This window comes from Ruegeria lacuscaerulensis (genome assembly GCF_013034745.1).
Lineage (GTDB): Bacteria > Pseudomonadota > Alphaproteobacteria > Rhodobacterales > Rhodobacteraceae > Ruegeria > Ruegeria lacuscaerulensis_B.
Map to the genome: position 1 here is coordinate 113,257 of NZ_WQGP01000008.1, position 56,376 is coordinate 169,632.

The 56,376-nt window shown below is 57.4% G+C and carries 58 protein-coding genes and 1 pseudogene (1 of these 59 only partly in view); 31 read left to right on the plus strand and 28 right to left on the minus strand.

The window, feature by feature from the left end; genetic code table 11:
* The first annotated feature begins 166 nt into the window (after positions 1-166).
* Positions 167-2,083, plus strand: coding sequence for an adenylate/guanylate cyclase domain-containing protein (locus GOV79_RS16640; RefSeq protein ID WP_170790609.1), 1,917 nt, complete (start codon positions 167-169; stop codon positions 2,081-2,083).
* Positions 2,084-2,133: 50 nt separating this feature from the next.
* Here GOV79_RS16640 and GOV79_RS16645 read toward each other — a convergent pair whose 3' ends face one another.
* The 6 genes from GOV79_RS16645 to GOV79_RS16670 form a co-directional block, all read right to left on the minus strand.
* Positions 2,134-2,322 carry a hypothetical protein gene (locus GOV79_RS16645; RefSeq protein ID WP_170790611.1) on the minus strand — a complete coding sequence of 63 codons (189 nt, stop codon included), beginning with the start codon at positions 2,320-2,322 and terminating at the stop codon, positions 2,134-2,136.
* Positions 2,323-3,223: 901 nt separating this feature from the next.
* Positions 3,224-4,099, minus strand: a complete 876-nt coding sequence (locus tag GOV79_RS16650; protein WP_170790613.1) for an adenylate/guanylate cyclase domain-containing protein — start codon at positions 4,097-4,099, stop codon at positions 3,224-3,226.
* 41 nt (positions 4,100-4,140) lie between these two features.
* A complete protein-coding gene (locus GOV79_RS16655) occupies positions 4,141-4,380 on the minus strand; it encodes a hypothetical protein (RefSeq protein ID WP_170790615.1) in 240 nt (79 codons plus the stop codon).
* A 112-nt stretch (positions 4,381-4,492) separates the two neighbouring features.
* On the minus strand, positions 4,493-5,095 hold the full coding sequence (locus GOV79_RS16660) for an NAD(P)H-dependent oxidoreductase (RefSeq protein ID WP_170790617.1): 603 nt from the start codon (positions 5,093-5,095) through the stop codon (positions 4,493-4,495).
* Complete coding sequence (locus GOV79_RS16665) at positions 5,092-5,484, minus strand: Cif family virulence factor (RefSeq protein ID WP_170790619.1); 393 nt, start codon at positions 5,482-5,484, stop codon at positions 5,092-5,094. The genes GOV79_RS16660 and GOV79_RS16665 overlap by 4 nt, the downstream gene beginning before the upstream one ends.
* Positions 5,485-5,504: 20 nt before the next feature.
* Positions 5,505-5,999, minus strand: coding sequence for a nuclear transport factor 2 family protein (locus GOV79_RS16670; RefSeq protein ID WP_214648138.1), 495 nt, complete (start codon positions 5,997-5,999; stop codon positions 5,505-5,507).
* A gap of 120 nt (positions 6,000-6,119) precedes the next feature.
* Between GOV79_RS16670 and GOV79_RS16675 the strand changes: the two genes are divergently transcribed.
* The 5 genes from GOV79_RS16675 to GOV79_RS16695 all read left to right on the plus strand — a co-directional run bounded on the left by GOV79_RS16675 (position 6,120) and on the right by GOV79_RS16695 (position 10,297).
* The gene (locus GOV79_RS16675; protein WP_170790621.1) at positions 6,120-7,016 is read left to right on the plus strand and encodes a LysR family transcriptional regulator; all 897 of its coding nucleotides are present in this window, start codon (positions 6,120-6,122) and stop codon (positions 7,014-7,016) included.
* A gap of 51 nt (positions 7,017-7,067) precedes the next feature.
* Positions 7,068-7,955, plus strand: coding sequence for an AraC family transcriptional regulator (locus GOV79_RS16680; RefSeq protein WP_170790622.1), 888 nt, complete (start codon positions 7,068-7,070; stop codon positions 7,953-7,955).
* A gap of 113 nt (positions 7,956-8,068) precedes the next feature.
* Positions 8,069-9,022 (plus strand): alpha/beta hydrolase, encoded by a 954-nt coding sequence (locus GOV79_RS16685; protein WP_170790624.1) that lies wholly within the window; start codon positions 8,069-8,071, stop codon positions 9,020-9,022.
* 60 nt (positions 9,023-9,082) lie between these two features.
* On the plus strand, positions 9,083-9,592 hold the full coding sequence (locus tag GOV79_RS16690; protein ID WP_170790626.1) for a nuclear transport factor 2 family protein: 510 nt from the start codon (positions 9,083-9,085) through the stop codon (positions 9,590-9,592).
* A 9-nt stretch (positions 9,593-9,601) separates the two neighbouring features.
* Positions 9,602-10,297: an SDR family oxidoreductase gene (locus tag GOV79_RS16695; RefSeq protein ID WP_170773755.1), complete on the plus strand. Its 696-nt coding sequence runs from the start codon at positions 9,602-9,604 to the stop codon at positions 10,295-10,297.
* 2 nt (positions 10,298-10,299) lie between these two features.
* On the opposite strand, the gene GOV79_RS16700 is transcribed toward GOV79_RS16695, so the two are convergent.
* Positions 10,300-10,974: a substrate binding domain-containing protein gene (locus GOV79_RS16700; protein WP_331252717.1), complete on the minus strand. Its 675-nt coding sequence runs from the start codon at positions 10,972-10,974 to the stop codon at positions 10,300-10,302.
* Positions 10,963-11,103, minus strand: a pseudogene (locus GOV79_RS22525) (helix-turn-helix domain-containing protein); the annotation flags it as partial. The pseudogene GOV79_RS22525 and the gene GOV79_RS16700, both read right to left, overlap by 12 nt.
* A gap of 123 nt (positions 11,104-11,226) precedes the next feature.
* Between GOV79_RS22525 and GOV79_RS16705 the strand changes: the two are divergent.
* Together GOV79_RS16705 and GOV79_RS16710 are read left to right on the plus strand one after the other, a co-directional pair.
* The gene (locus tag GOV79_RS16705; protein WP_170790631.1) at positions 11,227-12,222 is read left to right on the plus strand and encodes a quinone oxidoreductase family protein; all 996 of its coding nucleotides are present in this window, start codon (positions 11,227-11,229) and stop codon (positions 12,220-12,222) included.
* A 28-nt stretch (positions 12,223-12,250) separates the two neighbouring features.
* Positions 12,251-12,991 (plus strand): SDR family oxidoreductase, encoded by a 741-nt coding sequence (locus GOV79_RS16710; protein WP_170790633.1) that lies wholly within the window; start codon positions 12,251-12,253, stop codon positions 12,989-12,991.
* Positions 12,992-13,326: 335 nt separating this feature from the next.
* Here the strand turns inward: GOV79_RS16710 and GOV79_RS16715 are convergent, their stop codons facing one another.
* Entirely contained in the window at positions 13,327-14,337 is a 1,011-nt protein-coding gene (locus GOV79_RS16715; RefSeq protein ID WP_170790635.1) for a LacI family DNA-binding transcriptional regulator, read from the minus strand.
* Positions 14,338-14,450: 113 nt separating this feature from the next.
* On the opposite strand from GOV79_RS16715, the gene GOV79_RS16720 reads away from it, so the two are divergent.
* The 4 genes from GOV79_RS16720 (at position 14,451) to GOV79_RS16735 (ending at position 20,401) form a co-directional block, all read left to right on the plus strand.
* Positions 14,451-16,778 (plus strand): DUF1989 domain-containing protein, encoded by a 2,328-nt coding sequence (locus GOV79_RS16720; RefSeq protein WP_170790637.1) that lies wholly within the window; start codon positions 14,451-14,453, stop codon positions 16,776-16,778.
* 102 nt (positions 16,779-16,880) lie between these two features.
* On the plus strand, positions 16,881-17,768 hold the full coding sequence (locus GOV79_RS16725; RefSeq protein WP_237218047.1) for an ABC transporter substrate-binding protein: 888 nt from the start codon (positions 16,881-16,883) through the stop codon (positions 17,766-17,768).
* Positions 17,769-17,839: 71 nt separating this feature from the next.
* Positions 17,840-18,889, plus strand: coding sequence for a quaternary amine ABC transporter ATP-binding protein (locus tag GOV79_RS16730; protein WP_170790642.1), 1,050 nt, complete (start codon positions 17,840-17,842; stop codon positions 18,887-18,889).
* Between the two features lie 9 nt (positions 18,890-18,898).
* Positions 18,899-20,401, plus strand: a complete 1,503-nt coding sequence (locus GOV79_RS16735; protein WP_170790644.1) for an ABC transporter permease — start codon at positions 18,899-18,901, stop codon at positions 20,399-20,401.
* A gap of 127 nt (positions 20,402-20,528) precedes the next feature.
* Here GOV79_RS16735 and ureG read toward each other — a convergent pair whose 3' ends face one another.
* The 9 genes from ureG to GOV79_RS16780 form a co-directional block, all read right to left on the minus strand.
* Positions 20,529-21,176, minus strand: coding sequence for an urease accessory protein UreG (gene ureG, locus GOV79_RS16740; RefSeq protein ID WP_170786970.1), 648 nt, complete (start codon positions 21,174-21,176; stop codon positions 20,529-20,531).
* The gene (locus tag GOV79_RS16745; RefSeq protein ID WP_237218048.1) at positions 21,173-21,841 is read right to left on the minus strand and encodes an urease accessory protein UreF; all 669 of its coding nucleotides are present in this window, start codon (positions 21,839-21,841) and stop codon (positions 21,173-21,175) included. The genes ureG and GOV79_RS16745 overlap by 4 nt, the downstream gene beginning before the upstream one ends.
* Complete coding sequence (locus GOV79_RS16750; protein ID WP_170790646.1) at positions 21,807-22,259, minus strand: urease accessory protein UreE; 453 nt, start codon at positions 22,257-22,259, stop codon at positions 21,807-21,809. Before GOV79_RS16750 ends, GOV79_RS16745 begins: the two co-directional genes overlap by 35 nt.
* A gap of 28 nt (positions 22,260-22,287) precedes the next feature.
* The gene (locus GOV79_RS16755; protein ID WP_170790649.1) at positions 22,288-22,512 is read right to left on the minus strand and encodes a DUF1127 domain-containing protein; all 225 of its coding nucleotides are present in this window, start codon (positions 22,510-22,512) and stop codon (positions 22,288-22,290) included.
* Positions 22,513-22,633: 121 nt separating this feature from the next.
* Complete coding sequence (gene ureC, locus GOV79_RS16760; protein WP_170790651.1) at positions 22,634-24,394, minus strand: urease subunit alpha; 1,761 nt, start codon at positions 24,392-24,394, stop codon at positions 22,634-22,636.
* Positions 24,394-24,699: an urease subunit beta gene (locus tag GOV79_RS16765; RefSeq protein WP_170790659.1), complete on the minus strand. Its 306-nt coding sequence runs from the start codon at positions 24,697-24,699 to the stop codon at positions 24,394-24,396. The genes ureC and GOV79_RS16765 overlap by 1 nt, the downstream gene beginning before the upstream one ends.
* Positions 24,696-24,857 carry a hypothetical protein gene (locus GOV79_RS16770; protein ID WP_170773783.1) on the minus strand — a complete coding sequence of 54 codons (162 nt, stop codon included), beginning with the start codon at positions 24,855-24,857 and terminating at the stop codon, positions 24,696-24,698. Before GOV79_RS16770 ends, GOV79_RS16765 begins: the two co-directional genes overlap by 4 nt.
* 15 nt (positions 24,858-24,872) lie before the next feature.
* On the minus strand, positions 24,873-25,175 hold the full coding sequence (locus GOV79_RS16775) for an urease subunit gamma (RefSeq protein WP_170790661.1): 303 nt from the start codon (positions 25,173-25,175) through the stop codon (positions 24,873-24,875).
* A gap of 1 nt (position 25,176) precedes the next feature.
* The gene (locus GOV79_RS16780; RefSeq protein ID WP_331252698.1) at positions 25,177-26,031 is read right to left on the minus strand and encodes an urease accessory protein UreD; all 855 of its coding nucleotides are present in this window, start codon (positions 26,029-26,031) and stop codon (positions 25,177-25,179) included.
* 361 nt (positions 26,032-26,392) lie between these two features.
* Between GOV79_RS16780 and urtA the strand changes: the two genes are divergently transcribed.
* The 14 genes from urtA (at position 26,393) to GOV79_RS16850 (ending at position 41,360) form a co-directional block, all read left to right on the plus strand.
* Entirely contained in the window at positions 26,393-27,673 is a 1,281-nt protein-coding gene (gene urtA / locus GOV79_RS16785; RefSeq protein WP_170790663.1) for an urea ABC transporter substrate-binding protein, read from the plus strand.
* 61 nt (positions 27,674-27,734) lie between these two features.
* Positions 27,735-29,687, plus strand: coding sequence for an urea ABC transporter permease subunit UrtB (gene urtB / locus GOV79_RS16790; RefSeq protein WP_170790665.1), 1,953 nt, complete (start codon positions 27,735-27,737; stop codon positions 29,685-29,687).
* Positions 29,688-29,690: 3 nt separating this feature from the next.
* The gene (urtC, locus tag GOV79_RS16795; RefSeq protein ID WP_170790667.1) at positions 29,691-30,920 is read left to right on the plus strand and encodes an urea ABC transporter permease subunit UrtC; all 1,230 of its coding nucleotides are present in this window, start codon (positions 29,691-29,693) and stop codon (positions 30,918-30,920) included.
* Complete coding sequence (urtD, locus tag GOV79_RS16800; protein ID WP_170790669.1) at positions 30,917-31,657, plus strand: urea ABC transporter ATP-binding protein UrtD; 741 nt, start codon at positions 30,917-30,919, stop codon at positions 31,655-31,657. The genes urtC and urtD overlap by 4 nt, the downstream gene beginning before the upstream one ends.
* 3 nt (positions 31,658-31,660) lie before the next feature.
* Positions 31,661-32,356: an urea ABC transporter ATP-binding subunit UrtE gene (gene urtE, locus GOV79_RS16805; RefSeq protein ID WP_170790671.1), complete on the plus strand. Its 696-nt coding sequence runs from the start codon at positions 31,661-31,663 to the stop codon at positions 32,354-32,356.
* Positions 32,357-32,655: 299 nt separating this feature from the next.
* Positions 32,656-32,850, plus strand: a complete 195-nt coding sequence (locus GOV79_RS16810) for a Flp family type IVb pilin (RefSeq protein ID WP_170790673.1) — start codon at positions 32,656-32,658, stop codon at positions 32,848-32,850.
* Positions 32,851-33,105: 255 nt separating this feature from the next.
* A complete protein-coding gene (gene cpaB, locus GOV79_RS16815) occupies positions 33,106-33,993 on the plus strand; it encodes a Flp pilus assembly protein CpaB (protein ID WP_170790675.1) in 888 nt (295 codons plus the stop codon).
* Between the two features lie 28 nt (positions 33,994-34,021).
* Positions 34,022-35,539: a pilus assembly protein TadG-related protein gene (locus tag GOV79_RS16820; protein ID WP_170790677.1), complete on the plus strand. Its 1,518-nt coding sequence runs from the start codon at positions 34,022-34,024 to the stop codon at positions 35,537-35,539.
* Positions 35,536-36,027 (plus strand): TadE/TadG family type IV pilus assembly protein, encoded by a 492-nt coding sequence (locus GOV79_RS16825; RefSeq protein WP_170773802.1) that lies wholly within the window; start codon positions 35,536-35,538, stop codon positions 36,025-36,027. The genes GOV79_RS16820 and GOV79_RS16825 overlap by 4 nt, the downstream gene beginning before the upstream one ends.
* A complete protein-coding gene (locus GOV79_RS16830; protein ID WP_170790679.1) occupies positions 36,024-36,662 on the plus strand; it encodes a TadE/TadG family type IV pilus assembly protein in 639 nt (212 codons plus the stop codon). Before GOV79_RS16825 ends, GOV79_RS16830 begins: the two co-directional genes overlap by 4 nt.
* Positions 36,663-36,673: 11 nt before the next feature.
* Positions 36,674-37,879, plus strand: coding sequence for a CpaE/TadZ family protein (locus tag GOV79_RS16835; protein ID WP_170773806.1), 1,206 nt, complete (start codon positions 36,674-36,676; stop codon positions 37,877-37,879).
* Between the two features lie 46 nt (positions 37,880-37,925).
* A complete protein-coding gene (locus GOV79_RS16840) occupies positions 37,926-39,323 on the plus strand; it encodes a TadA family conjugal transfer-associated ATPase (RefSeq protein ID WP_170790699.1) in 1,398 nt (465 codons plus the stop codon).
* A 15-nt stretch (positions 39,324-39,338) separates the two neighbouring features.
* Positions 39,339-40,364 carry a type II secretion system F family protein gene (locus GOV79_RS16845; RefSeq protein ID WP_170790701.1) on the plus strand — a complete coding sequence of 342 codons (1,026 nt, stop codon included), beginning with the start codon at positions 39,339-39,341 and terminating at the stop codon, positions 40,362-40,364.
* A 12-nt stretch (positions 40,365-40,376) separates the two neighbouring features.
* Positions 40,377-41,360, plus strand: a complete 984-nt coding sequence (locus GOV79_RS16850; RefSeq protein WP_170773813.1) for a type II secretion system F family protein — start codon at positions 40,377-40,379, stop codon at positions 41,358-41,360.
* Here the strand turns inward: GOV79_RS16850 and GOV79_RS16855 are convergent.
* Both GOV79_RS16855 and GOV79_RS16860 read right to left on the minus strand, forming a co-directional pair.
* Positions 41,357-41,842 (minus strand): A24 family peptidase, encoded by a 486-nt coding sequence (locus GOV79_RS16855; protein ID WP_170773815.1) that lies wholly within the window; start codon positions 41,840-41,842, stop codon positions 41,357-41,359. The two genes, GOV79_RS16850 and GOV79_RS16855, sit on opposite strands and share 4 nt — an antisense overlap.
* Positions 41,842-42,690, minus strand: a complete 849-nt coding sequence (locus tag GOV79_RS16860) for a response regulator transcription factor (RefSeq protein WP_170773817.1) — start codon at positions 42,688-42,690, stop codon at positions 41,842-41,844. Before GOV79_RS16860 ends, GOV79_RS16855 begins: the two co-directional genes overlap by 1 nt.
* Before the next feature lie 532 nt (positions 42,691-43,222).
* Between GOV79_RS16860 and GOV79_RS16865 the strand changes: the two genes are divergently transcribed.
* Entirely contained in the window at positions 43,223-44,569 is a 1,347-nt protein-coding gene (locus tag GOV79_RS16865) for an ABC transporter substrate-binding protein (RefSeq protein WP_170790703.1), read from the plus strand.
* A gap of 178 nt (positions 44,570-44,747) precedes the next feature.
* Here GOV79_RS16865 and gph read toward each other — a convergent pair whose 3' ends face one another.
* A complete protein-coding gene (gene gph / locus GOV79_RS16870) occupies positions 44,748-45,422 on the minus strand; it encodes a phosphoglycolate phosphatase (protein ID WP_170790705.1) in 675 nt (224 codons plus the stop codon).
* A gap of 223 nt (positions 45,423-45,645) precedes the next feature.
* Here gph and hemP point away from each other — a divergent pair, with 223 nt between their 5' ends.
* Complete coding sequence (hemP, locus tag GOV79_RS16875; RefSeq protein ID WP_170773822.1) at positions 45,646-45,813, plus strand: hemin uptake protein HemP; 168 nt, start codon at positions 45,646-45,648, stop codon at positions 45,811-45,813.
* Positions 45,810-46,283 carry a hypothetical protein gene (locus tag GOV79_RS16880; protein ID WP_170790707.1) on the plus strand — a complete coding sequence of 158 codons (474 nt, stop codon included), beginning with the start codon at positions 45,810-45,812 and terminating at the stop codon, positions 46,281-46,283. The genes hemP and GOV79_RS16880 overlap by 4 nt, the downstream gene beginning before the upstream one ends.
* A gap of 51 nt (positions 46,284-46,334) precedes the next feature.
* Here the strand turns inward: GOV79_RS16880 and GOV79_RS16885 are convergent, their stop codons facing one another.
* The 7 genes from GOV79_RS16885 to GOV79_RS16915 all read right to left on the minus strand — a co-directional run bounded on the left by GOV79_RS16885 (position 46,335) and on the right by GOV79_RS16915 (position 54,735).
* On the minus strand, positions 46,335-49,400 hold the full coding sequence (locus GOV79_RS16885; RefSeq protein WP_170790709.1) for an aminotransferase class III-fold pyridoxal phosphate-dependent enzyme: 3,066 nt from the start codon (positions 49,398-49,400) through the stop codon (positions 46,335-46,337).
* A 107-nt stretch (positions 49,401-49,507) separates the two neighbouring features.
* Positions 49,508-50,536 carry an NAD(P)-dependent oxidoreductase gene (locus GOV79_RS16890; protein WP_408015522.1) on the minus strand — a complete coding sequence of 343 codons (1,029 nt, stop codon included), beginning with the start codon at positions 50,534-50,536 and terminating at the stop codon, positions 49,508-49,510.
* Complete coding sequence (gene cueR, locus GOV79_RS16895; protein WP_170786919.1) at positions 50,478-50,867, minus strand: Cu(I)-responsive transcriptional regulator; 390 nt, start codon at positions 50,865-50,867, stop codon at positions 50,478-50,480. The genes GOV79_RS16890 and cueR overlap by 59 nt, the downstream gene beginning before the upstream one ends.
* Complete coding sequence (locus GOV79_RS16900) at positions 50,864-53,335, minus strand: heavy metal translocating P-type ATPase (protein WP_170790713.1); 2,472 nt, start codon at positions 53,333-53,335, stop codon at positions 50,864-50,866. Before GOV79_RS16900 ends, cueR begins: the two co-directional genes overlap by 4 nt.
* A gap of 94 nt (positions 53,336-53,429) precedes the next feature.
* A complete protein-coding gene (locus GOV79_RS16905; RefSeq protein ID WP_170773835.1) occupies positions 53,430-53,606 on the minus strand; it encodes a hypothetical protein in 177 nt (58 codons plus the stop codon).
* Between the two features lie 31 nt (positions 53,607-53,637).
* Positions 53,638-54,258 (minus strand): pyridoxamine 5'-phosphate oxidase family protein, encoded by a 621-nt coding sequence (locus tag GOV79_RS16910; RefSeq protein ID WP_170786915.1) that lies wholly within the window; start codon positions 54,256-54,258, stop codon positions 53,638-53,640.
* A 12-nt stretch (positions 54,259-54,270) separates the two neighbouring features.
* The gene (locus tag GOV79_RS16915) at positions 54,271-54,735 is read right to left on the minus strand and encodes a nuclear transport factor 2 family protein (protein ID WP_170790715.1); all 465 of its coding nucleotides are present in this window, start codon (positions 54,733-54,735) and stop codon (positions 54,271-54,273) included.
* 300 nt (positions 54,736-55,035) lie between these two features.
* Here GOV79_RS16915 and GOV79_RS16920 point away from each other — a divergent pair, with 300 nt between their 5' ends.
* Positions 55,036-55,614 carry a TetR/AcrR family transcriptional regulator gene (locus GOV79_RS16920; RefSeq protein ID WP_170786911.1) on the plus strand — a complete coding sequence of 193 codons (579 nt, stop codon included), beginning with the start codon at positions 55,036-55,038 and terminating at the stop codon, positions 55,612-55,614.
* Between the two features lie 89 nt (positions 55,615-55,703).
* On the plus strand, positions 55,704-56,376 hold the 5' portion of the coding sequence (locus GOV79_RS16925) for an acyl-CoA dehydrogenase family protein (RefSeq protein WP_170790717.1). Its footprint extends 485 nt past the window's final position; only the first 673 of its 1,158 coding nucleotides appear in the window; the start codon lies at positions 55,704-55,706; its stop codon lies off the right edge, out of view.

The window sequence follows — 56,376 nt, forward strand, 5'->3', positions numbered from 1 at the left end:
GATTTGGACGGAAAGCTGACATTTGCTACGTCTGCTAAGAGTAGGGGCCGTTGAGGTGAAGCGAACACTTAGTCTGAACCATGACAGCCAAATTGGTTAGACTATCAGTAGGGCATCCACTGTCGAGATTTCGCGACATCCGTTAAACTGCGAGCAGGAGGGTCCTATGCAGCGCCGACTCGCCGCGATCATGGCTGCCGATGTCGTTGGGTATTCGTCGTTGATGGGCAGCGACGAAACAGGGGTATTGTCCGCTCTCAAGACGTTGCGCATAGAGATTTTTGATCCCGCAATTGCGAGACATCACGGGCGCCTCGTCAAGTTGATGGGGGATGGTGCTCTTGTCGAATTTGCTTCGGTTGTCGATGCCGTTAACTGTGGTGTCGAGATCCAGCGGGCAATGGCTGAGGCTGCTCCTGGCCTCGCCAACGGGTCGCGATTGCAACTTCGGATCGGGATAAACCTCGGTGATGTCATGATCGCTGATGGAGACCTGTATGGTGACGGGGTGAATGTTGCCTCTCGCATTGAAGGCCTGGCGGATCCAGGGGGCGTCGCAGTTTCTGAGAGTGTCGCGCAGCAAGCAATGGCAAAGGTGGATGCCGAGTTTGAGGATCTCGGCCCCAAAACCCTAAAGAACATCGCGGAACCGGTTCGGGTTTTTCGCGTCATGCCTGACGGAGCACCCGCCTCTGAACAGCGATCCAACAAACTTCCGTTGATGACCGGTGCATCGGTGTTGGTTTGTCTGGGCGTTGCAAGCTTGATTGCGTGGTGGATCAGCTTTGATCACGAGCCGTCCGATGCCATGACCTTTGATGAAGCCGCTCTGTTGTCAGAGCCAACAGGTCCGACCGTTGCGGTTCTGCCGTTTCAAAACCTTAGCAATACGGACGCCCGCGATTTGTTGGCTATTGGCATTGGCGAAGACATCATCGTTGAGCTGGGGAGCTACCAGGACCTCAATGTATTGTCCCGCCAATCCACCCATTCTGTTGGGCCGGGCGAAAGTGACCCGAGCAGCATCCGGCAGAAATTCGGCGCGGACTATGTGCTGGAGGGTTCCGTCCGGCAGGTTGCAGATCGTCTGCGCGTGACGGCAAGACTGATAGACACAACCTCGGGGCATCAGGTCTGGTCTGGGGCGTATGATGAAAGTCTTACGACTTCAAACATTTTAGACGTTCAACTGAGCATCACCGAAAAAGTTGCCTCTGCTCTGGGTGACGCAGGCGGGGCAATCAAGCGCATTCACGCAGGTCATGCGCGTGCGAAACCTCCGGAACTTCTCTCGTCTTATGAATGTTCCTTGCTGCGCGTTGGTTTTCTGAACCGACGAGATATGCAAGAGCGAGTCCGGGGCTGCATTGTGCGGGTTGTCGAAGACGAACCCGAGTATTGGCGCGGGTGGGCGCAATTGGCCGAGGCACTGCTGACCGATGTGAAGCTTTTTACCGGGCTTTATCCAGGGACACAGGACCAGAAAATCCAACGCGCGGAAGAGGCCGCGCGGAACGCGGTGTCGCTGAACCCCTATTCTGCGCGCGCTCATTTCCTTCTGGCGCTTGTGCTTCAGATTCAACGCGATCTTGACGGGTTCTTCTCGTCCGCCGAAACAGCACTGGCATTGGGAACCGATCGCTATCTGCAAGGGCAAATCGGCTATGAATTCATATGGTCCGGTCGTCTGGATTTTGGGGCTGCGCTTGTCGAAAATGCAATCGCGCTAGACCCAAATGCAGCAGACCCAAACTGGTATCAGGCGCTGGCCGAGTATCATTTCCTGAACGGAGATTACGAAACAGCGCTGAAGACCTATCGCAAGGGTGCACAGCCAGACGTCTGGTGGTCGGTTTCTATTGAGGTTGCAATTCTGGCTGAACTGGGTCCTCGAGACGCAGCCATTTCCGCGCGAGACAGGCTCTACAAAATTCGTCCGGGGATAAAAATTGCCGACATTGTCTGGATGTATCGGCGCTTTGCGCGCCCGGATCAACATATCCTGCCTTTTGTCGAAGCTTACAGAGCTGTGGACATGCCTGAAGGACGGTTTGCCCCGCTGCGGGAGGATAGTGCAGGCTGACCGCTACGATGCGGTCCTGCATGGAGTAGCATCAAGCCTGGCGCACCTTCTCATTCGGGCACCCCAGCCCTTTGTAAGCTTGCGAGCCAGATCCGTTGGTTTTCGAGGTGACTTTTTTCCCGCGAATTACCTGTTGCCAACGCGCCCAACTGCCGGGCTGCACCAAGTGCTTCTTCACAACGTTCCACATTAAACTCAGATGAATTCGCACCGAAGTACCTCTTGATCTGCAAAATCATCTCGCCGTTCTGGAGCGAGAAACTGGTAGTCCGTTTCGTACGACGCTTCCGGCAGATCAGTACGGAATGATCATGGATGTTGTCCAGAGCGTGAACATGCCGACGTGCGCGCTGCGCCAAATGCTAAAGACATACGTGACCGAGGTCGGTTAAGCATACTGGAAACGGACGATCGTGGTCCCACATGGCGGTCGGCCGCAGCTTGCCGGGGCGTTTCGGCACTGCCGGACATGATCGATGACTGGTTGGATCAGCAACGACAAAAACCCATCGAAAGCGGGAATTCTTGCTGAAAAATCCGAATTTCTGGGCGCAAAATGCGCCTGATGTCTTTGCAGCGCTCAAAAAGAACCGGGCCAACTCAGCAGTGCCAGTTGTCGAAAGCGCCAAATTCAGTTTGGCAGCACTCATAGCAATCGCCGTTCTGACAATATTTGAGACTCATGTCGATTTCGCTAAAGGCACCCAAATATTCTGTTTTCCAGATGGGAGCGAAAGGTTAACTTCACCTATCAACTGGTCCTGAAGTCGCCGCTATTGGGTTAGAATTAAGTGACACGATTTCCCACTTGTTAAGGAAGCTGCAGTAGCCCAGCACCACAGACCAAGCCGCCGGTCTCCTTCTTACGTCCGCCTTCGAGACATGTCCGACAGCTAAGGTACACCATAGGCGGGCGACGGTTATTCTCTGCTGAGTCGACGCAATAGTTTAACTCCAACTGAAACTGGTATTCGTACTTTAAACAGATTCAGAGGCACGAGGCCGTCGTAAGCTCTTCTCTATCTCGTGTTGACCCGGGTGAAAGTTCAGAAGTATCCACTTGTTCGGCGCAAACGAAAATTTCTTTTGATCGAGGCGAAAACAGTGGTCGCGGTCACCGAAAACCTGGCTTTGAAAAAGCTATTCTCGGACCTTATACGCCTCGATTTCATTGGATAAACCGCGGATTGAGTGACAGCCGGCTGATTGCATATGGTGTGGCATATGTTCTGCGACGCTCTGCGTCACCAGTAACTTTTCATCCAAATTCTTACATAGCTCGTGAACTCGACTGGCCACATTCACAGCTTGTCCGACAACTGTGAAATCCAAGCGATCCGGACTGCCGATGTTGCCAAAGGTGACGCGACCGAAATCAATGCCGACTACGAATTCTATTGGCTCTTTTCCCGTGTCGGCGGCTGTTTCGTTGTAGCCTCTCAGGGTGGTTAGGGCTTGTTCTGCAGCTAGCACCGCAGATCTACACGAGGTTTCCGCGTCGTCATCAATGTTGAAAACTGCAAGTATGCCATCCCCCATGAACTTGAGAACGTCACCGCCCTGATCTTGGATGGGCGACACGACCATTTCGAAATACTCACCCATCATGGCAAGCAAAGCGTCTTCGGACCAGGATGAGGCTTTGCTGGTGAAGCCACGAAGATCCGCAAATAGGATCGCGGCTGAAACTGTTCTGTGTTCTCCGCGCTTTATGTGGCCCTGATCAATCTCTTCGGCGGGACCGTGCCCCAGATAGGTTTGCAGAAGGCTTTTTTGCGAATGACGCATTGCGATGGGTTCCAAAGCAGCGGCAAGTGCGTATCGCGTGTCTTCGATGTATCGGATATGCGCGTCCGAAAACCCAGCAGCTGCGCCCGAGGTGAAGCTGGTGCCCTGAACCGAACCGTTGCCATGCTCCAGCGGGATGGCCAGAAAATCTGTGGCACCTGCTTCGGCCAACTCGGCATAGACCGGATGTTCTTCCAGAACGTCTAGATCGGTCAGGCGTTTGCGCAATGGCGCCGCTGCGTGACGACATATTCAAACGGGCTGCCGTGCTATGCACTTGTTGCCAGAACCGTGGTCGGTACGGTGTAGCGGCGGGTTTCTTCCGGCGTCCAGATGATGCCCCACGCGCTAAGCAAAGGGTTCGAGTAATTCTGGGCGATCCTTGCGCGGGCTAGGGGTACGCCAAGCGCCACCAATCCTTCGCAATACCCTTTGACAATGAGACCCTCGTCGCCCAGCAGGCGACCATCGGAAATCAACCAGTGTTTCAGGTGATCAGTCTCGGTCATCGTGGTCTCACACTCTTGTTCCGCGCTGATACTTTAGCTGTCATTGGTCGCGAAAGAACCCACGCCGCCTGAAAAACTCATGCCTTTCTGCCAGACGCGGGATCCGTCGGCTTCAGCTCACCGCCGCCGCCAGCGAGGGGTCGTCTTCTAGTTGCTTAAGCAATCGGGCTTGTCTCACTCTTGGATCCAGTTCGGGATCACTCGTATAAGCCAGCATAAGGGGCACATTCTCGTCAATCTGATCCTGAGTTGCCACCGCCATGCCGTGAGCCACGAACGGGCGTAGATATGTCATGCCTGCTAGGTTCGCCGTCTGTTGGAACGGTTTCAGAAACTCAGCCATGGAGAAGTTGTTGTATCCACCTGCGTGATAGCTGTGCTCCGGGCCACCGGTTGAGACGAGGATCAACTGCTCGCGCCCCTTCAAGCGGTCCCCGCCCGGCCCGTAAGCGAACCCATAGTTCAGCACCTGATCCATCCAAGCCTTCATCACCGGCGGTGCGGAATACCAGTAGAATGGAAATTGAAACACGATCCGGTCATGCGCCAGCAAGAGGGCCTGTTCGGCTTCTATGTCAAAACGCATCTCGGCACCACCAATGGCGGTCAGATCTCGGGTCGTCACGTTCGAAACATCAGAAAGTGCGTCGAACCATGCGCGGTTGATGCGCGATTTGCTCAGGTCCGGATGGGCGGTCAGTACGAGGGTTTTCATGTATCAGCCTCTTGCAAGAATTTTGCGGAATAATGGGTGATTAGCGGGCGGCCGTCGGCTCGGGTTTCAAAGCGCCAGTCTTCCTGAACGCTGGCTTCAATGAGGTCGCCCGCAACGGTCGCGGCGCGAAACAGAACTTCAAACTGTGCGGCACCGGGCTTGATTACGATCTTGCTGACGTGATGCTCGGTCGGGCGCAGCAAGGTTTCCAACACGCCCCGATACCAGGCCCGCACGCGGTCATGTCCGCCAAGTGCGGTGTCGATGTCAGGCGTATCCCACTCTACGTCTGGATGGAGGTCAGGCAGGAACGCGTCGATCGGATCCAGCCTGTCGAACCGGGCAAACCAGTCGGCGATGAAACCGCGGATTTCGGGGTAATCGGTCACTTGAACCACCTGTTGGTAGTTCACTTAGCCAGCCGCTCAGGGACCGGAGCCAGCGAGTACTGGGACCAGAAAAACGCGTTTGCCGCATCCTGATCGGCGGACAGGTTGGTTGCCTCGACGATCTTGCCATTCTCGATCCGGTAGACGAGCGCCCAGGTCGTATCGACATTCGGTTTGCCGTCGGCGTTCGACCAGCCGTGGTGGATATCAACCACATGGGTCTCATCCGCTCCGAAATAGATGGGTTCGGCCTGAAATCCGGCGGTGCCCAGCTGTTCGAAAAACGCCAGTACTTCATCCCGACCGGTCTTGGTTCCGGACAAGGGATGGCGGCCCGGGATGTGCCATTTTACGTTCTCGTCCATCACGGCTGCGATGCCGTTCAGATCGTTGGCGCCATAGGCGGCGAAGAAGTCCTGTACGACCTTGATATTGTCTTCGGGGGATGCGGCCATGGCGATCTCTCCTGTGATCAGAGCAGCGGTGAGGGCAGCAACTTTGGTCAGAGTGTTCATCTTGTGTCCTCCTGAATACGTGGTGACACAAAGTTAATAATTTTCATTGCGCGTGATAATTGACCAAGGTGGCATTACTTTCATGTATCATATCGAATAATGAGGTAGTTCGGAGATATGATGCGCCTGCCACTTGCCACGCTTGAAATCTTTACGGCCATCGCGCGCCACGGATCGCTACGTGCTGCGGCCGAGGCGCTGGGTATCAAGCCGTCAACCGTTAGCCATCAATTGAAATTGTTGGAAGATCGGTTGGGCACCGCGCTTTTCATTCGGACAACACGCTCGATCAGCCTGACCGAGGCCGGACGCGCCCTGATCCGTGGCGCTGGGCCTGCCTTTGATCAACTCTCTGAGGCCGTCGAAAGCGCGCGCAGCACCGGTCACGCCGCGCGGGGCACGTTGAAACTGGCGATGCCCGAGTTTGCCTATCACCTCTTTGTTGGTCCGATCCTCAACAGTTTCTGCGCCGCGTATCCCGAGATCGAGTTGGAACTGTCGCTAACGGATGCGCTGTCAGACATACTGGGCGAGGAGCTGCACGCCGGTTTCCGTCTGGGGGATCGTGTGGCGCAGGATATGGTGGCAGTGCGGTTGACGCCGCCGCTCCCGGTGACCATTGTCGGCAGTCCGGACTACTTGGCGGCACGAGGCATCCCGGACACACCACGTGATCTTCTGGGGCATACTTGTATCCGCTACCGGTTTCAATCCTCGGGCCAGATTGCGCCGTGGAGTTTTCAATCGAGCGAGGGAGGGTATGACGTCGATGTGCAGGGCAACCTGATCGCCAACGCCCTTCCAGCCTCCGTCGATCTGGCTAAGCGAGGGCTGGGCCTCGCCTATACATTCAAGGCCTATGTCGGCACCCAGATCGCTGCGGGAGAGTTACAACCGGTTCTGGACGACCACTTGGGACCCACCCCTGGCTTTTTCATGTATTTCCCACGCGAGTATAAATCCATGATGCCCCTAAGGCTGTTCATCGACCACATAAAGCGCCAGCAAAGCGTTTGACCCTGCGCGCGCAGACCCCACATATCGAATAGTGCCAGCCGGAGCCGCTCTTTGCCCCTAAGATACGCTGATATCTACCCGTCAGAACCGTTGCTGAACAGCGATGCGATGCAGCGCCCTTCGGCGGCAGGTTTGATGTCAGTGCGGTATTTTCGCGCCGAACCCGATCAGATGCCGGAAGAGGTGTTTTCGGAACACCACGTCCTTCTGAACCTGCAGGTAAAGGGGCATCGCGTGCAAAACTGGCGGGACGGCACGCTGCGGGATTTCACCTTTTGCAAAGATGAGGTCATCGTGACCCCGGCAGGCATGCGGTCGGGTTGGCGGTGGTACGGGCAGTCCGACGTGATCGTGATTACTTTGCATCCGGACAAGGTTCAGCGATTTGCGCAGTCTGAACTTGGTATGCTGCTGGCCCCGGAGCAGTTTCACGACCAGCCGCAGTTTTCTGATCCTGACCTATGTGCTGCGGGCGTCATCCTGCGCGACGCGCTTGCGACCGACGATATGTCCTCGGCGGTGATGTTCGAAGCCATGAGCCGGGTTTTTCTGGTCAAACTGCTGCAGAAATACGGCAAACGCCGCGCCGAAGAGGTTGAGCTGTCCTCGCGCTTTACCTCTCAGCACTACCAACGGGTGCTGGCCTATGTGCAGGACCGTTTGGACCAGACGATCACCGTCGATCAATTGGCGTCTGAGGCGGGCATGAGCCCCTCGCATTTCGCGCGGGTGTTCAAGGAAACGCTGGGCTCGACCCCCATGCAATATGTCATGGCCTACCGGGTCGAGCAGGCGATGAAGATGATCGAAGACCCCGCGCGCCCTCTGGGCGACATCGCTTTGGCCTGCGGGTTCTCGGATCAAGCGCATTTCACGCGCAGTTTCAAACAGGTGGTGGGCCAGACCCCGCGCGCGTTCCGTGCAGCGCGGGCTCTCTGAAGCAGAATCTTTCAAAAACGCGGCAGTCCGGTGCAAGTATCCCTGCCGCCGGCGTCGTATCTCAGGTGTCATCGGGCGTATGCCCATCCAGACAGATTTTGGGAGATACCGCTATGAACACCCTTGCTATGAACACTGCTGCCGCGTTGATGGCGTCGACAGCCGCCGTTGCGCAGGTGGAAACCCGCACCGTCACCTTTGAGAACGAAGGCGCCACCCTGTCCGGCACATTGTATTTGCCGGAAGAGCGCGGAGCCGAGCCGCTGCCGACCGTCGTCGTGACCGGGGCCTGGACCTCGGTTCAGGAACAGATGCCCGCCAACTATGCCCGCGAGATGGCCGAACGCGGTTTTGCGGCCTTCACCTTCGATTTCCGCGGTTGGGGCAAATCGGGTGATCTGCCGAACAACGTGCGCTTTGTTGAAAGCCCCGAGGCCAAGACATCGGACATCCAAGCCGCGATTGCATTCGTCGCGACCTTTCCCGAAGTAGATGCCGACCACATCAACGGTCTGGGGATTTGTGCCTCGGCCGGGTACATGGTCGATGCTGTATCGGGCAACCCGTTGGTTCAGCGAGTGGGTCTGGTTGCACCTTGGTTGCAGAACGCCGAGATCGTCGAGGCGGTTTATGGCGGTGCAGAAGGTGTCGCCGGGCTGATCGAGGTGTCCCGCGCTGCCGAGGCGGCTGGCGGTCAGATCATTCCTGCCGCAGGCCCCGAGGGTGCCGAGGGCGTACTGATGCCGATCGGCGGATATTACTATGAGGCTGACCGTGGCGCGATCCCCGAATACGATGACAAATGGAACAATGCGGGCTGGGAAGGTTGGCTGACCTATCACCCCGCCGACAATCCGCAGCGTTTGGATAAGCCACTGGCCATTGTTCATTCGGAAAGCGCGGCGATCCCACAGGGCGTGCAGACCTTCCTTGCCGGCTTTGCAGGCGAGGCGACCGCGCAATGGCTGGAGGATGTCACGCAGTTCGACTTCTACGACGACCCCGAGAATGTCACTAACGCGGCGGATACCGTCGCTGACCACTTCCGCGCCGGTTCGAGCAACTAATCCCTGTTTGGACGCCGAGCAATCTTTCGGCGTCCACCCTCATCTATTCGGAGCATCCTCATGCGTAGAAAACTCACATCGACCCTTGCGGCCGTTTCCATGATCGGAACCGCGGCATTTGCTGAACAACAGGCCGATATCTCGACCGCAATCACCGACATCGCGGCAGGTGCTGACCGCCACGACTGGACCCGCGTGCGCGGCGCGTTCTCCGATACCGTCACAACGGACTACACCAGCCTCTGGGGCGGAGACCCGGTCACACAACCCGCCGACGAGCTCGTGGCTGGATGGTCCGCCTTTCTGCCCGGTTTCGACGCGACGCACCATATGGTGACCAATCACACCGTCACCTCTCTGTCCGATACATCTGCGACGGCACAGGCGGATTTCACAGCAACCCATCGTCTTGATGACGGCTTGTGGGTGCTGGGTGGCCGCTATGACTATGAGCTTGAGAAATCAGATGATCGCTGGGTTGTCACATCGATGACCATGACGGCAATCTGGGAATCCGGTGACCGTGGGCTTGTGGCTCTTGCCGGTCAGCGCGCGGCCGAGGCAAATTGAGGAAGGACCATGACCAGTCAGCGCGTCGCACTCGTGACCGGAGCCAATCGTGGTATTGGCAAAGAGGTCTCCCGGCAATTGGCCCGAGACCATGGGATGAAAGTTTTGATCGGTGTGCGCGACTTGGCAAAAGGGCAGGCCGCTGCGGATGAAATCGGATATGGGGCGGAAGCTTTGCAACTGGATGTCTCTAATCCGGACTCTGTTGCTGCCGCTTTCTTTTTGACGATTGAATCGGTCTATGGTCGCCTTGATGTTCTGGTGAACAACGCGGGCGTGGATTATGACACCGACCAACAGGTTCACCACGCCGATCTGGACAGGGTCCGCCAAGCATTCGATACGAACCTTTTCGGTCCATGGGAGACGACGATCGCGGCGGTGCCACTGTTGCAACGAGGTACGGATGCCCGGATCGTCAATGTGTCCTCTGGCGCGGGGTCGCTGACCAGCATGAGTGCCGGCACACCCGGCTATGGCGTGTCCAAAGCGGCGTTGAACGCGTTGACCCTCAAGACCGCCGCTGAGTTGAAACCTCAAGGCATTCTCGTCAACGCCGTGTGCCCCGGTTGGGTTGCCACGGATATGGGCGGCGGGGGTCGTCCGATTTCCGAAGGGGCCAAAGGAGTCGTCTGGGCAGCGACTTTGCCGAAAGGCGGCCCGACCGGAGGGTTCTTTCGCGATGGTGTTGCAATTGATTGGTAGGTTCAGCCGGGTGTCATGAAATCAATTAGCTTCCTGATCCGTGCGGGCAACAGACGGCGGCTGGGATAGACTGCGAACATGTCCCGCGTCAGAGGGACGGTGTCTATAACCTCAAGCCGTTTTAGATCGCTGTTTACCATATCCGAAGGCAGCATCGCGACACCCAGGTTTCGACGGGCGGCCTGCGCAATGACATCAAGGTCGGTTAAGTTGTGTGCGGTTTGCTTCGGGTGCAGTGTTTCCCCGCTCTCTAGCACCCAGGGTTGACCAGCTGTCAGCGCGGGCAAAGCAAGAAAGTCCGGTCTGGAAATCAACCCTCTCAGCCCACGCTCTCCAATAAACCCTTGTCCGGCACAAAAGCAGTAGGGAACCGACCAGAGCCGTTTCGCGACAAGGCTGGAGTCGGTGAGTGGGCCTACCCTAAAAGCCACATCAATATTGTCGCGAAAGAAGTCCAGCATGATGTTGGTGGTGGTCATCTCAAGCGCCACATCTGGATTCTGTTCCGCAAAATCCAACAGCCGAGGGCCAATCGTCGTGCGTGCTGCCAGCGGAGGTACCGTGATGCGGATGCTCTGGCGTCTCGTGTCGTCGGTAAAACCTACGATACCTTGCAGAGCCTCGATCGGGTCCTGACATCGATCCAGAAGGCGGCGGCCTTCTTCCGTTAGGCGCACCTGCCGCGTCGTTCGCTCAAACAGTTTGGTGCCAAGATGGTCCTCCAACTCGGCAATCCTTCGGCTGACACGGCTGAGCGGGATCCCCAGACGCTCCGCAGCTTTGGAAAAGCTGAGATGGTTTGCGACGACAGTAAAAAGGCAAGGTCGTTGTAGATCATTATTCTATTTTTGAGATTATAACTCCTGATATCAATCATTATCATTGCTTGATGTGACCTCTACCTTCTGCGCAACAGAAGGAGATAGCTGATGCCTTTCGCCATGGAAATCACCCAAACCGGCAAACCGGACGTCTTATTTAAGACCAACAAGGCGACCCCGACCCCCGATGCCGGGGAAATCCTGCTCCGCAACTCAGCCGGGGCGGTCAACTTTATCGACACGATCATCCGACGCGGTGAGATGCCCGAGGGGATGATGCCCGATCTGCCTCATGTACCAGGGGTCGAAGGTGCCGGTGTGGTCGAGGCGCTGGGTGAGGGTGCCGAAGGCTTTTTTGTTGGGGACCGTGTGGCTTGGATGGGACCGATCGGGGCCGGTGGATACGGTACCCATTCGCTAATCGCTGCGCCCTACGTCACTCGGCTGGCCGATACCGTGGACTTCGAAACAGCCGCTGCAATCCCCGTCAACGGGATGACCGCCTATCACATGCTGGTCAATCTGGGCAGCGCGGCGGCTGGCAAATCGGTACTGGTTCACGCGGCAGCCGGGGGTGTCGGCACCATGGCCCTGCATGTTGCCAAGCATCTGGGCATGACGGTAATCGCCTCGACCAGCACTGCCAAGGTTGGATATGCCAAAGATCAGGGCGCCGATCACGTCATCGACTATCGCACCGAGGATGTCACCGCGCGGGTGATGGACCTTACCGAGGGGCGCGGTGTGGATCTGACGCTGAACCCGATCTCGGGCGATACCCTGAAATCAGACCTCGATGTACTGGCACCTCTGGGCACAACCGTTCTATTCGGGTTTCTTGCCGGTCCGTCCACAGGCAGTTTTGCCGAAGACTTGGCGAAGCACTTCCAAAAGTCCGTCTCGGTCCGTGTCAGCGACATATACACCTATTTCATCAATCGACCTGATCAGTTTGGCGCGGATATGGCCACAGTGTTTGATTTGCTTGAGAGGGGCGTTCTGCGCCCTCAAGTCACCTCCCTGCCCATTAGTCAAGCTGCCGAGGCGCACCGCCGCCTAGAAGCCGGTGAAACAACCGGCAAGCTGGTGCTGAGCTTCGACTGACCCATCCAGTAAAAGAGGAATCACAGCAATGAACACTGTTTTCGAGACCGCCCTGAGTGGCAAACACATTGTCATCGTTGGTGGCAGCAGCGGCATGGGGAAAGCAACAGCAAAAATGGCTACCGCCCTCGGGGCAAAAGTTACAATCGCCAGTCGCAATACTGCCAAGCTTCAGGCTGCCGCGGGCGAAATTGGGAGCGGGGTACGGATCGCTCCAGTGGATACGACTGATGAAGCAGGAGTGTCCTCCTGGGCCAGAGGGCTGGGATCGGTTGACCACTTGGTGATCTCTGCTTCAAGTGCTGCGCGTGGGGCGTTCACCGACCTGCCCATCGACGATCTGCGCGCTATGTTCGAGGCCAAGTTCATCGGCCCCTATATGACTGCACGTGAAGTGTTGCCGGTGTTGGTCAAAGGCGGCTCCATCACGTTCTTTTCCGGCGTGCTCAGTCGTCGCCCATCCGCCGGAGCTACTGGCCTGGGCGCAGTAAACGCGGCGGTCGAAACGCTGGCCAAAGGGCTGGCGCTAGAGTTGGCTGGTCGGGCGCGGGTGAATTGCATCAGCCCTGGCATGGTTGCAACCGAAGCCTATGCCGCAATGACTGAAGAGACACGTGAAGCCATGTATGCGCAGGTTGGCAGCAGCCTGCCCGCAGGACGGGTTGGAGAGGCCGAGGACATCGCACAAGCCGTTGTCATGGCGATGACAAACGGGTTTCTAACGGGCTCGGTCTTGGATGTGGATGGCGGTCACCTTGTGCGTGATTGACGTCTGCCACAAGTCCAAAGGCAAATAGGCAGTTTGCCCAAAACGGACTTGTTTAGGGTGGCGGTTCTGGCTTCATCAAAGCAGATTATGGGTTTGGAGGCAGCGTCCAAGTCGGGCCGAACGCGAGCGCAGGCGCAACCTGCATTGCTGACATTCAATCGGTCTGCAGTGTTAGGCAAATTGGGCTCCTGAGTCGCCGCTCACTGTCTAGCTGCGTATTGTAGCCCATCGAACGTCCGGTGGGCGGACTAACCAGGCATTTGAACTGCATAAGAAAAGGGCTGATTTGGCGCGACAAGCGGTCATCCGAGTTCAGGGGGGCTACCTGCTAACTGTCATGTTATTTCAGCCACCGACTGTCGCAATTTAAGAGTAACATCAATCAACTGTGAGTCAGGGCGGATGCCGTCCTCAATCCATCGGATGACCGCGTTTGCGGTCTTCTTTCCCATTTCAACCACCGGCAAGTGAACCGTTGTAATGCCTGGTACCGATTGACCAGATACGGGCAGGTCATCGATGCTAACCAAAGAGACGTTTGATGGAACCACCATGCCTTGCCGATGTAGCTCAAAAAGTACGCCCTGCGCGAGAACGTCCGACGTGCACATTACGGCGGTGAAGTGAGTTCCAGCGCTCAGGGCGTTTTGGATGGCTGTTGCGCCGCCTTCCAAAGTGATTTTGGTTTCAAATTTGAAAGTCTCTAAACCCGGCACATCGACAAGCAGGCCTGAAAGGCGCGCCCGCGTTCTGTCGTTGTTGTCCGCTGGGCCGTGAATAACGGCAATTTGGCGGTGCCCCGCGTCGATGAGGTATTGCAGTGCCATGCGGGAAGCGCGCGCATTGTCATAGCCGATGGTAGGCAGTGAATATCCGTCGTCGTAGTAAGATGTGGCTATGGTTGGCAGCCGCGTGCGAGAAATCAGGTTGTCGAAATCAGGGCTATGGGTAATTCCGGAAACGATTAGCGCTTCTGCACCAATGTCGATCAGACGTTGTGCCTTCTCGGCTTCGATTCCCGGGTCTCCTGCGGTTGTTGCAACCACCAAGGATAACCCGAACTCGCCGAGTTCATATTCGAGTGCAGAGAGGAATCTGGCGAAGATCGCATTGTCCAGTGTCGGCACCAAAGCACCCACCACCCGAGTTCGCCCCGAGTTTATGGCCCTGGCAGCTGCGCTGGGGACAAAGTGAAGGGATTCGATTGCCTGCTGGACGCGGTCGCGCGTGTTCTTGGATACAGCCTCAGGTGTGTTTAATACACGCGAAACCGTGGCGACGGAAACACCGGCGGCTCTGGCTACGTCCCTGAGGTTGGCTCGTTTCTTTGTCTCTTTTTCAGTCATTTACTTTCTTAATCGAGGCTGTTCAGCAAGCGCTATAGAAATAAACTTGACACATGTAACTAGTTTCATCAACTTATGTAACTAGTTACATTTAGCTGCGGCTGCAGGTTTCCATGACGTCCCATTCGGTCATTCACGACTTCAGCAACATCGGGTGGACTTCTCCCGAGCGATCCTTCTTTGGCTTTCCGAAGGCGCAAAGCGGGACAACCCATCGGCTCGCGGCACGAGAAGCTAAACGGTTTGACATGCAGCCCGGGGACCTGCTTTCACTATCGGGCCGCTGGCTGACGTCCGATCTGCAGATCGGTGCATTCGACTCAAAAGGCAAAGATGCTCTCGCGGCCCTCGGGGTAAATGCCACAGGCAAGCTGGACATGAATGCTGCTGATTGTCGGGCTTTGTTGGGTTGGGTGACTGCAATGGGTGGGAATGCATCTTGTGACATTCCTGTCACCAATGTTCCGGCGTCGGAAGATCAGGTGGTTTTCAGCGTGAAAGCGCGCGTCACTGTCTGGGTGGTGCGCTTGGGCAATAACGAACAACTGGTATCTGGCGCTCTCAACAGCTGGGTCACGGCATCCTTTCAGCCCGCCAAACGCAATACGCCAATCTTGCCGCCTGAATTGGGAGATGTGCGAGACGAGTTCACCGTCGCACGGGGTACTGGCGTGGCCTATGAATTGGCCCCCGGCGAAGTTGTTCAGATCATTGATATCGAAGGGCAGCAATGTTCGGATTTTCTTGCGCTGCGCACCGACGGGCTGGACAGGGGCGAAGAGCTGTTGATTGACAATACGGCCACGCGATCTCTGGTTCGGCGCAGCTATCCGGGGCCCGGATCATTGGACAAATTTTTTGATCAGGACATGAACCCGCTTTTGAATGTACTTCAGGACACTTGTGGGCGTCATGATACCTTTGGACTGGCCTGCACCGCACGGGGGTACGAAGAGCGCGGTTTTCCAGGCCACGTAAACTGCTCGGACAATATTTCGGCGGCGTTGGACCCATTCGGAGTACGGCGGCGTTCAGCCTGGCCTGCGATCAATTTCTTTTGGAATACCTGGGTTGATCCCCACACCCATGATCTCCGGACTGCGGAGAGCTATTCGCGACCTGGTGATTATGTGGCGATGCGAGCGATGGAGCGGCTCACCTGTGTGTCAACCGCCTGCCCGGACGACATAGACCCAATAAACGGCTGGAATCCAACAGACGTACACGTCCGGATTTACAAGCCGAACACCCCAATTCGCCGCGCTGTTGCTTATCGTGAAAAGGAAGATGCCCCAATGTCGCTCAGTCAGGAGTCTGCATTCTTCAAGCGGTTGGAGCCTTTGACGCAGGACTTCGCACCTGCGCGGGATCTTTGGGCACCTGTCAGCTTTCCTTCAATCGGTTCGATCGGAGAATATTGGGCGTGTCGTGAAGCCGTGACCCTTCAGGATTTGAGCGGTCTGAGGAAATTTGACATCATCGGGCCAGATGCCGAGAAGCTTTTGCAATTGGCCACGACACGCAACGTTGCAAAGCTGTCGGTTTGGCGCGGATCGTATACTTTGATGTGCGATCAGACGGGGGCTGTGATTGATGACGGCACGCTGTTCCGGCTAAGCGATCACCTGTTCCGCTGGTGTTGCGGCACTGAAGAGAGTGCCCGCGTACTTGAAGCTTTGGCCTTGGAAAACAACCTTCATGTGCGCATTCATGCGATGCGAGGGTCTCTTCCCAATCTGGCGCTGCAAGGGCCGCGTTCGCGGGACCTGTTGCGCAAGATTGTGTTTACGCAGCCGCATGTCCCGTCTCTGGAACAACTAAAGTGGTTTGGTGTCACAATCGCCCGGCTGCACTCCCGCGACGGGGCGCCGTTTATGCTGTCACGGTCGGGGTATACCGGCGAACTCGGATATGAGGTGTTCTGTTCTCAGGCCGATGCGCTTTTGCTCTGGGATGCTCTTATGGAAGCCGGGCAAGAGTTTAACATCACGCCAATGGGGTCGGCCGCGCTTGAGACCATTCGGATCGAAGCGGGGCTAGCTGCGGCTGGTGCCGAATTCACCCCAGGTGTGGATGCGTTTGAAGCGGGGCTGGGCTTTGCGATTGATCTGAACAAACCCGAATTCGTCGGCAAGGGTGCATTGACGCGAAATGCCGAAAACCCACGTCGGGTTTTAAAAGGCATGACGCTGGGCGGCAGCGATGTTCCCGCGAATGGCGCTCCGATCTTTGCCGGAGAACGGCAAATCGGCGAGGTAACCTCTGCCACGTATTCGCCCACGTTTGAATGCGCCATTGCGATGGTACGGCTATCGATCGAATTTTCCGAGACTGGCACCCGCTTGGAAATTGGACAATTGGACGGTCGCTTAAAACGCCTTGGTGGGGTGGTTGTGGATATCCCGTTTGTGGATCCGCAACGCACGCGCGCCAGAGCATAAATCAAAAAAAGGAGAACCAACAGGATGAAAACGTTAACTAAAATTTCAACAGCCATTGTGCTAAGCCTCAGCGCAACCAGTACATTTGCCCAAGAAAAGGTAATGATTGGTGAGCCGAGCTGGCCCGGAGCAAAGATCATGGCCAACGTGATTGGCCAGATTATCGAAGGTCGTCTAGGCGGCGAAGTGGGCTATGCCCCCGGTGCGAATGCCGTCATTTTCGCCGCGATGGACGGCGGGCGTGGTGACATTGACGTGCACCCGGATGTCTGGCTGCCAAACCAGTCGTCCTTCACGGATGAGTATGTGGATGAAAAGGGCACGGTGTCTCTTTCGTCTGGTTCATACGAAGGTAAAGCCGGCTTCTGCACCCCGACTTACATGGCCGAAAAGCACAACATCAAATCCATCTTTGATCTGGCGACCCCGGACGCTCAGCAACTCTATGACGCCAATGGTGACGGTAAGGGTGAGATCTGGATCGGTGCTTCGGGATGGGCGTCGACCAACGTGCACCGGGTCAAAGTGCGCGACTACGGCGTCGAGACATTTCTTGAGCCGAGCACTGAAGACGAAACCGTCTTCTACGCACGCTTGAAGGATGCAGTGTCGAACGAAGAGGGTGTCGTCTTTTATTGCTATAAACCGCACTATGTTCATGCGCTTTACGATATGACGATGATCGAAGAACCGCCCCACAACCCTGATGAATACACGATTATTCAGCCCGGTGATGACGCGGATTGGTATGCCAAATCGAAGATCACCAGCGGCGACGTTGTTAAAACCGTCAAGGTTGCCTACTCGAACTCGTTGAACGAACGGAACCCTGCAGCCGCGTCGCTATTGGCAAATATCGACATGGATTCGGATGCGCTGTCGGAGCTCACCTACAAGGTCGTTGTTCAGGGTGGCGACATTTCCGAAGTAGTCGCCGCATGGATTGCCGAGAATGGGGACACCGTGGATGGATGGCTGGGCCTAAACTAAACCGGGCTTGATCGAAATCGCCGACGGCGGGCAGCGCCGTCGGCACGCACTATCATTTTCTGGGTGGAGCCATGGCCAAAGATATAGCCATCGACGCGCGAGGCGTGTGGAAAGTTTTTGGGGATCGTTCAAAAGAAGCACTTGCGGCCATTCACGCGGAAGGGTTGGGAAAACCTGAGGTTCTTGAACGATTTAACTGCGTTGTAGGTGTCGCCGATGCCAGCTTTGAGATCGAACGCGGAGAGCTTTTCTGCGTCATGGGGCTGTCTGGATCGGGCAAATCGACCTTGGTACGTCACGTCAATCGGCTTTTGGAGCCGACTGCAGGTGAGATCCTGCTTGATGGCGAAGATGTCATGGGTTTGGGACCCGAAGGATTGCGGGACTTGCGCAATCGTCGCGTCGCCATGGTATTTCAGAATTTTGGCCTGATGCCGCATCGGACCGTGCGAGACAATGTGGCGATGCCGCTTGAAATTCGCGGTACAGGTAAGGCGCGGCGCTGGGAAGAGGCCGAGCGTGTCCTTAACCTGGTGGAGCTGACCGGTTGGGAAGACAAATATGCGCATGAACTGTCGGGCGGGATGCAGCAGCGCGTCGGGTTGGCCCGCGCCATTGCGTCGGATCCGGAAATCCTGCTGATGGACGAGCCTTTTTCTGCGCTTGATCCATTGATCCGCAAACAGTTGCAGGATCAGTTCATGGCGCTGAGCCGCGAGTTGAACAAGACAACGATGTTCATCACCCATGACCTAGACGAGGCAATTCGCATTGGTCACCGAATTGCAATCATGAAGGATGGGCGCATCGTGCAGGTGGGCACCCCGGAAGAGATCATCCTTAACCCCGCAGATGACTATGTCGCGGACTTCGTCGCCGGAATATCAAAGCTTCACATGATCTTTGCACATTCCGTCATGACACCTGTTGATGAACACGAGGCCCAGAACGGTCCCATACCCGATGACCCTCATCAAGCGCATCCTGAGATGGATCTGGACGAACTCATGAACCTGTGCGTCGAAGGACATGGGATTGTTGCCGTCGTCGATGATGGCAAGACAGTCGGAGTGATCAATCGCACCGGCCTTATCCGCGCAATTCAACAAAATCAGGCGTGAGGACTGGCTATGTCGGATATTAAACCCGAAACCGCCGAAAGACTGGGCCGTCTGGTCGAAGAATTTGTTGGCAACGGCGCGGATTACTACCGCAATACATTTGCCTATATGATGGAAGCCCCTGGCTATCGCTTCACGCTGAATCTGGCCGCTGCAATCCTTGGGCCGCTCTGGTTTGGCGCGCGCGGTCTTTGGTCGTGGTTTCTGAGCTTTATGGTGCTGGAAACCTTTGCCTATATTCAGATTGGCAAAGGTCTTTTTGGGGATCTTGGCCGCGAAGCCCGGCAGCGCGCGGAAAAAATCGGAGAGACGCTAGACCTTCGTCGTGAACAGATCGCAGTCGCTGAGCAAACAGGGGCATCATCTCTGGATTCCTTGAAACGGGCTGCAGAGTCACTGGAAGCAGCTCTGGCACAAGCTCAGGACGCGGCGGTTCAGGCGGATGCGACTGGACTTGGATTCATTATTGTTGGGCTGCTGTTGTTGGTGGCGTTCAAATTTATCCAAGCCGCACTTGCCAACTGGACGCTTGAGGGCCAGTTCGCGCGGTGGCGCTCGGACCGAAGCGCGGCCAGTGGGTGGTCACCCCAGCGTCTGCTAGTCGCGGTGTTTCTTTTTGGCAGCGTTGTCAGCCTGTCAGTAATTAAGTTTGCCCAGCCTGATGCGTTTGCTGTGCTGAAGTCCTTTCCCACGGATCGCACCTGGAGATTGACCGTCGGCGATGGCGTTCAGGCTGTATTTGATTGGACCAAAACCACTGGACGCGGTTTTTTTGACAGTCTGACATTCGGCATGAGAACCCTTCTTGACTGCATAGAGGTTATTCTTGTGCAAACCCCGTGGCCCGTAGTCGGGCTTGTCATCGTGTTGCTGGCCTATCTCACTGCTGGTGCTCGCGTTGCCATCTTCACCGGGGCTGCGCTCGCATATTTGGGTTTGCTCGATTTCTGGGAAAAAGCAATGACAACCATTGCATTGTTAGGGGCTGCGGCGTTGATCTCGATCACGCTTGGCATCCCACTTGGGATCTATTGCGCCCGTCGTCCCAAGGCATTTGCAATTGTTCGTCCGATCCTCGATTTCATGCAGTCCATGCCAAGCTTTGTTTACCTGATCCCGGTTGTTGCATTTATCGGATCGGGCAAACCCGCGGGTGTCGTCGCGACCATGATCTTTGGCAGCCCACCGGTCATCCGTTTTACTGTACTCGGGCTTCAACAAGTGCCTGAAACCGTACGCGAAGCCGCATTGGCGTTTGGTGCGACACCGCGCTATTTGCTGTGGCGTGTCGATCTTCCGCTTGCGGCGAAGACCATTATGGCAGGCGTGAACCAGACTATTCTTCTGTCTCTGGCGATGGTGGTCGTGGCCTCACTGATCGGTGCCAAAGGGCTTGGTGAAGATGTGCTTGAAGCTCTGCAATACGCGGCAGCGGGACAAGGCATTCTTGCCGGTCTAGCGATCTTGTTCTGCGCTCTGATCCTTGACAGGATTGTCGCCGGAAAACGATAGCCGCCGCCTTTGCGAAGGGAAGTCGGTCTAGAGCAGAAGCTGTTTAACGCAAGTAAATGGTCAAATGTGCGCCAAACCAGACACGCTCATCCTGCTTAGCGCCAAGCCAAGTTTGCGGGTGCTAACCTCAGACCGTTTCCGGCTCGGTTGCCGCCATGAGTGTTGGCAGGCCTCCGATCCGAGCAAGAAGAGACACGATATCATCCACCCCTTTGCGATGTCGAAGTGACGCAAATACGAAAGGTCTGCCGCTGCGCATCCGTGTCGCGTCGCGGTTCATGACGTCCAACGATGCGCCGACATGCGGTGCCAGGTCGGTTTTGTTGATAATCAGAATGTCGGATTTGGTGATCGCGGGGCCACCTTTGCGCGGGATTTCCTCGCCAGCGGCAACGTCGATCACGTAAAGCGTCACATCCGCAAGTTCCGGGCTGAATGTGGCTGACAGATTGTCGCCACCGCTTTCGATCAGCACCAAATCGACCTCCGGATGGCGGTCCTGCATTTCGGCCACGGCGGCAAGGTTGATCGAAGCATCCTCGCGGATCGCCGTGTGGGGGCAACCTCCGGTCTCGACACCGATGATCCGGTCCTGCGGCAGGATCTGCATGCGCATAAGCGCTTCGGCATCTTCGCGGGTGTAGATGTCGTTGGTGATCACGCCCACCGAAAGCTTGTCGCGCAGTGCCTCTGCCAGAGCGGCGGTCAGGGTGGTTTTGCCTGCACCCACGGGGCCTCCGATGCCCACGCGTAGGGGGCCGTTCATACTGGTCATGTTCGGAACATCCTTGAATATTGGGTTTCGTGTTTCATCGACGCGATGTCGGACAAGAAGGCGGTCGCGCCAAGGTCGTCCATTTTAGCTGCAAGAGAACCCGTTGCGACGCGTTGGCACAACGGGGTCAAATCCCGGATCAACCGCTGGCTTTCTGTCTGGCCCAACGGCACAAGGCGTGTCGCGCAGGCGACCAGGTTCGACATGAATGCCTGAAGGTACATCTGCGCGGTCAGCGCCAAGGGCAGCCCCCACAGTCCGGCGGCATGGCCCAGCGCGACAGGATAGGTCAGGGGTGGCAGGTCAAGCGACCAGACATCGGCTGTAAGCCCGCTGAACGCCTCACCCAGAAGACGTGTTTCCCGCAGACGCTCGGATGAGGGACAGAAGGCGCGTGCGGTTTGATCGATTTCGGCCAGAGCAACTGCCGGAGCGGCATATGCCGCCGACAGCAAGATACAATCGTTGCGCCCCGTGCCGAACTCGACGACATCGGCAATCCACGCGCCTGTTTCGGCGACCGAGGAAACGCTGCCGCTCTCGATTTCCCATTCCAGCCCATGCGAATAGGCAAATCCGCCTACGGGGTAGGCAGGTGAGAGCCATTGCGCCAGCGTCAGTATGTCGGTGTCAGTGGGCGTGGCCATGGGTCCTGCCGTGGCCATAGGCCCCACCTTCGGGGGTGAAAGGTTCGCGCACCTCTCGCACCGTGGCGCCAAGCTTCAGCAACATATCGCGAATGACGTGATCGATCTGTATCAGCAGACGCTGGGTTTCGACCTGGCAGGGCGTATGACGGTTGCCGATATGCCAGGCGATGCGGGTCAGGTCAGGTGCGGTGACTTCCAGCAATGCTTCGGGGGCGGCCTGAATGACCACCTCGCGCCCGTCATCAAGGACAAGCGCGCCGCCATGATCCAGCGAGGTGGTCTGGGCTAGGTCGATCAGAATTTGCTCGCCGCTGTCGCAGGTCAGAACCTTGCGGCGCAGAAAGCGGTCTTCATAGGTCAGCGACAGATGATCGGCCGGTTCACCATGTGAGTGGTTCGAATATTGGCGCGCGGTGCAGAGTAGGGCGGTCATATGCTTGCCCCCTCTGCAGCGGAGATTTTCAGAGCCAGATCGAGTCCGCGAATACTCGGTGAACGATCCGATCCCGTGTAAGTCCACGTTTGCGAAGTTCTTCGTCGCTGAGCGATTGCAGGAATTCGACTTGCCGTACGCGTGTCTGAGCTTCGGCCACGCGGATCAATGCCAAGTAGATTCGCGATGTGGTGGATGCGATCAGGCCGGACAGTGAAACCCGTGCCGGAGTGTGCGTTGCTGAATGTGCCATTTGGACCCTCGTTTCCGTTGGTCCTCCCATGAGCTTGAAAATGTGTCATGTCAGCCTCATTGAGTAGTGGGTTTTTGGTCATGGCCGCGTTGCAAATGCAGCAACGCAGCACAATTTTTGGTCAAAACATAAAGTACCGCTGGGCCATCGGCAGAACCTCGGCCGGTTGGCAGGTCAGCAATTCGCCATCGGCGCGGACTTCGTAGGTTTCGGGATCAACCTCAACCTGCGGCGTGGCGTTGTTCAGCAGCAGGTCGCGCTTGCCGATATTGCGGGTGTTTTCGACGGCAACGGTTTGCTTTGCCAGTCCCAGTGTATCACCAATCCCCGCAGCCTGCGCCGCGCCCGAGACGAAAGTGATCGCCGAATGCTCGACCGAGCGCCCATAGGCCCCAAACATAGGCCGGCTATAGACCGGCTGCGGTGTGGGGATCGAAGCATTAGGGTCGCCCATCTGCGCGCAGGCAATGGTGCCACCCAGCAGAACCATCTCGGGTTTGACCCCAAAGAAAGCTGGGTTCCACAGCACCAGATCGGCGCGTTTGCCTTCTTCGATGCTGCCGATCTGATGGCTTAGACCGTGGGCAATCGCCGGGTTGATCGTGTATTTGGCGATATAACGGCGCACGCGAATATTGTCGTTTTCGCCGGTTTCCTCGGGCAGGCGACCGCGTTGTTTCTTCATCTTGTCGGCGGTCTGCCACGTGCGGATCAGAACCTCACCCACGCGGCCCATGGCCTGACTGTCGGATGCGATGATGCTGAACGCGCCCATGTCGTGCAGAATGTCCTCGGCTGCGATGGTTTCACGCCGGATGCGGCTTTCGGCAAAGGCCACGTCCTCGGGGATGGATTTGTCGAGGTGGTGGCACACCATCAGCATGTCCAGATGCTCTTCGACCGTGTTCACGGTGAACGGGCGCGTCGGGTTGGTGGACGAGGGCAGAACGTGGTTCTCGCCACAGATCTTGATGATGTCGGGGGCATGACCGCCGCCTGCGCCCTCGGTGTGGAAGGCATGGATCGTGCGGCCCTTCATGGCGCCCACGGTGTTCTCGACAAAGCCGGATTCGTTCAGCGTGTCGGTGTGGATCATCACCTGCACGTCCATCGCATCGGCCACCGAGAGACAGCAATCGATGGCGGCAGGGGTCGTCCCCCAATCCTCATGCAGTTTCAGGGCGCAGGCACCTGCGTTGACTTGTTCTTCCAGCGCGGCGGGCAGCGAGGCGTTGCCTTTGCCTGCAAAGGCGAGGTTCATCGGAAAGGCGTCGGCGGCCTGCAGCATCCGCCCGATATGCCAAGGGCCGGGGGTGCAGGTGGTGGCCAACGTCCCATGGGCCGGGCCAGTGCCGCCGCCCAGCATGGTGGTCAGGCCGGAATGCAGCGCATCTTCGATCTGTTGCGGGCATATGAAATGGATATGGCTGTCGAACCCGCCGGCGGTCAGGATACGCCCTTCGCCCGCAATGGCCTCGGTGCCGGGGCCGATGATGATGTCAACACCGGGCTGCGTGTCGGGATTGCCGGCCTTGCCGATCTTGGCGATGCGTCCGTCTTTCAGACCCACATCCGCCTTGTAGATGCCCGAGTGATCCACGATCAGCGCATTGGTGATGACCGTGTCCACGGCCCCCTCGGCCCGCGTGGCCTGAGACTGCCCCATCCCATCACGGATCACCTTGCCGCCACCGAACTTGACCTCTTCGCCGTAGAGCAGCGCATTGTCGCCCGTTCCGCCAGTCGCGGCCGCGCCGGCGCGTTCGGCGGTCAGGTCGCGTTCAACTTCGATCACCAGATCGGTATCTGCCAGCCGCAGCTTGTCGCCGGTGGTGGGGCCGAACATGGCAGCATAGTCAGAGCGTTTGATTGTTGCTGGCATCAGAGCGACCCCATGACCTTTTGATTGAACCCGTACACCTTGCGCGCCCCCCCGATGGGGATCAGCGAGACTTCGCGCGCCTGACCGGGTTCGAACCGAACGGCGGTGCCCGGCGCGATGTCCAGACGCATGCCATGTGCGGCAGTGCGGTCGAAATCCAGCGCCGGGTTGGTTTCGGCGAAATGATAGTGCGAGCCGACCTGAACCGGGCGGTCGCCGGTATTGGCGACCATGAGGGTGATTGCCTCGGCATTCGCGTTCAGGGTGATCTCACCTTCGGCTGGGAACAGCTCTCCGGGGATCATTTGTTCAGCTTTGTCATCACGACCAAAGCTGCCAGCGCGACAACCGCCAAACCGACGCCCAAAGTGGCATAGTCCGTACCGTGCGCATGAATATGCGTGTCGGTATGGGCAGCGGCAGGGCCAGCAAGGATCAGGGCTGGGAAGAGCATACGGGTCATATTTGTGTTCCTTTGTTAGCGAATAGGGTTGTGGACGGTCACCAGTTTGGTGCCATCAGGGAAGGTGGCTTCGACCTGAACTTCGTGGATCATCTCAGGCACGCCTTCCATGCATTGCGCGCGGGTGATCACTTCGGCCCCCGCTTGCATCATGTCAGCCACCGATCGGCCATCACGCGCGCCCTCGACCACGGCGTCGGTGATCAGCGCGATCGCCTCGGGGTGGTTCAGCTTTACGCCACGGGTCAGCCGCTTTCGGGCGACCTCGGCGGCCATGGCGACCAGCAGTTTGTCTTTTTCACGGGGGGTCAGGTTCATGTCAGATCATCCAGCATCTGGGAAGCGTGTCATTGTTCAATCGCCGCAGAACCGGCATCAGCGTGCGGCGGAGGGTAAAGCTGTTCTCGGCCAGCACCCGGATTACCAGCAGATCGTCTTGGATCAGCGAGGCTCCGGCGGTTTCGGATAGCATATCGCGGATGGGGTCGAGTTGGCCCTCGGCTGTGGGAGAGACAAAGGCAACCAGCGCCATCGCCCCCGCGCCGCCTGCGATATGCGGTTTGGCCAGATGCGCGTGCAGATCACCGTCGTATTGCATCGCGTCCAGAAACAGCGGTGTGCCATCGCGCAGGATCTCGACCCGGTCGCGCAGGCGGATATCGGTCAGGGTCTCGCCCATCGCCATGCGGCCAAAGACCAGCGGTTCTACCATCAGTGCGGTGGCTTCCGGGGCAAGGTCGATCTGCAACCGACGCTCCAGCGCGCTGCCGTCAAACAGGATGGTTTCCTGCGGCAGCCAGTTCAGCCGCGCACCCGGAGCGACGCTTAGGTGGTTCACGATCTGGCCCGAGGGACCAGGTTTGGCTTTATACGCGCGCTCGCAGGTCTGAGTTGTTAGCGTCAGGGTGGTGTCGTCGCCCGCATGGCCGGTAAAACGGAAATTGTCGCCGCCGGTGATCCCGCCAGCGGTGTTCAGCAGCACCGCGTTCAACGCGTCGCCATCGGTGCGCGGAAACAGGCACTTGAACGAGCCCGACTGCCGGAACCCGTCCAGAACCGAGGATGTGCCCAATCGTTTGGCACTCAGCCGAATCGCACCTTGCGCGCGCGGCGGGGTCGCGGCTTGCGTGGGCAATATCGAGGCATGATGTGTAATGGCGCACCTGCGGATCACTTTGTTCTGCCGCTTGTTTCGCCGTTTGGACGTCGGAACTCTATTCTGCCTTGTCGGAATTGGGCCAATATCCGGCGGATTGGATTAATTTTTGAGCGAATTGGTTAACGACTGCCTGAAAATTAAACAAATGAGGCGGATTGTCGGAAATGATCTGTCAACTATTTGCCAAATTCTCTGCGATGCAGAAACGGTATGGGTGCCCGCCACGGGGACGATCCCCGAGGGTGTGTGACGGCTGCGCGAATTGGACCTCGGACACAACCGCCACACGGATCGCAACAACAGTTGCGGGGATCAGGTAGAAGAAGAGTGCGTATCTGCGCAAGCCCTCTCTCCCGGCCCCGCCCAGGAGAATCATATGACATCTCTCAAATCCACGCTCGCCGGATCTCTCGTCTTTGCCGCCATGGCGACCGCTGCACTGTCTGCCGAAGACACGATCAAAGTCGGTGTATTGCACTCGCTTTCTGGCACCATGGCGATTTCGGAAACCACGCTGAAAGACACCATGTTGATGCTGATAGACCAGCAAAACGCCAAGGGTGGCCTGCTGGGCAAACAGCTTGAGGCGGTTGTCGTCGACCCCGCATCCGACTGGCCGCTGTTTGCTGAAAAGGCGCGCGAGCTGCTGACCGTGCATGAAGTGGATGTGATCTTCGGCAATTGGACCTCGGTCAGCCGCAAATCGGTTCTGCCGGTGATCGAAGAACTGAACGGCCTGCTGTTCTACCCGGTTCAGTATGAGGGCGAAGAATCGTCCAAGAACGTCTTCTACACCGGCGCCGCGCCGAACCAGCAGGCAATCCCTGCGACCGACTATTTCTTGGAGGAGCTGGGGGTCGAGAAATTCGCTCTGCTCGGCACAGACTATGTCTACCCCAGAACCACCAACAACATTCTGGAAAGCTATCTGAAGGGTAAAGGCATCGCGGACGAGGATATCTTCGTCAACTACACCCCCTTCGGTCATTCCGACTGGTCCAAGATCGTTGCGGACGTGGTCGCGCTGGGTGCAGACGGTAAGAAAGTTGGCGTGATCTCGACCATCAACGGTGACGCAAATATCGGCTTCTATAAAGAACTGGCAGCAGCAGGCGTTTCGGCAGATGACATTCCTGTCGTGGCCTTCTCGGTCGGTGAAGAAGAACTGTCGGGTCTGGACACGGCAAACCTAGTCGGCCACTTGGCCGCGTGGAACTACTTCCAGTCGGCGGATACCGACGTGAACGCCGAATTCGTTGAGACGTGGAAAGCCACCATGGGTGAAGACCGCGTGACCAACGACCCGATGGAAGCGCATTACATCGGCTTCAACATGTGGGTGAATGCCGCGACCGAGGCGGGCTCGACCGAAGTCGACGATGTGCGCGCCGCGATGTACGGCCAGGAGTTCCCGAACCTGACCGGTGGAACCGCAGTCATGCTACCGAACCACCACTTGGCCAAACCGGTTCTGATCGGTGAGATTCAGGAAGACGGTCAGTTCGATATCATCAGCGAGACCGACGTTGTGCCGGGTGATGCCTGGACCGACTTCCTGCCGGAATCGGCGGTTCTGATCTCGGATTGGAAAGAGCTGGGCTGCGGTATGTACAACACCGAGACCAAGACCTGCGTTCAGACGCTATCGAACTACTAAACGACACGCAAGGCGGGTGTGATCGCCCGCCTTGCCCTTAAGACACCTCGGGTTTCTTTACATGTTACGACTATTCCTTGCGGGCCTCGCAATCCTGTGCGCCTGCCTGACGGCCAACGCGCAAGAGGGCGGTCTGCAACCGATCCTGCAAGAGCATCAGGAGATCATCGCCAAAAGCTCGCGCAAGACGATCGGACCGGCGATTGAAGCGATTGCCAGCAGCGGGTTGCCGCAAGCGCAGGTCATGCTTGAGACGTGGGCCGCCAAAAACGTGTGGATGCGCAAGTCCGATGGCCTGTTCTTTGCCGGCAAAAAGGGTGAAGGGCGTTCATATGAGCTGACCGATTTCGACACCGGAGAGGTCGTCGGGACGTTTGAGAAATCCGACCTGAAACAGTTGAAACCCAATAGCGGCATCCGCGCGATGATCGGCACGGCACTGGTACAATTCCAACTGACCGACCCGGATCGTGCAAAACGACTGGCCGCTTTGACGTCTATCCAACGCGATCCCGAGGGCGCTCTGCTTGAGCCGCTGCGCGCGTCGATTGATGGCGAACCCGATGCCGATCTGAAAGCGCAGAAGCAACGCCTCGAGCGGTTGCTGACCATCGGCTACGACGAAGATACTGCAGCCCGTGTGGCCGCGATCGAGGAGATGTCCGACGATCTGGGTGTGGACGTGCGCGCGGCTTTGAACCCTCTGGTCGTGACCAAGCTGCAGACGGCGACAGATTTACCTTCGGATGTGAATATCGCCGGTGTACTGCAACCGGGCTCGAATGACCTGTCGCGTGATGCCGCCTATGATCTGTTGGTCGCGGGTGACCTAGCCAAACCCCGTGTATCGCCCGATGACATCCGCACGGCGCTGGCCGCCAATATAGACGGAGGCCGCTTGGGCGGTGTTCCGGTTGCGCAACTGACCACTGACGCCGCCCGGGCGCAGGCTTATGCGGCATTGGCCGAAGCCGGAACTGTCCCCGCGTTGATCACGCAGACTGACATCGACGCAGCGCTGGGCGCGCATGTGTTCTTTGAAACCTATGCAGAGCCGTCGGGCGAAGTCACAGCCGCCGCCGAAAAGGCGTTGGACCAGATCGAGCTAAAAGTCGGCCTGAACCAGACCCTCGACCTGACTCTGGACGCGATTTCTCTGGCCTCGATCTATTTCCTCGCGGCCATCGGTCTGGCCATCACCTTCGGTGTGATGGGCGTCATCAACATGGCCCATGGCGAGTTCATCATGATGGGCGCCTATACCGGCTATGTGGTGCAGCAGTTTATCCCCGACCATACGCTGTCGATCATCGTCGCCATCCCGATGGCCTTTGCCGTCACTTTCGCCATGGGCGTCGCGATGGAGCGGCTGGTGATCCGTTGGCTTTATTCTCGCCCGCTGGAGACTCTGCTGGCGACGTTTGGTATCTCTATTGCGCTGCAACAACTGGCCAAGAACATCTTTGGCACGCAGGCCCGCCCACTGACTGCACCGGGCTGGCTGGACGGAGCATGGGTGCTGAACGATGTGGTCTCGATCAGTTACATCCGTATCGCGATCTTTGTTCTGGCGATGATCTTTCTGGGACTGTTCCTGTACATCATGAAACGCACGCGGCTGGGGCTTGAGATGCGCGCCGTCACGCAGAACCCGCGCATGGCCGGGTCGATGGGCATCAACCCGGGGCGGGTGAACATGCTGACCTTTGGCCTCGGCTCGGGCATCGCCGGGATCGCGGGGGTTGCGATTGGGTTGTTCGCCAAGGTCACGTCCGACCTAGGCAGCGATTATATCGTGCAAAGCTTCATGACCGTGGTTGTCGGGGGTGTCGGCAACATCTGGGGTGCTCTGGCTGGTGCGGGCATGATCGGCTTCCTGCAAAAGGGGATCGAGTGGATGAACCCGTCGAATACCCTTGCAGCGCAGACCTACATGATCATCTTCATCATCATTTTCATCCAGTTCCGGCCAAGGGGTATCATCGCCCTCAAAGGCCGCGCGGCGGGGGATTGAGCCATGGAACGCAGCTTTGTTGCCAAAAACCCCTCGGTCCTGGTCTTTCTGGCCATCCTGTCCCTGTTCACTTTGGGCGTCACCGTCCTGTCCGAAGGGTTCGGGATCGGCGTGATCTCGACCAGTTTCGTCAAGACGCTGGGCAAAACCCTGTGCCTTTGCCTGATTGCCGTAGCAATGGATCTGGTCTGGGGCTTCACCGGCATCCTTTCTCTGGGCCATTTCGCCTTTTTCGGGCTGGGCGGTTACATGATCGGCATGTGGCTGATGTATGAACGCACGCGTCTGATCGTCGTCGAGTCACTGTCGCAAGCCGAAATCCCTCCGACGTCATCCGAGGTCGTGGACGCCATCGGCACGCAGATCTTCGGTGTGGTCGGGTCGTCCGAGTTCCCGTTGATCTGGGCCTTCTCGGACAGCCTGTTCCTGCAGCTGGTACTGGTGGTGCTGGTACCGGGCCTGCTGGCGCTGATCTTTGGTTGGCTGGCGTTCCGCAGTCGGGTGACGGGCGTCTACCTGTCGATCCTGACCCAAGCGATGACTTTGGCACTGGCGCTGTACCTGTTTCAGAACGACAGTGGCTTGCGCGGCAACAATGGCCTGTCGGGCCTACAGAACCTGCCGGGTGTCACCGTCTCGCAGGACGTGGTGTCGATCTGGTTCCTTTGGGCCTCGGCACTGGCCTTGGGGCTGGGCTATTTGCTGGCGGCATGGGTGGTGTCGGGCAAGTTCGGCTCGGTCATTCGCGGCATCCGCGATAACGAGGCGCGGGTGCAGTTCCTCGGCTATTCGGTCGAGGTCTACAAGCTGGCCGTCTTCACTCTGACCGCCTGCATCGCCGCCATCGCGGGCGCACTCTATTATCCGCAGGCGGGCATTATCAACCCCGAGGAGATGGCCCCCATCGCCTCGATCTATCTGGCCGTTTGGGTCGCCATCGGCGGGCGCGGTCGCCTGTACGGTGCCGTCATCGGCGCGGCGTTCGTCAGTCTGCTTAGCACATGGTTCACCGGCGGGCAGGCCCCGGACATCCCGCTGGGCTTCTATACAATCAAATGGGTTGACTGGTGGCAGGTGCTGCTGGGCGTGTCCTTCGTGCTGGTCACACTGTTCGCCCCACAAGGGATCGGGGGGCTGTTCGACCTCTGGACCAACCGCAGGGCACCGCAGCGCCACGGTGCGGCCCTGGGGCCTGATGAAAGCGCGTTGCGCGAAAAGGAGGCCGCGGAATGAGCACTCTGCTAGAAGTCAGCGGCGTTTCCGTCACCTTTGACGGGTTCCGCGCCATCAACAACCTGTCGTTCCAGATCGGCAACGCGGAACTGCGCGCCGTGATCGGGCCGAACGGTGCGGGCAAGACCACTTTCATGGATATCGTCACCGGCAAGACACGTCCTGACGAAGGCCGCGTCATCTGGGGCGAGAAATCCGTTTCCCTGCTGCGCATGAGTGAGGCCAAGATCGCGCGGGCCGGGATCGGGCGGAAATTCCAGAAACCCACCGTGTTCGAAGATCAGAGCGTGCAGGAAAACCTGCTGATGGCGCTGAAGAACAAACGCGGATGGTTGGGCGTGCTGTTCTACCGCCCTTCAAAGGGCGATCTGGAGAAAGTCGAGGAACTGGCCGCCGAGATCGGCTTGAAGGACGAGTTGACCCGCAAATCGGGCGAACTCAGCCACGGGCAGAAGCAATGGCTTGAGATTGGGATGCTTTTGGCACAGGAGCCGCGCTTGCTTTTGGTAGACGAACCCGCTGCCGGGATGACCCCGCAGGAACGCGAACACACCACCGATCTTCTGGTGCAGGCCGCGAAAACCCGCGCCGTGGTTGTGGTGGAGCATGATATGGAGTTTGTCCGCCGTCTGAACTGCAAGGTGACTGTGTTGCACGAGGGCTCGGTTCTGGCCGAGGGGTCCTTGGACCACGTGACATCAAATCAGGACGTCATCGACGTTTATCTGGGGCGCTAGGCGATGCTGAAACTGAATGATCTGACCCTGCACTACGGGCATTCGCAAATCCTGCACGGTGTTTCGATGCAAGCCGCGCAGGGTGAGGTGACCTGCGTGATGGGCACCAATGGTGTCGGAAAGACCAGCCTGATCAAGGCAATCTCGGGCACGCATCCCCGCTCTGGCGGTACGCTGGAGCTGAATGGTGAGGTCCTCCCGCCCTTTCCGGCGCATAAAATGGCGTGGAAGGGGGTGGCATACGTTCCCCAGGGGCGCGAGATCTTTCCCCTGCTGACTGTGCGTGAAAATCTGGAAACTGGCTTTGCTTGCCTGCCGTCCAGCGAACACTTTATCCCCGATGAGATTTTCGACTTGTTCCCGGTTCTCAAGAAAATGCAGAACCGCCGCGGAGGTGATCTGTCAGGTGGCCAGCAACAACAACTCGCCATCGCACGTGCCCTGATCACCAAACCCAGCCTGCTGCTGCTGGATGAACCTACCGAGGGTATTCAGCCCAACATCATCCAGCAGATCGGTGAGGTCATTCGCCATCTGCGCTCTAAAGGTGAGATGGCGATCGTTCTGGTCGAGCAGTATTTCGATTTCGCCTATGACCTCGCTGACCGCTTCGTTGTTCTGAGGCGCGGTGAGATTTTGATGCAGGGATCGCGGCAGGAGTTGTCGCGCGAGCAGGTCCTGCAAGGCGTGACCGTGTAGCACACCCAATCCGCGAATTGGGGGCAAATGTGGCCGATCTGTGTTCTCAGATCGGCCATAAATGTGTTTGCGGTGTAAAATAAGCGGGAATCACCGGTCGAATCGCTGATTCAACGCAAGAGCAAGGTCACAAATCCGCCTTAAACGACAAAAAATTCCCGTTATACGGGAAAACCTTTTCGTTTATGGGGAGGCTCTATAGGTTCACGGCTGGTAAACATTCTATTAACGGGGATGCTGCCTGGTACCTCGTAAGCGTGCGGATTTCGCACTTGGTAAAACAGTCTGGAGTAAAAATTATGTCGAAAACTATTCGCAAGTTCTTTCTGAAGCTGCGTAAAGACGAGCGCGGTGCGACCCTGGTTGAATATGGTATCGCCCTGCTGGTTGCGATCGTTGCAGGTGGCGGTGTTCTGATCACCGTTGCGCAGAGCACCAGCTCGAACTTCACTGAAGCTAACGGTTCGATCACCAACCGTACTCCGTCGCCGTAAGCGATAAGTTGCAACGGTTGCGTGAGCCGCTGTTTCTCGGTGTGTTAAGCAACTGGCCGCTCTAGGTTGCAAAGTCGGGTTTGACCTAGGCTTTGAAATAGCGGACCGAAAAACTCCAGCTTTCCCAGCTTTGCGCTGGGTAAGTTGGCCTACAAAGACCCAAAATTGCGTCAGTTTGAACGCTGATTTACTCAGTTTGATTGAACATCGCCCAAACCTGACAGCCAAAGCTCACTTCGGAAATTGGAGGGCAACATGCGCATTAAATCTTTATTGATGACTATCTTCGGTGTCGGCCTTGCTGGAGGCGCAGTTTTCTGGGCCCAGGACCAGCTGGCACGGAATCAAGCTGCTGCAGTAGACGCGAGCATCGTTCGCGTTGTTGCTGTTTCAGAAGACATCCCGTTTGGAAATCCGATTGAAGGCCACAAGTTAACCACTATCGAATGGCCCGCTGAGTCGGTCCCCGTTGGAGTGTTCACGAGTTTTGATGACGTGCTGCCAGCCGCAGGCGGGGAGCCGCGCCGGGCCAAGCGTGCGCTGGCGCAGGGTGAAATCCTGCTTGCTTCGAAAGTTTCGGAATTCGGAGAAAAAGTCACCATCGTTCAGACGATCGGTGAAGGCAATCGCGCGATGGCGATTAATGTCAACGCGCAGTCGGGCGTTGGTGGATTTGTCACGCCGGGTGACTTCGTGGATGTTGTTCTTACACGCGGCACAGATGAATCGCTGCGTGCCTTGACCATCCTTCAAAATATCCGCGTCATTGGTGTTGACCAAAAGGCTGATGAAGAGATCGACCAGCCCGGTATCGCGCGGACCGTCACCGTTGAGGTGACGCCGGAACAAAGCCAGCGGCTGGCTTTGGCGCAAAAAGCCGGACAGCTTAGCCTGTCTCTGCGTTCACTGGATGAGACTGAAAATAAACCTCTTGAGGCCGTTCGCCTCAGCGACATTCTGCTGGAAAAATCACCAGTCGAAGACGGTGCCCCGCAACCTGTTGTGAAAGTGCGCCGCGGTATTTCGGATATTCAGGAAGAAAAAGTGACAATTACGGCAACTGACGACGAGGTGCCGGAAGTTGAAATCACAGCATCCGAAGAAGAGGTCCCGGTCACGGATACATCAAGCACCGTGAATTGATACCAGTCAGGGTCAGGGAGGGTTAACGATGACTTTTGTTTCCAAGTTCAAGAAAGAAGAAGACGGAACGATCCTGATTTTTGTGGCACTTTGCCTGGCTATGATCCTCGGCTTCGCCGCCCTGACCTTTGACCTTGGCCGTATGGCCTCGACCCAGACCGACCTGCAGTCTTATGCCGACCATGTGGCCTTGGCCGCTGCGGGTGAGCTTGACGGCAATGCCGACGCAATTACCCGCGCTCGTACAGCCGCCGAGAACATGATCGCGGATCGCCAGTTCTTTGCCGATGGCGATCAGACGCTGGACTCGGCTGCCGATTTCAGCCTGCGCTTTCTGACCGGTTTGCCGGACCCTGCTGTCGACCCGGATGATGATGACGCGGTAGACGGGTTTTTGACCAACGATGCGAGTGCAGCCATCATGGTCGAGGTGCAAGCAACGCCGCGAACCGTTTTCCTGCCTTTTGCCCGTGGTTTAGCGACGTTGTTGGGTGCTGCGGTTCCCAATGAACAAGTCGGAGCGACAGCGATTGCTGGGTATACAGGATTTGCCTGCGACGTGACCCCCTTGATGTTTTGCATTCCGGGCGGCTGGACGGCTAACGCAAATGTCGGTCAGGCTATCCAGTTGCGTACCGGTGGCAACGACTCGGCCTGGGGTCCTGGAAACTTCGGCTTTCTTGACCCTCAAGATATTGGGATCAATCCCAACGGCCCCTGTGCGGGTTTGAATGGATCAAGCCTTTATATCTGTCTTATCGCCGCCGAGGGTAACTTGACTAAGTGTGTGTCGCAGCGTGGGGTGGACACGGAACCGGGGCAACGGAACGGTATTGGTTCGGCCATCTATAACTCTCGTTTTGATTTATTCCTCGCAACGATGAACAGCTTGCGGAATGATCCGGCCTATGCCCCTGGTCCTCAAGTTATTGCTGGGTGGGAGAATTCGACCGGCCAGTGCTTGAAAAACAATCCAACGATTTCAGATGACACCATGCCGTTCCCGCGCGACGACTGTTTTGATGCCGGAAACTGCGCCACATTGGTGCCCGAAGGTGCCGGCCGCTTCGGTGATGGGGACTGGGATGATGGGAGAGCCGCCTATTTGGCGACGAACTATGGTACTGGAACAGACCCTTTAAACCCGCTGCAACCACATCCGCTGATTGCTGATGGGACCATAAGCTTGCCTACCGGCAACACGCGCTACCAGATGTATCTGGATGAGATTACCAAGTTCGCTGGCCGTGACATTCTTGAGGGACGCAGTGAAACGGGTCGTCGGCAATGTGCGAGCACAACGAACCCTGACCCTGATCGCCGCACATTCATCGCCGCCGCTATCGATTGCGATGCCAATCCAGTTGTAGGTCGCGCCGTAGACGTGCCGGTGCAGGAATTCGTAAAAGTCTTTCTGATCCAGCCACTGGAGCAAACTTCGGGGACTGATTTCGATATCTATGTCGAAGTGGTGGAACAGGTCGGTGGTGCTGGTGTTGGCATCGACGAAGGTATCTTCCGCGATGTCGTGAGGTTGTACCGGTGAAACGTTTGCTGTCCCATATCACTCGCTTCAAGCGCTGCGAATCCGGTGCCCCAATGGTTGAATTCGCCATGGTCATGCCCTTGATCCTGCTGTTTCTGGCCGTGATTATTGAAGGCGGCCGGATCACCTGGATCCATCAGGTGACTTCGGCAGGAGTGCGTGATGCTTCGCGCATGATTGCCCGAATTGCACCGCTGGATCTGTGCGCGGCTGGCACAGTCGGAACCTATGACGCGCTGGCAACGGACATTGTTCAGAACCAGCTGGGCGGGTCGACGGTCATCCCCGGCGGCGCGACAATTGTGGACGTAACACCAACCTGCATTTCGCGTTCTGGAACCTATCGGCTTGATCCGACCTCGGTTGTGGAGGTTACGGCCGATGTGCGCATTGATCTGATATTTGGCGGAATTTTTGACTTCTTTGGAGACGGGATTGGCCCGCTGAATATCCAAATCGCAGATCAAAGCAGGGTGTATGGCGTATGATCCGAGTTCCACATATCCTAAAAGCCGTTGCCCGCAATCAGCGTGGTGCAGCTTTGGTCGAGCTGGCAATCGTTATACCGTTGTTTCTGTTCCTGATTTTCGGGGTCGTTGACTACGGACGTCTGTACTGGTCGACAACAGCGGCGCAAAAAGCGATGCACACGGCCGCGCGTTTGGCGACGGTGGGTCCGCCGCAATGCGGGGCGCTGCCTGCAACACATACTCTTTCCGGCGGCGCTCCTGCAAATACAAGATTTGGTGCTCTGTGCCGCAACGGCGGTATCTGCGCCGTGCCCAACCTGCCTGCACCCTGCACGCTGGATACCTCAACCCCATACGGCGCGCGCATCTGGAACCAGATCGGTCCGCTGCTGCCGCCCGGTACAGACCCACAGAACGTTCAGTTCACCTATTCGCATGATACCCGTCTGGGTTTCCTGGGTGGCCCCTATACCCCGGTTGTGACGGCCGATCTGATCAATGTCGATTTCAATTTCGTAATGCCGCTGGCTGGTCTGGCTGCGTTGGCCTCGGGCAATCCGGCGGTCACGTCCAATACCCCGAACAGTATTTCCCTTCCCGCGATGAGCACTTCGGTTCCTGCCGAAGACCTGGCTGTCGGGGCGGTAGAGTAAGGAGTAATATAATGAATTCCAAGCAGATTTCAGTGTTTTTGATTTCGCCCGATGAAGAGATTTACTCGGCTATCGAAGGGTCTCTGGCGGATCAGGAGAATTGCAGCTTTACTGGTCGGAAAGAAACGGTGTCCGGCGTCAATGGAAAGGCCGCAAACCTTGCGTCTTTGCATGATGTTGTCCTGTTCGATGTCGAAGATGACGCCGATGGTGCGTTGAAGACGGCGCAGAATATCTGCGATGCGCGGATGCCAAACGCCATCATCATCGCACTGGCCCCCGAAGATCTGCCGCTGGAAAAAGCGCGGCAGCTTACGAAGTTGGGCGTGGACGAGGTTTTGCCCCGCAAGGCCATCAATGAAGAAATCGTGCCGCAGGTGGATGCAATCCGCAACCGCCGTCAGGCGCAACTGCCCACCGTTTGGAGTGGACATGCAACGCTCGGCAAGGTGATCGCGGTTGCCAAGTCGCGTGGCGGCGTCGGCTCTTCGCTGGTGGCCGCGAATATGGCCAACGAGTTGCAGGCCAAAGAGGGTTTCTTCAAGAAGAAAGCGACCAACGAGGTTGCGGTTGTGGATCTGGATTTCCAGTTCGGCTCGATCGCGGCGCTGATGGACGTGGAAGAAAGCGACGCGATGTGGCGCATGGCGATGGATGAAAGCATCCCCGACGGTGCGTTTCTGGAACAGGCTATGGTCAAGGCACCCTGCGGTGTTGACGTTCTGGCTGCACCCTCGCGCTACGGCCCGCTGTCAGCCATTCAGGAAGACCAGATCACGGCAATTCTGGATAACCTGAAGCGGACTCATGACTATGTGGTCGTCGATCTGCCGCGGGCCCTGGTGGAATGGATCACTCCGGTGCTGACACAGGCCGACAGGCTGTATCTGGTCACGGATGTCGCCGTCCCTTCGGTGCGGTCGGCCCGCAAACTGATGGATTTCTATCAAAGCGAGAACCCCGCCATCGATATCCAACTTGTGGCGAGCCTTGAAAAGAAACCTCTGTTGCCCGCAGCCCATCACCGCGCAGCGGCGAAGTTGCTGGAACAGGATTTTGCCCATTGGGTGCCCAAGGATGACCGCACGGTTCGTGAATCCGTGGACCGGGGCATCCCGTTGCAAGATGTTTCCAACCGTGCGCCAGCAACGCGAGCAATCAAGAAACTGGCCGATGACGCGCGCGCTGCTATGCCGCCGCGTGTTAACAACTCGTAATCGCATATCCGCAGACGTGAAGTGAAAAGTAGTAAAGGTTAAGAACATGTTTCGTGAATTTGACAGGACAGGTCGCACAACTTCGAACACCGCTAAGGTCGTTCCGCTGGATACGAAGCAGGTTTCTGATAAAGCTTCGGATAACGTTGTGTTTGAAGCCGAGAAATTGGCGACCAAGCGTGCCAGAGAGATGGACCGCATCGATCTGAAAGCGCGGATGCACAATTCGCTGCTGGACAAGCTGAACCTGGCGGTGATCGACAAAGTTGAAGAAGACACGCTGCGCGGTGAGATCGGCAAACACGCCACCGAACTGTTGCGCCACGAAGGCCGCGCCATGCGCAGCGAAGAGGTCAAGCAACTGGTCGAAGAGCTGATGCATGAGGTTTTGGGCCTTGGCCCGCTCGAGCCATTGCTAGCCGATCCGACGATCAACGATATCCTCGTCAACGGTCATCAACAGATTTTTGTGGAACGCTCTGGTATTCTTGAGAAAACCTCGGCCCGGTTCCGGGATGAGCGTCATCTTCTGCGCATCATCGACAAGATCGTCAGCCGCGTAGGTCGCCGCATCGACGAACGTCAGCCTTGGGTGGACGCGCGTCTTGAGGATGGCAGCCGTGTGAACGCGATCATTCGGCCCTGTGCGTTGGACGGCCCGGCCCTGTCCATCCGTAAGTTTGCCCGCGTACCGCTGACCATGCAGCGCCTTGTGAACAATGGCGCGCTGAATGAAAGTGCTGCGGCGCTGCTGCAAGGGCTGGTCGAAGCCAAGATGAACATTCTGATCTCGGGCGGTACCGGGTCCGGTAAAACGACGATGCTGAACGCTCTTTCGACTTATATTGGTGGAAACGAGCGGATCGTGACCATCGAAGACGCCGCTGAATTGCAACTGCAACAGGAACATGTGCTGCGCATGGAAACTCGCCCTGCTGGTTTGGATGGAACCGGTGCTGTTGCGCAGCGTGATCTGGTTCGAAATGCGCTGCGGATGCGTCCCGATCGTATCGTGGTGGGCGAGGTACGTGGTTCTGAAGCGTTCGACATGTTGCAGGCCATGAACACCGGCCATGATGGCTCGATGACGACGGTTCACGCCAACAGCCCGCGCGACGCCCTGTCGCGTGTAGAGCAGATGGTTCAGATGGGTGGTATGGAACTGCCGCATTCGGCCATCCGGGCGACCATCGCGTCGGCCATCCACTTCGTGTTGCAGCTCAACCGTCTGTCCGACGGGACCCGCCGCGTCACTTCGATCGCAGAAGTGACCGGTATGGAAGGCGAGATCGTCACCATGCAGGATATCTTTGTCTTCAAACGCGAAGGCAAAGACGAGAACGGTAAGGTTAAGGGGCGCTTCAAACCAACGGGCATCCGCCCGAAATCAAGCGATGCGCTGGCCGCTGCGGGTATCGATCTGTCCTCGATCCAGTTCAATTAAGGGAGGACTGGCAAAATGGAACAGCTTCGCGCATTTATCGAGAACCTGGACCTCAGCGCAATTGTTGGTCCGGAAATGGAAGTCGCCGGATTTGATGTTCGGTTCGTGCTGGCCTTGGCCATCTTTGTCGGTGCATTGATCGCTTTCGAAGGGATCCGGCAGTTTGCCCGCCGTGGTGAAAACCGGGACGAGGCGATCAATCGCCGTATCCAAATGCTGAACGAAGGCAAGACGGGGGAGGATGTCCTCAATCTGCTCAAACCTCAGGAGGCGCGTCCGTTCCTGCGCAACTTCCCCTTTGTGGGGGACTTGCCCGCCGCCTTAAAAGCAGCTGGCCTGAACATGGTGCCCGAGATGTTTCTGCTCGGGTGCGGTGTTGCCTTCCTAATCTGTGCCATAGGCGGCTCGACAATTGCGAACCCGTTACAGGTTGTAGCAATTTCCGCTTTTGTCTTCCTGATCGCCCCCTTGATGCTTTTGGGAGCGACCTTGAACCAGCGTAAGGCGAATCTGCTGAAACAGTTGCCGGATGCACTGGATCTGATGTCTCGGGGCTTGAAGGTTGGGCATCCTTTGAACACCACCTTGCAAAGTGTGGCCGAAGAAATGCCGGATCCGATTGGAACTGAATTTGGATTGGTTGTCGATCAGGTTGCCTTTGGCGAAGAATTGACGACGGCCATGAAAAGCATGGCTGATCGAATCGATGAGGAAGACGTCCGGTACCTGGCCGTTGCGCTGATGATGCAGCACGGTTCAGGCGGTGATCTTGCCGGCATTCTGCGGACCCTGGCCCGCGTGATCCGTGCACGACTTTCGTTGCGTCGTAAGATCAAGGCCATTTCTGCCGAAGGACGCATGACCGCCTATATCTTGTCCGCTATCCCGGTCGCAATTGCGGTATTCATGACGATCCTGACCCCATCTTACTATGGCGACGTTATGGACGCTCCAGCATTTTGGCCCGTCATGGGAGCCATTGCAGTGGCAATCGTCCTGAACGCCATCGTCATGTTCAGACTCGTGAATTTCCGGATATAAGGAGGATTTACGATGGAATTCATAAATTCTTTGCTTCAAAACAACATTGTTTTACAGATCCTGATTTTCGGCCTGGTTCTGATTGGCGCGGTTGTAGCCTTCTTCGGTATCTCATCCTCGTTGAGCGAACGGTCGACCGCAGCTGAGCGGATGCTGCCCAGTCGCCCACGTCAAAATCTGGCGCGCGCGAATATCGATCGAGGGGAAGACCCCGAGCCGACTGGCCTGAGCGCAGCGCTGATCCCGGCGGACGCCAGTGTTCGTTTCGAAGTTGGTCAGGTTCTGGCGCAATCCGGTTTCCGTGGCAAGAACGCGATCGCCGGCTACTATATGATCCGTCTGGGTCTGGCGACGTCTCTACCGTTGCTCTTTATCCTGCTGTTGAACTGGCAGCCGCCGACCAGATTTGGCGCGTCCATTTCAGAATATATGTCCGGCCTGGACCTGATCGCGATACTTCGCAACGTTGCATTGCTGTGCGGGCTGGGATTTTTTGGCCCACACTACTGGATGAACGCGCGCATCAAGGAGCGCCGTCGCAAGATGGAAAATGCGTTCCCGAACATGCTGGATCTTCTGCAGATCGGGGTTGAGGCCGGGATGGGCTTTGATCAGGCGTTGCTGAAAGTAGCCGTAGAGATGCAGTTGGTCTCGCCCGAGATGTCCGAAGAGATTTTGATTGCGCTCAGCGAAATTCAAGCTGGCCGCGACCGTGACACGGCATTGATGCGGATGGCCCGTCGGACTGGGATTGAGGAAATGAGCTCATTTGTGAGTGTCGTTCTGCAATCGACCCGCTTTGGTGTGCCGTTGGCTTCGGCTTTGACGACTTACGCAAACGAAATGCGGGAGTTGCGCGAGCTGCGAGCGCAGGAATTGGCCAACAAATTGCCGGTAAAGATGTCAGCGGTTATGGCATTCCTCATGCTGCCAGCGATTGCGGGTTTGATCCTTGCACCGATTTTCATCCGCTATGCTGAAGCGTTTGGGAACTAAACGTTGAAAACCGACATCGCAATCATGGCCAAGCCTGACGCCCCTATGGCGATGCCCATCGGAAACTCTCGTGATTGCGCTGTCGACTCGAATTTGGGGGACAAACGCTTGGCGTAGCGCCGAAAGAGGGACATCCCGATCAAACCCAGAGCCATGGCCGCGGAAAATACAATCATGTATGTGGGCACGACGCTTGGGGGCATGGCCAAAAAAATGACTGGCAACATCTTTGCGTCCCCTCCACCCAGCCAGTTGATCGCAAATAGCCCCAGGCAGATAAGAAAACACGCCCCGCCGATTAGCAAACGGATCAGCAATTCGTTCCAGTCCAAGAAAGGGGCGGCGACAACGCATAGTGCTAGGCCAATTAAGCAGTATAGGTTCGGGATACGAAGTTGGGTGAAATCGGTCCATGCGATCGCCACGAACAGCGGGGCGAACAGCCAAAGCGAGATCCAGTTTTGCCAGTCTAGTTGTGGCATTAAGCCCTTGCTTGATGCTGCTTCCCATGCAGAGCTTCACGCTCTTCAACGGATACTAGCCGACGGGCCAGCATATGGAAGTTGTCCAGACCTGTTTTGGAATAGATATGCTTGAGGTGTGTCCTGACAGTAGCAGCGCCAATGTCCAACTCGGCGCCAATAGCCTGCGAGGACAATCCTCGAGATACCAGTACACAGACCCGCCACTCAGCCCGCGTCAGGCCAGTCGGGTTGTCGGTGCTGAGAATCGCAACGTTTTCCGTGCTACTTTTCCGAATGGTCGCAACCGACTGGCGCGACAGCGCTTCGGTTACCAGACCGGGACGGCGACTTTGGAATGTTTCGGACAATTGGGGTGCAATTTGTTCAATTGCCTCTTTGAAACCCGGTTCCGGGTTGCGCCCGAAATGCAGCTCTAAGAAGTCAATCTCACCGCCCTGGTGATCAAGACAGACAAACAGAATGTCCGAAAGGCTGCGATGTGAAATCCACTCGGTCAGGACGGGGGAAAGATCGCTCGGGTCTTCGCCATCTTCAACCAGACTAAAGACCGAGGCCCGCTTGGGCATATTGCGAAACGGCCCCAACGCGTCATTCGCGAAAGACAGGAATAGAGGACGGCAATGGGCAGGATCTCGGGTGTCAGCCCTGGCGGCAACGCGATGAGAACCCTTGTTCAGCCACAGACGGCTGATTACGGCGCATTCGGCGCCAAAAGCTTCGGCAATACCATTCAGCGCGGCGTCCAATACAAGACCGCCCTGACTCCAATGAATGAAATTGATGATCGCTCTGGCATGTTGCGCGTTTGGCAGCCACGCACCGCTATGAGCTTTCCCCCCAATCATGAGTTACCGTTCCACACTGGTTAAAACAACTTACTGGCTAATGGCACGAATTGTATTTTCGCCTCAACCGATTCTTCAATAGTCCAAAAATCCTAACAATCGTACATGAACCGAAAATTAACAATACATAAATCCTGACTGTGCATCTAATCATGTGTCTTATTGGTCGTAAGTCGGAGATAAACGGTTGTAAAGTATCGAAATGTGTCTTTAGAAGCCTCAATCAGAGACGCGTTCTATGCCCAGATATGGCGGCTCTCGCGTTAAAATTTGAACAAAATGGTTGCCGTGGCGTCGTTTCTCAAAGCGAAAGGCAGTTGGCACAAACCTTGATATTCTCAATGGAAATAGAGAGATAGCTGCGCTCCAGTCAGAGAACCCTGCTGACCTGGTGTGTTGTCATTGACGAGAGAGTGTTTCGAGGGCAGCTCGATGCTTTGAAACAGTTTTCTTGCACAACTCTGCGATGCCCCTCAGTTTCGGCTGTGACTGGATAGGTTTGACGGCATGACACGGGGAATGGAAAGAGTGGATGAGTAACAAATCTGTCACACGTCGCTACACGCTGACCGGTGGAGTCGTAGCGAGCACCGGCCTTGCGTTGCCTATGATCTTTCCCGCCTCGTCCTCTGATGCTTTCACGAATGCACCAAACGGAAGCACGGTTACGTTCGGCTTCAACGCTACTTTGTCTGGACCCTACGCAGAGGAAGGCAATGACCAGTTGCGCGGACAGAAACTGGCCGTCGAGCATCTTAATGGCCAAGGAGATGGCGGGTGCCTGAATACTTTTTCCTCGCGGGCTCTGTCCGGGAATGGTGTTTTGGGCAAGAAAGTCACGCTTGTCGTGGCAGATTCAGAAGGCAAGGCATCCAAAGCGCATTCTTCTGCCAAGGCAATGATAAATTCCGATGGCGCAGTGATGCTGAATGGCGGATCGACGTCGGGCGAGGCCATTGCGGTTCAGAACTTATGCCAAGACGCGGGCGTGATCTTCATGGCTGGCCTGGCCCATGCAAATGACCTCACGGGTAAGGAGAAGAAAGCCAATGGTTTCCGCAATTACTTCAATGCCTATATGACGGGTGCCGCCCTTGCTCCGGTTTTGAGGGCTGAGCTGGGCACGGACCGCCGTGCTTATCATCTGAGTGCTGACTACAATTGGGGCTGGTCCCAGGAAGAGGCGATTGTTGCCTCGACCGAAGCGTTGGGATGGCAAACAATCAATCGGGTCAAAACCCCTCTGACATCGACGGAATTCACGACATATATCGCGCCGATTCTGAACTCGGGCGCGGATGTTCTGATCCTGAACCACTATGGTGCCAACTTGGAGGATTCGTTGGCCAGCGCGTTGCAATTCGGTTTGTTGGACAAGGTCGTGAATGGCAAGGATTTCAAGATTGTCGTCCCGGTACTTTCCGATCTCATGGCCGCGAAGGCGGGTGTGACTATCGAGGGCGTGCTGGGTTCGGTGAATTGGAGCTGGCAGCTGCAGGATAAAGGGACAAAGGCGTTCGTGTCGTCCTTTCAGGAAGCATATGGCTTCCCGCCTTCGATCGCGGCACAGACCGGCTATTCTCAGGTTTTGCTTTATGCCGATGCAGTCGAACGGGCGGGAACCTTCAACCCATGTGGTGTTGTCGAAGCTCTCGAAGATTTCGAGTTTGACGGTTTGGGTAATGGGCCAAGCTGGTACCGTGGTGCGGATCACCAGTGTTTCAAAGACGTACTTGTTGTGCAGGGACGTGATAGCCCGACCGACCCTTATGACAGGCTGGAAGTCGTCGATGTTACCCCAAGGGCGCAGGTCGAATATGACCCTCAGCATCCGATGTTTTCTGGTGGCCAGTTAGGAAAGTGCAATCCGGGCGCATAATTGACGCACAAGAATTTTCGACGAAAATTCTCTGTCTCGCCGAATACGGGAAACCCCCAATATCTTCGGAGGGCGCGGGCGGTTAACTCTAGTTCATCCAAGGTTACACCGAGGACAATCCACTTCCCCGGATGAGGGGCTGGCTACTTTCCCCCTCGGCCGGCCCTTCATTTTCGGGTCAGGCTGTTTCTTCCAACATCGTCAGCGACGCCCTCACCGCTGACGGCAATTCTATCGCTTGGTCATAGCTGAGCATGTGGGGGATCTCGTCAATCAATGATTTGCGATAGCCTTTCGTGAATAGCAGGAATGGAACCTTTGCGCGTTGCGCTGTTTCCGCATCGACCTCGCTGTCGCCGATGAACAAGCGCGGACCGGTTTGAGGGATCGCGTCAAAGCTGGCGTGCAGATGGGCGGGGTCGGGTTTGCGGGTGTTCAGCGTATCGCCGCCGAAAACGGTATCGAAAAATTGCGACAGCCCTAGCGCGTCCAGGATGTGGCGAGCCGGGGCCTCGGGCTTATTGGTGCAGATGCCAAGTACGCAGCCCATTTGCTGCAATTGGGCCAAAGCCTCCGGTACGCCCGGGTAGACAACGGTCTGCGCACTGGAGGCCGCCCCGTAGTAGTCCAGAGTTCGTTTGGCCAATTCGCTGTGGCGGTCTAGCGGTATGTCGCAGTGGCCCATCACACGCTCAACCAGTTTCGGCAGGCCGTTGCCCACGAATTTCTGGATGATCTCTTGCGGCAGCGCGGGTTTGCCTTCGTCGCCCAGCATCCGGTTCGCCGCTGCGGCGATATCGGGCAAGCTGTCAATCAGCGTACCATCCAGGTCGAACATCAGCGTTGCGGTCATTGAAACCTCGGTCGTTGAAATTGTTCAGTCAGACCTAGCCTTTTCGCAATTTCAGCGCAATTCCACACTCTTGGTTGCAGCGTATAGATTGCCGCTTGACATACCTGAGTAAAATAATCAGATTATCCAGCAAGACACACAGCCAACCCGGAATCGGGTCAGCCATCCCAAAAAATGAGAACAGAAATCGGCCTTTCGCCCGTGACCCTCTGGAGTTGACCTGATGAATGTGCAGAACCCGAACCCGACGCAATCCTACCCCGTATCGATGCTGCCGGCACACAAGGCCGAAGAGCTGACCAAAGGCGGGAACCTTGCTCATATCGCGTTGGGCGACCAGCTTTACACCCTGCGCATTACACGCGCGGGCAAGCTGATCCTGACTAAATGACCGCCTCGTTATCACGCGGAGGGGCGGCGGTTGGAAAGCTGTCTGATCTCAGCCCGATCGAGGCCAGCGCGGTTCTGTACCTGCGGCTTTGGGGCGACGCAACGGCGCGCAAAGATATCGCCTGCAAGATCGGGGTCGACCTTGGCACCGGACCTGAAGCTGTTGCAATGATGACCATTGATCGACTGTGTGCGCTCTGTGCGCATCACGGGCGACGCCCTTTGATCCGTCATCAGGTTGGGTGTTCCTGTCTTGGCGCGGATGAGAACTGTTTTGCGCAGATGATCGCTGCGGCCTCGGAAGGGGCGCGCGAGGACGCGATGATGATGGCGACGCTGATTGTCCGGCCGGACTTTGCCCCTGCACTTACCGCCTTGTCCGAAGAGCTGGGTCTGGCGCTGCGCCGGATGACCGCGCCGCAACCTCTGCCCTCAACCGGGCATCTATCCCCCTCGGCCGCGTTGCATTGACAGCGATGCCGATCCAGACCTCTGGTCATTTCTGGCCAGAGGTCTGATCGTTCAGCAGCACCCGCAGCCGGCATGGTGGTGATCATGATCACATGTTGGGGCAGGGGCATAGTCGCCCACCTCGGCCAAAACATTCCCCAATGCCCACAGAATCATGTCAACGTCCTCGGCCTCGATTGTCAGAGGCGGTCGGATTTTGAGGATATTGTCTTTGGGCCCTTCGCTGCCGATTAGAATGCGATGATCGCGCATCCGGTTCTTGACGTATTTGCAGATCTCGGTGCCCTCGGAGCCGTCTGAGTTGATCAACTCGACCCCCAGAAACAGGCCCATGCCCCGCACATCGCCGACACAACCGAAATCGGCCTCGATCCTGCGTAACCCGTCCATCAGCCGTCCGCCCATCACGCGGGCATTGTCCTGCAGCCCCTCGTCATCGACGATGTCCAGCACCTCTTTCCCGATCCGGCAAGACAAGGTCGATCCGCCGAAGGTCGAGAAGAACTCGATCCCGTTGTCAAAGCTTTGTGCGATTTCCCTGGTCGTGACCAACACGCCCAAGGGGTGCCCGTTGCCGATCGGTTTGCCCATCACCACGATATCGGGCAGCGCGCCCTGGTGCTCAAAGCCAAAGTAGTACTCACCCAGACGCCCCAGTCCGGTCTGCACCTCATCGGCGATACACACCCCTCCGGCGGCGCGGATTTTTTCGTAGACTGCGGGCAGATATCCTTTGGGAGGGATGATCTGACCCCCGACCGAGGGGAAGGTCTCGGCGATGAAACCGGCGATGCCGTGGCCCTTGTCCTGCAAAGCGGCAATCGCAGGGTCCACAAAATTCGCGAATTTTGTGGCGCGGTCGGGATCGTCGCGCTTGAACGATCCACGATAGTCGTTGGCCACTTCAACCAGTTCGACCCAATCCGCCTGACCCACGCCACCAGGCTTGTTGAACTTATAGGCCGAGATCGCAACCGCCGCATTCGTATTGCCATGATAGCCGTGATCGGGTGTCACGATCCCTTTGGCCCCGGTATGTGCGCGGGCCAGCCGCAGGGCCAGTTCGTTCGCCTCGGTGCCGGAGTTCACAAAGAAACAGACTTCAAGGTGATCAGGCAATTTCGACAGCACCTTATCGGCAAATTCGGTCTGCGCCGGGTGCAGATAGCGAGTGTTCGAGTTCATGCGCCGCAACTGATCAGACGCCACCGCTTGAATGCGTGGATGCGCGTGGCCTACATGGGGGACGTTGTTATAGGCGTCCAGATAGGGGCGACCCCATTCATCGAATAGGTGGTGCTTCCAACCGCGCACCAGCATGACTGGGTCGTCATAGGTCAGGCTCAGATTGCCTCCAAAGTGGTCGCGCCGCCCCTGCAGAATCGCGTGTTTGTCGGCCGGCTGATAAAACACCTTGTCATCGGGCAGGTTCAGCAGCGCCGCCGGGTTGGGGCAAACCGCCTGCCACAGCTCCATCTCATCCGGGTCGCCCACGCCGGGCCAGTCGCTTTGCATCCCGTCGGTGGTCATTGCCAGTTGAAAATGAACGTGTGGGGCCCAGCCGCCGTTCTGCTTGGCATCCCCCAACCGCGCGAACGCTGCGCCCTGCGCCACCGGATCACCGGGCTTCAGTCGATCACATACCTCGGGGTCGAGATGACCATACAGCGTATAGAACGCATCCCCTTCGGGCGTTTCATGATGCAGGATCACCACGCCGCCATAGTCCAGATGAGTATCGCGGTTCTCGACCGCCTCAACCCGCCCGCTGACCGGAGCATGCAACACGGTACCCGCCGGGGCAAAGACGTCTACGGCCAAATGCACCGTGCGCCGGTCAGAGGCCTTCCACGGCCCCTTGCGGAACCCGGGTTCGGCATAGATCAGGCGCGGCTCGTTATAGTAGCCCAGCCACAGGCCTTCGCCATATTCCTCACCTACGCGCGCGGCCTCGGCCAAGGGCATGTGGAACGGGTTTTGCGGCCAGACGCAGTTTTCAACCGACAGCGACCCCATCGGCACATCACTCAGATCCTGTCCGAAAATCGGGGCGAACTGCCCTCGATGTTCGGTTAGGTAAGCGTGGACCCGTTCGGCCCCATCGGTCACAGGCAACCCGCAGGCCACGCGCAACCGCGCGCCCATCAAGCCGCCATTGACCGTATCATTTTCCAGAAACCGCCAGGCAGGGGCCTGGCTAATTGTCACATAGGGATCATCTGGGTTCTTAATTGCCATCAAGGTCGAGTTTACAACCGACACCGCCAACCGCATCCGCAACAGCGGCCAGATCAGATCAACCTCATCTGCCCGCAATCGATTGGCCGCATGATACCCTCGTACCAAAGCGGCCAGCGCTCTCTCAGGCTGTGGGTGGTCTAGAACGATATAGGCCCCAGCGATCGCCAGATCACAAATCCGGGGTGCCGCGCACATGTCCCCAAGATCAATTAAGCCCGCGATAGATTGGCGCTGCCCTAATTCTCCTTCAACCAAAATATTGTAGTCATTGGCATCGTTGTGGATGGCTTGTCTCGGAAGGTCGTTCAAAGTCTCCCGGACAGTGTCGAACTCTGCGCAAATGTCGGACAATAACAAGTGGCGCGCGGCGTCACTGATCGTATCCAGATGATCCGCAATCCAACTGGCTTGCATCAGGTCCCATTTGAAGCCCGCGCGATGCAAACCCTCGTGATCGAACCGCTCAAGCGCTCGGTCGGTCGCTCCCAGAACTCGGCCCAGTTTCAGGATCAACTCCTCGGATTTAGGCGCGGCGTTGGCGTAACACGAACCCGGCAGACATTCGAGCAGCCACACCAGCCGGGGGTTTTCGTCCTGATCCGTAATCTGGGGCAATAGCCGCCCATTCAAATCGCTAAACACCTTGGGCAACGGGAGTCCGGGCGCTTCCGAGGCCAGATGCTCCAACGCTTTGATCTGCAAGTCCACCAGCCCGGCCTCGCATCCTGGCCGCATAACCTTCAGAACATAATCCTGCCCATTGGTCGCCCGCGCCAAGAAGTTCAGATCATATTCGCCATCCAGCCGGGTCAGCTTGGCGTCCAATCCCCATTGCGTCCGCAACGCGGCCGCCCAGAACACAGTTATGTCGTCCATTCCAAACCCTGACCCGCGCAAAACGGGATCCTCTTCATCTGGCCAAAAATATCCTTGGGGGGAATCCCGCCCCGGCGCGATGGGGGCAGACCGCCCCCCTTTCCCTATCACCCCAAAGCGCGCAACCGCTTGATCAGCGAGGACGTATCCCACCGTCCCCCGCCCAGTTTCTGTACATCCTTGTAAAACTGATCGACCAAGGCGGTCACCGGCAGCGAGGCTCCGGTCTCATCTGCGGTATCCAGGCAAATCCCCAGATCCTTGCGCATCCAATCGACCGCAAAGCCATGGTCGAAATGATCGTCCAGCATCGTCTCATAGCGATTGGCCATCTGCCAGCTGCCGGCCGCCCCCTGGCTGATCACTTCAACAACCGATCGCCCGTCCAACCCGGCCTTTTCCGCGAAATGCAGCGCCTCGCTCAGACCTTGCACCAATCCGGCAATGGCAATCTGGTTGCACATCTTGGTCATCTGACCTGCGCCGCTTTCGCCGATACGGCGACAGATTTTGGAATAGACCTGCATCACCGGTTCTGCCGCATCATAAGCCGCCTGATCTGCGCCGCACATAATCGACAAGACCCCATTCTCAGCCCCCGCCTGACCGCCTGAGATCGGAGCATCAACAAACGCAATACCTGCGGCTTTTCCGGCCTCGTAAAGCTCACGCGTGACTTTGGCGGATACGGTTGTGTGATCAACAAATATCGACCCGTCGGACATACCATGAAACGCGCCGTTCGGACCATTGCAGACCATGCGCAGATCGTCGTCATTGCCCACACAAGCCATGACAAACTCTGCGCCCTCAGCGGCTTCGCGTGGTGTCGCCGCCATCGAGCCACCATGCTGGGCGACCCAAGCCTCAGCTTTGGCTGTGGTGCGATTATAAACGGTGACGTCGTGACCGGCGGCTTGCAAATGGCCGGCCATCGGATAGCCCATTACACCCAAACCCAAAAACGCGACTTTTGCCATGTGGAGATCCTCTCTGCTGTCCGATACCCACTTAGTGCAGCAGATCGGAATGTTTAGCAGAGACAAAGCAAAGCTGCGCGAAAAGGGCAACCCTGCGCTATGGTTCGCCACCCAAATCTTGCAGGATCGGACAATCTGGACGGTCGTCCCCGGCACAGGCCTCTACCAGATGGCCCAGCGTATCCCGCATGGCGTTCAGATCGGCGATCTTGGCCTCGATCTGCGCGAGATGTGCCCGGGCGACCTTTTTGACATCCGCGCTGGCGCGGGTTTCGTCCTCATAAAGTGCCATCAGGGTTCGGCAGTCTTCGATGGTGAACCCTAATGCGCGAGCGCGGCCCAGAAAGTTCAGCTTGTGCACGTCCTGGCTGCGAAATACCCGATACCCGTTGTCGTCCCGCAGCGGTTTGACTAGCCCGATGTCTTCATAGTACCGGATCGTTTTGGCGGGCAGGCCTGTCTGGGTCGACACGTCTCCGATATTCATGAGGCCACCGCCTGAGTTTGGTGTTTCATGTCCCGTTCGGGCAGGCTGGCCCGCACCCGTCGCAAACGCAGGGCGTTGGTGACGACAAAGACGCTGGACAAGGCCATCGCTCCTGCTGCCAAAGCCGGGGACAGCAGCGGTCCGCCAAGGGGATACAAAGCGCCCGCCGCCACCGGGATCAAAAGGGTGTTGTACCCGAAGGCCCAAACCAGGTTCTGACGGATGTTGCGCATCGTCCGGCGGCTGATCTCAACGGCATTGGCCACACCGCGCAGATCGCCGGACATCAGCACGACATCGGCGGTTTCAATCGCCACATCAGTGCCGGTTCCAATCGCCACGCCGGTGTCGGCAGCGGCCAGCGCAGGGGCGTCGTTGATGCCATCGCCCACAAAGGCCAGCGCGCCAAATTGGTCGCGTAGAGCATTGATCGCCTGCAACTTGCCATCGGGCAGCACCTCGGCGGTCACGTGGTCGATGCCCAGCTTATCGGCCAGCGCCTGCGCTGTACGGGCGTTGTCCCCCGTGACCATGGCAAGTGTCAGGCCCATCGCGTGCAGCCTGTCCAGAGCCTCAATCGTGCCGGGTTTGACGGGGTCCGACACCGTCAGCAAAGCCGCAGCCTGACCGTCAATCGCCACAAACAAAGGCGTGGCCCCTGCGGCGGCGCGCTGATCTGCCTCGGGCGTCAGGCCCGACAAATCCACCCCGTTCCGGTCCATCAGCCGGGGAGAACCGATCACCACCTCGCGCCCTTCAACCACGGCCCGGACGCCCAGCCCGGTCTGAGATGTGAATTCTGTTGGCTGCGGCAAGTCCGCAGGCCCGGCGCGCGTGATGGCGGTGGCGACGGGGTGCTCGGACTGCGATTCCACCGCAGCGGCCAGGCGCAACACGTTGTCGCGATCGAACCCGTTGACGGTGGTGACACTTTCCAGCTCGGGCCGGCCCATGGTCAGAGTACCGGTCTTGTCTAAGGCCACAACTTTGGCCTGTTGCAACTGTTGCAGAGCATCGCCCTTACGGAAAAGAACACCCAACTCAGCCGCGCGCCCGGTGCCGACCATGATCGAAGTTGGCGTCGCTAGACCCATCGCGCAGGGGCAGGCAATGATCAGGACCGAAACCCCCGTGACCAGCGCCATCGGCAGGGCAGGAGCTGGTCCGAAGATCAGCCAGATCGCAATGGTCAACAGTGCAACAGCCAGCACGGCAGGCACAAACCACGCGGTAATCTTGTCGACCAGCCCCTGAATTGGCAGCTTGGCCCCCTGCGCCTGTTCAACCATCCGGATCACCTGCGCCAGAACCGTATCAGCCCCGACCCGCGCCGCACGCACGCGCAGTGCGCCGGTGCCGTTTACCGTGCCGCCCACCACCTGATCGTCGGGGGCTTTACCAACCGGGACGGGCTCGCCGCTGATCATGCTTTCATCGACATAGGACGTGCCGCCCAGCACCACGGCATCTACCGGAACCCGCTCGCCTGGGCGGATTTGCAGGACGTCGCCGACGTTGATCTGGGAAATCGGGCGGTCCACGGTGGTGTTGCCCTGTTCGACGCGCGCGGTTTTTGGCTGCAGGCCTACCAGCTTGCGGATCGCAGCGCCGGTGCGGCCTTTGGCCCGCGCCTCCATCGCGCGGCCCAGAAGGATGAGGACAACGATGACCGAGGCAGCCTCGAAATACACATTCGCGCTGCCTTGCGGTAAGAGGCCCGGCGCGAAAGTGGCGATGACCGAGTACAGATACGCCGCGCCCGTACCCATTGCAACCAGCGCATTCATATCCGGTGCGCGCCGCAGCAGCGACGGAATACCCTTGACGTAAAACACCCGGCCCGGTCCGACCAACAAGGCCGAGGTCAGGGCGAATTGGATCAGGTGGCTGGCCTGCAATCCTATGGTCTGATGTACCCAATGATGAAAGGCGGGGATCATGTGTCCGCCCATTTCAAGGACAAATACGGGCAAGGCCAGCGCTGCCGCGATCAAAGTCGTGCGGGTCAGTGCCGTGGCCTCATGTGCCTTGTCGGCGGAGGTCTCGTCCGTCTGGGCGATATGCGCCGGATACCCTGCATCGCCCGACAGTTTTGCAAGCGAGGCAGGGTCTGTCGCGCCCTCTACATAGCGGATCGTTGCGCTTTCGGTGGCCAAGTTCACATCCGCTGCGATCACGGCGGGGTCGGCGCGCAACACACGCTCGACCCGGTTCACACAAGAGGCGCAGCTCATCTGGTCGATTTTCATCGTGACATCGGCTATTGCAGCCGGATACCCCGCAGCCTGCAGCGCTTGCGTTACATCGCTGAGGGGGCCGTCGTACGCGACCTGCGCCGTCCCGGCCGCGAAATTCACCGTTGCCTCGGACACGCCCGCGACGCCTTGCAAAGCCGCTTCCACGCGCCCCACGCAGGATGCGCAGCCCATTCTTGTGATGTTCAATCGGGTTTCATGTGCGGTGGTCATCCGACTCATCCTGATCTGCTGTTGCCCTCTAAGTGGGGGTTCCAGTCACGGGAAGGTCAAGGGTTTATGCCGCATACCCGCCATGCATTGTGGCTCAGCGCTGGGGCAAGGCTTGCAACAACAGCGAGTTATACTGCGCAGGCGGCGCTGCGCGCACGGCTTCGGGCGAGGCAAAAAAGCCCAGCATCAGGACCGATACGCAAGCCAGCAGGCCCAAAAGGCACAGGCCGGTGAGGTTGAGTGTCGTGCGTAGCATTGACAGTTTTTCCATTCCTAAACTCACTGAGACCTTACGGGTCGGTTCAAGATCTTTGTGCCAGCTCTTGCCTTAACTTTTCGTTCTCGACCTGAAGCTGCGCCAGTTGCTGACCAAGCGTGTTCAGATGCGGGCGCAATTCGGCCTCGGTAAAGCGCGGCGTGATGTGTCGGGGGCAGTTCCAGTCCAGCCCCTCCACCCGGATGATCGCGGCGCGTTCGGCTGGTGCTTCGGCCCCATCGGGATAGAGGCTGGCGGCGGCGGCTTCGCCCTCGGTGAACTCTACCCGACCCAGTATTTTCAACCGGCGTTGGTTGGCGTAGTCCATCAGGATCATCGCTACCCGGTCATTCCCGTCCAGATTCCCGCGCGAGATATATTGCTTGTTGCCCGAAAAATCGGCGTAGCCGATAGTCGTGGGCCCCAGCACGCGCAGGAACCCAATCGGCCCGCCGCGATATTGTACATAGGGCCAGCCGGTCTCGGACACTGTAGATTGGTAAAACCCGTCCCGCGCCTCGATAAACGCTTTCTCTGCCGGACCGATCTGGTGCCCTTGCTGCGGCCCGTCTTCGATGAACTTGGCATAGGTCCTTGCTGATCCCATCCGTTCCTGATGGGCCAGAACCGCCGGGGTGAAGGTCAATTCGGAAAAGGCGCGGGGCATGGGCGATCCTTTCTACAGGCCCAGATCAGACAGGCCGGGGTGATCTTCGGGCCGTGGGCCTTGAGGCCAGCGGAACAACCGGTCTTCCTCGGCAATCGGCAGGTCGTTCAGCGACGCATGGCGCTTGGCCATCCGGCCATCTTCGGCAAATTCCCAATTCTCATTGCCATAAGACCGGAACCATTGGCCGCTGTCGTCGTGCCATTCATACGCATAGCGCACAGCAATCCGGTTGCCGGAAAAGGCCCAGAGTTCCTTGATGAGACGGTAGTCCAGTTCTTTGTTCCATTTGCGGGTCAGGAAGGCATGGATGTCTTTGTGTCCCGATAGGAATTCAGCGCGGTTTCGCCATTGGCTGTCCTCGGTATAAGCGGGCGTTACCAGATCGGGGTCGCGGCTATTCCAGCCATTTTCAGCCATGCGCACTTTTTGTGTAGCAGTTTCCAGGGTGAAGGGGGGCAGAGGGGGTCGGCTCATGTCTTGATCTTTCAGGTCAGCGCGGCGGCAAGCATCGCAAGTGTCAACAGGAACGGGACGTACTGAGGGGAAAACGGGCTGGTGCGGCGTTTCATTGTAAAGCTCCTAAGTTTACTGATCGGTACATCTTGAAGAGAATGTGTACTGATCGGTAAACTTTTGCAAGTCTCAAAGTGAAAAAACTTTGCGACCGACGCTAAATCGGCTTCTTTTCAAGGCTGTTGACGTTGGATTTCGTGTAACCTTGTCGCAGGACGCGGCTACAATTATGTACTGATCAGTACACTCAGGAGCCGAATCATGCGCCCCAACAAACGCGACGAACTTGTCCGCAATGCGCTGCAGGTCTTTTACAGGGACGGGTTTCACGCCACTGGTATGGACAAGCTGGTGGCGGAAACGGGCGTCTCAAAGACCTCGATGTACAAACACTTCCGGACCAAGGAAGAGTTGATCGTCGCGGCCCTGCAGCTGAGAGACGAGAACTTTCGCACTTGGTTTTATCAGCGGATCGATGCGCTGGGCCAAACGCCGGCGAAAAAGCTGTTGGCCAGTTTCGATGCGTTGGCTGAATGGTTTCAGGAAGACGGATATCGCGGCTGTATGTTCATCAAGGCAGGGGCTGAATATCAGGATAAGGATCACCCGATCCACGTTCAGGCGGCCGAGCACAAGCGTCTGTTGTTGGAGTACTTCACGGATTTGGCCCGCGCCGCCGGGGCGGCTGATCCTGAAAAGCTGGGCTGTCAGATATTGATCTTGAAAGAAGGCGCTATCGTGTCCGCTGTTCTGTTGAAAAGCTGCGATCCGGCACGTGATGCAAAAGACGCGGCGCTGACTCTATTGAAAGGCGCGCTGCCTGGATGGGAAAAAGCCTGAAAGACGTTACGTTGTGGCGTCTTTTGGCGCATTGGATTGCAGTGAGACGAAGAGTACCTTCCGGAGAAATTGATATGGGAGGACACTTGATGTCTTTGTTTACAAGCTCTGCAAGCTGGGTCACTGAAGAACACCGCATGTTCGCCGAAATGGCGGATCGGTTCATGCAGGACGAACTGGTCCCCAACGAAGAGCGTTGGAATGATCAGGGGATGGTCGACCGCGCATTCTGGCAAAAAGCCGGTGAGATGGGCCTGATGGCTGGCTCGATCGCAGAGGAACATGGCGGCGTTGGCGGGGATCTGGGGTTTGATGCGGTCACTCTCTATGCCCAGTCGTCGCACGGCAATTGCGGCTGGGGCTATCCGATCCAGTCGATCGTGATCCACTATTTGATGGCCTACGGCAGCGAAGAGCAAAAGCAGAAATGGCTGCCGAAACTGGCCTCGGGTGAGATGGTCGGCGCACTGGCTATGACCGAACCCGGCACCGGGTCGGACGTGCAGGCGATCCGCACCACCGCAGATAAGGACGGCAATTCCTACCGCCTGAACGGCTCGAAGATCTTTATTACCAATGGTCAGTCGGCCGATCTGATCCTTGTGGCGGCCAAGACCGACAAGTCGCAAGGCTCTAAGGGTGTGTCGCTGATCGCGGTCGAGACCGAGGGCGCCGACGGTTTCCGCAAGGGGCGCAACCTCAAGAAGCTGGGCATGAAGGCCAACGACACGGCCGAGCTGTATTTTGAGAACGTCAAAGTGC

Coding starts and splice junctions, on each gene's coding strand:
- GOV79_RS16755 (WP_170790649.1), bottom strand. CDS start 22,512: ATGGCACATTCAGCAACGCACACTCCGGCACGGGTTTCACTGTCCGGC.
- GOV79_RS16695 (WP_170773755.1), top strand. CDS start 9,602: ATGACCAGTCAGCGCGTCGCACTCGTGACCGGAGCCAATCGTGGTATT.
- GOV79_RS16820 (WP_170790677.1), top strand. CDS start 34,022: ATGACTTTTGTTTCCAAGTTCAAGAAAGAAGAAGACGGAACGATCCTG.
- GOV79_RS16745 (WP_237218048.1), bottom strand. CDS start 21,841: ATGGCCACGGCAGGACCCATGGCCACGCCCACTGACACCGACATACTG.
- GOV79_RS16910 (WP_170786915.1), bottom strand. CDS start 54,258: ATGCCCCGCGCCTTTTCCGAATTGACCTTCACCCCGGCGGTTCTGGCC.
- cueR (WP_170786919.1), bottom strand. CDS start 50,867: ATGAATATCGGAGACGTGTCGACCCAGACAGGCCTGCCCGCCAAAACG.
- GOV79_RS16670 (WP_214648138.1), bottom strand. CDS start 5,999: ATGAACACTCTGACCAAAGTTGCTGCCCTCACCGCTGCTCTGATCACA.
- GOV79_RS16645 (WP_170790611.1), bottom strand. CDS start 2,322: ATGATTTTGCAGATCAAGAGGTACTTCGGTGCGAATTCATCTGAGTTT.
- GOV79_RS16725 (WP_237218047.1), top strand. CDS start 16,881: ATGATTGGTGAGCCGAGCTGGCCCGGAGCAAAGATCATGGCCAACGTG.
- urtE (WP_170790671.1), top strand. CDS start 31,661: ATGCTGAAACTGAATGATCTGACCCTGCACTACGGGCATTCGCAAATC.
- GOV79_RS16840 (WP_170790699.1), top strand. CDS start 37,926: ATGTTTCGTGAATTTGACAGGACAGGTCGCACAACTTCGAACACCGCT.
- gph (WP_170790705.1), bottom strand. CDS start 45,422: ATGACCGCAACGCTGATGTTCGACCTGGATGGTACGCTGATTGACAGC.
- cpaB (WP_170790675.1), top strand. CDS start 33,106: ATGCGCATTAAATCTTTATTGATGACTATCTTCGGTGTCGGCCTTGCT.
- GOV79_RS16775 (WP_170790661.1), bottom strand. CDS start 25,175: ATGAACCTGACCCCCCGTGAAAAAGACAAACTGCTGGTCGCCATGGCC.
- GOV79_RS16885 (WP_170790709.1), bottom strand. CDS start 49,400: ATGGACGACATAACTGTGTTCTGGGCGGCCGCGTTGCGGACGCAATGG.
- GOV79_RS16900 (WP_170790713.1), bottom strand. CDS start 53,335: ATGACCACCGCACATGAAACCCGATTGAACATCACAAGAATGGGCTGC.
- GOV79_RS16730 (WP_170790642.1), top strand. CDS start 17,840: ATGGCCAAAGATATAGCCATCGACGCGCGAGGCGTGTGGAAAGTTTTT.
- GOV79_RS16720 (WP_170790637.1), top strand. CDS start 14,451: ATGACGTCCCATTCGGTCATTCACGACTTCAGCAACATCGGGTGGACT.
- GOV79_RS16715 (WP_170790635.1), bottom strand. CDS start 14,337: ATGACTGAAAAAGAGACAAAGAAACGAGCCAACCTCAGGGACGTAGCC.
- GOV79_RS16690 (WP_170790626.1), top strand. CDS start 9,083: ATGCGTAGAAAACTCACATCGACCCTTGCGGCCGTTTCCATGATCGGA.
- urtC (WP_170790667.1), top strand. CDS start 29,691: ATGGAACGCAGCTTTGTTGCCAAAAACCCCTCGGTCCTGGTCTTTCTG.
- GOV79_RS16710 (WP_170790633.1), top strand. CDS start 12,251: ATGAACACTGTTTTCGAGACCGCCCTGAGTGGCAAACACATTGTCATC.
- ureG (WP_170786970.1), bottom strand. CDS start 21,176: ATGACCAGTATGAACGGCCCCCTACGCGTGGGCATCGGAGGCCCCGTG.
- GOV79_RS16835 (WP_170773806.1), top strand. CDS start 36,674: ATGAATTCCAAGCAGATTTCAGTGTTTTTGATTTCGCCCGATGAAGAG.
- GOV79_RS16920 (WP_170786911.1), top strand. CDS start 55,036: ATGCGCCCCAACAAACGCGACGAACTTGTCCGCAATGCGCTGCAGGTC.
- GOV79_RS16770 (WP_170773783.1), bottom strand. CDS start 24,857: ATGACCCGTATGCTCTTCCCAGCCCTGATCCTTGCTGGCCCTGCCGCT.
- GOV79_RS16915 (WP_170790715.1), bottom strand. CDS start 54,735: ATGAGCCGACCCCCTCTGCCCCCCTTCACCCTGGAAACTGCTACACAA.
- urtA (WP_170790663.1), top strand. CDS start 26,393: ATGACATCTCTCAAATCCACGCTCGCCGGATCTCTCGTCTTTGCCGCC.
- GOV79_RS16640 (WP_170790609.1), top strand. CDS start 167: ATGCAGCGCCGACTCGCCGCGATCATGGCTGCCGATGTCGTTGGGTAT.
- GOV79_RS16880 (WP_170790707.1), top strand. CDS start 45,810: ATGACCGCCTCGTTATCACGCGGAGGGGCGGCGGTTGGAAAGCTGTCT.
- GOV79_RS16660 (WP_170790617.1), bottom strand. CDS start 5,095: ATGAAAACCCTCGTACTGACCGCCCATCCGGACCTGAGCAAATCGCGC.
- urtD (WP_170790669.1), top strand. CDS start 30,917: ATGAGCACTCTGCTAGAAGTCAGCGGCGTTTCCGTCACCTTTGACGGG.
- GOV79_RS16810 (WP_170790673.1), top strand. CDS start 32,656: ATGTCGAAAACTATTCGCAAGTTCTTTCTGAAGCTGCGTAAAGACGAG.
- GOV79_RS16750 (WP_170790646.1), bottom strand. CDS start 22,259: ATGACCGCCCTACTCTGCACCGCGCGCCAATATTCGAACCACTCACAT.
- GOV79_RS16705 (WP_170790631.1), top strand. CDS start 11,227: ATGCCTTTCGCCATGGAAATCACCCAAACCGGCAAACCGGACGTCTTA.
- GOV79_RS16765 (WP_170790659.1), bottom strand. CDS start 24,699: ATGATCCCCGGAGAGCTGTTCCCAGCCGAAGGTGAGATCACCCTGAAC.
- GOV79_RS16845 (WP_170790701.1), top strand. CDS start 39,339: ATGGAACAGCTTCGCGCATTTATCGAGAACCTGGACCTCAGCGCAATT.
- GOV79_RS16735 (WP_170790644.1), top strand. CDS start 18,899: ATGTCGGATATTAAACCCGAAACCGCCGAAAGACTGGGCCGTCTGGTC.
- hemP (WP_170773822.1), top strand. CDS start 45,646: ATGAATGTGCAGAACCCGAACCCGACGCAATCCTACCCCGTATCGATG.
- GOV79_RS16685 (WP_170790624.1), top strand. CDS start 8,069: ATGAACACCCTTGCTATGAACACTGCTGCCGCGTTGATGGCGTCGACA.
- GOV79_RS16830 (WP_170790679.1), top strand. CDS start 36,024: ATGATCCGAGTTCCACATATCCTAAAAGCCGTTGCCCGCAATCAGCGT.
- GOV79_RS16655 (WP_170790615.1), bottom strand. CDS start 4,380: ATGACCGAGACTGATCACCTGAAACACTGGTTGATTTCCGATGGTCGC.
- GOV79_RS16865 (WP_170790703.1), top strand. CDS start 43,223: ATGAGTAACAAATCTGTCACACGTCGCTACACGCTGACCGGTGGAGTC.
- GOV79_RS16675 (WP_170790621.1), top strand. CDS start 6,120: ATGCGCCTGCCACTTGCCACGCTTGAAATCTTTACGGCCATCGCGCGC.
- urtB (WP_170790665.1), top strand. CDS start 27,735: ATGTTACGACTATTCCTTGCGGGCCTCGCAATCCTGTGCGCCTGCCTG.
- ureC (WP_170790651.1), bottom strand. CDS start 24,394: ATGCCAGCAACAATCAAACGCTCTGACTATGCTGCCATGTTCGGCCCC.
- GOV79_RS16855 (WP_170773815.1), bottom strand. CDS start 41,842: ATGCCACAACTAGACTGGCAAAACTGGATCTCGCTTTGGCTGTTCGCC.
- GOV79_RS16905 (WP_170773835.1), bottom strand. CDS start 53,606: ATGGAAAAACTGTCAATGCTACGCACGACACTCAACCTCACCGGCCTG.
- GOV79_RS16860 (WP_170773817.1), bottom strand. CDS start 42,690: ATGATTGGGGGGAAAGCTCATAGCGGTGCGTGGCTGCCAAACGCGCAA.
- GOV79_RS16850 (WP_170773813.1), top strand. CDS start 40,377: ATGGAATTCATAAATTCTTTGCTTCAAAACAACATTGTTTTACAGATC.